The 57671-nt window shown below is 53.4% G+C and carries 56 protein-coding genes and 10 pseudogenes (1 of these 66 cut by a window edge); 32 read left to right on the top strand and 34 right to left on the bottom strand.

Features of this window, described 5'->3' with window-relative positions; genetic code table 11:
- Positions 1-70: 70 nt before the first annotated feature.
- Positions 71-556 (bottom strand): annotated as a pseudogene (locus tag SK39_RS23820) (IS1 family transposase); the annotation flags it as partial.
- A 24-nt stretch (positions 557-580) separates the two neighbouring features.
- Here SK39_RS23820 and SK39_RS23815 point away from each other — a divergent pair.
- Entirely contained in the window at positions 581-1285 is a 705-nt protein-coding gene (locus tag SK39_RS23815) for an IS6-like element IS26 family transposase (RefSeq protein WP_001067855.1), read from the top strand.
- Positions 1286-1327: 42 nt separating this feature from the next.
- On the opposite strand, the pseudogene SK39_RS27270 reads toward SK39_RS23815, so the two are convergent.
- From SK39_RS27270 to SK39_RS23805, 3 genes and pseudogenes are all read right to left on the bottom strand, one after another.
- Positions 1328-1426, bottom strand: a pseudogene (locus SK39_RS27270) (DUF2254 family protein); the annotation flags it as partial.
- A gap of 63 nt (positions 1427-1489) precedes the next feature.
- The gene (locus SK39_RS23810) at positions 1490-3487 is read right to left on the bottom strand and encodes a BCCT family transporter (RefSeq protein ID WP_048217578.1); all 1998 of its coding nucleotides are present in this window, start codon (positions 3485-3487) and stop codon (positions 1490-1492) included.
- A 552-nt stretch (positions 3488-4039) separates the two neighbouring features.
- Positions 4040-5062, bottom strand: coding sequence for an IS110 family RNA-guided transposase (locus SK39_RS23805; RefSeq protein ID WP_000156887.1), 1023 nt, complete (start codon positions 5060-5062; stop codon positions 4040-4042).
- 296 nt (positions 5063-5358) lie between these two features.
- Between SK39_RS23805 and SK39_RS23800 the strand changes: the two are divergent.
- Positions 5359-5586, top strand: a pseudogene (locus SK39_RS23800) (DUF4158 domain-containing protein); the annotation flags it as partial.
- Positions 5587-5874: 288 nt separating this feature from the next.
- Here SK39_RS23800 and SK39_RS23795 read toward each other — a convergent pair.
- On the bottom strand, positions 5875-6897 hold the full coding sequence (locus tag SK39_RS23795) for an IS110 family RNA-guided transposase (protein ID WP_009652586.1): 1023 nt from the start codon (positions 6895-6897) through the stop codon (positions 5875-5877).
- Positions 6898-7092: 195 nt separating this feature from the next.
- On the opposite strand from SK39_RS23795, the gene SK39_RS23790 reads away from it, so the two are divergent.
- The 5 genes from SK39_RS23790 to SK39_RS23775 all read left to right on the top strand — a co-directional run bounded on the left by SK39_RS23790 (position 7093) and on the right by SK39_RS23775 (position 12063).
- Positions 7093-7461: a hypothetical protein gene (locus tag SK39_RS23790; protein ID WP_032242306.1), complete on the top strand. Its 369-nt coding sequence runs from the start codon at positions 7093-7095 to the stop codon at positions 7459-7461.
- Positions 7462-7746: 285 nt separating this feature from the next.
- Positions 7747-8769, top strand: coding sequence for an IS110-like element IS5708 family transposase (locus SK39_RS23785; RefSeq protein WP_040113331.1), 1023 nt, complete (start codon positions 7747-7749; stop codon positions 8767-8769).
- Between the two features lie 339 nt (positions 8770-9108).
- The gene (locus SK39_RS26590) at positions 9109-9276 is read left to right on the top strand and encodes a hypothetical protein (RefSeq protein WP_231593832.1); all 168 of its coding nucleotides are present in this window, start codon (positions 9109-9111) and stop codon (positions 9274-9276) included.
- A gap of 328 nt (positions 9277-9604) precedes the next feature.
- Positions 9605-10996 (top strand): NAD-dependent succinate-semialdehyde dehydrogenase, encoded by a 1392-nt coding sequence (locus SK39_RS23780; protein WP_023205627.1) that lies wholly within the window; start codon positions 9605-9607, stop codon positions 10994-10996.
- Between the two features lie 98 nt (positions 10997-11094).
- Complete coding sequence (locus SK39_RS23775) at positions 11095-12063, top strand: IS5 family transposase (RefSeq protein WP_077255001.1); 969 nt, start codon at positions 11095-11097, stop codon at positions 12061-12063.
- 261 nt (positions 12064-12324) lie between these two features.
- Here the strand turns inward: SK39_RS23775 and SK39_RS23770 are convergent, their stop codons facing one another.
- Positions 12325-13122, bottom strand: coding sequence for a (S)-acetoin forming diacetyl reductase (locus SK39_RS23770; RefSeq protein WP_040113342.1), 798 nt, complete (start codon positions 13120-13122; stop codon positions 12325-12327).
- 161 nt (positions 13123-13283) lie between these two features.
- Between SK39_RS23770 and SK39_RS23765 the strand changes: the two genes are divergently transcribed.
- Positions 13284-14252 carry an IS5 family transposase gene (locus SK39_RS23765; RefSeq protein ID WP_000654811.1) on the top strand — a complete coding sequence of 323 codons (969 nt, stop codon included), beginning with the start codon at positions 13284-13286 and terminating at the stop codon, positions 14250-14252.
- Between the two features lie 203 nt (positions 14253-14455).
- Positions 14456-15385, top strand: coding sequence for an Rpn family recombination-promoting nuclease/putative transposase (locus SK39_RS23760; protein WP_040113343.1), 930 nt, complete (start codon positions 14456-14458; stop codon positions 15383-15385).
- Here SK39_RS23760 and SK39_RS27670 read toward each other — a convergent pair.
- A pseudogene (locus SK39_RS27670) lies at positions 15382-15614 on the bottom strand (DUF2913 family protein); the annotation flags it as partial. The gene SK39_RS23760 and the pseudogene SK39_RS27670 sit on opposite strands and share 4 nt — an antisense overlap.
- A 160-nt stretch (positions 15615-15774) precedes the next feature.
- On the opposite strand from SK39_RS27670, the gene SK39_RS23755 reads away from it, so the two are divergent.
- A protein-coding gene (locus SK39_RS23755) for an IS1 family transposase (protein WP_223852547.1) occupies positions 15775-16472 on the top strand; the annotation gives its coding sequence in 2 pieces (ribosomal slippage) (positions 15775-16024 and positions 16024-16472; 699 coding nt in all).
- Between the two features lie 212 nt (positions 16473-16684).
- Here the strand turns inward: SK39_RS23755 and SK39_RS23750 are convergent.
- The 7 genes and pseudogenes from SK39_RS23750 to SK39_RS27260 form a co-directional block, all read right to left on the bottom strand.
- Positions 16685-17665, bottom strand: a complete 981-nt coding sequence (locus SK39_RS23750) for an NAD(P)H-quinone oxidoreductase (RefSeq protein WP_101743360.1) — start codon at positions 17663-17665, stop codon at positions 16685-16687.
- Positions 17666-17810: 145 nt separating this feature from the next.
- Positions 17811-18287: pseudogene (locus SK39_RS23745) on the bottom strand (IS3 family transposase); the annotation flags it as partial.
- A gap of 80 nt (positions 18288-18367) precedes the next feature.
- Entirely contained in the window at positions 18368-19876 is a 1509-nt protein-coding gene (gene ltrA, locus SK39_RS23740; protein WP_001189111.1) for a group II intron reverse transcriptase/maturase, read from the bottom strand.
- Positions 19877-20548: 672 nt separating this feature from the next.
- Positions 20549-20977: pseudogene (locus SK39_RS23735) on the bottom strand (IS3 family transposase); the annotation flags it as partial.
- 9 nt (positions 20978-20986) lie between these two features.
- Positions 20987-22138, bottom strand: coding sequence for an IS30-like element IS30 family transposase (locus tag SK39_RS23730; protein ID WP_003029596.1), 1152 nt, complete (start codon positions 22136-22138; stop codon positions 20987-20989).
- Positions 22139-22202: 64 nt separating this feature from the next.
- Positions 22203-22451, bottom strand: a pseudogene (locus SK39_RS26960) (transposase); the annotation flags it as partial.
- A 60-nt stretch (positions 22452-22511) separates the two neighbouring features.
- Positions 22512-22664, bottom strand: coding sequence for a tRNA (adenosine(37)-N6)-threonylcarbamoyltransferase complex ATPase subunit type 1 TsaE (locus SK39_RS27260; protein WP_139156019.1), 153 nt, complete (start codon positions 22662-22664; stop codon positions 22512-22514).
- A gap of 858 nt (positions 22665-23522) precedes the next feature.
- Here SK39_RS27260 and SK39_RS23720 point away from each other — a divergent pair.
- Complete coding sequence (locus SK39_RS23720; RefSeq protein ID WP_017384073.1) at positions 23523-23819, top strand: helix-turn-helix transcriptional regulator; 297 nt, start codon at positions 23523-23525, stop codon at positions 23817-23819.
- A 423-nt stretch (positions 23820-24242) separates the two neighbouring features.
- A complete protein-coding gene (gene acuR / locus SK39_RS23715; RefSeq protein ID WP_023280966.1) occupies positions 24243-24899 on the top strand; it encodes an acrylate utilization transcriptional regulator AcuR in 657 nt (218 codons plus the stop codon).
- 62 nt (positions 24900-24961) lie between these two features.
- On the opposite strand, the gene acuI is transcribed toward acuR, so the two are convergent.
- Positions 24962-25945 (bottom strand): acrylyl-CoA reductase (NADPH), encoded by a 984-nt coding sequence (acuI, locus tag SK39_RS23710; RefSeq protein ID WP_023280857.1) that lies wholly within the window; start codon positions 25943-25945, stop codon positions 24962-24964.
- A 400-nt stretch (positions 25946-26345) separates the two neighbouring features.
- Between acuI and SK39_RS23700 the strand changes: the two genes are divergently transcribed.
- The 5 genes from SK39_RS23700 (at position 26346) to fghA (ending at position 29919) form a co-directional block, all read left to right on the top strand.
- A protein-coding gene (locus tag SK39_RS23700; RefSeq protein ID WP_223195083.1) for an IS1 family transposase occupies positions 26346-27043 on the top strand; the annotation gives its coding sequence in 2 pieces (ribosomal slippage) (positions 26346-26595 and positions 26595-27043; 699 coding nt in all).
- A 113-nt stretch (positions 27044-27156) separates the two neighbouring features.
- The gene (frmR, locus tag SK39_RS23695; protein ID WP_017384071.1) at positions 27157-27432 is read left to right on the top strand and encodes a formaldehyde-responsive transcriptional repressor FrmR; all 276 of its coding nucleotides are present in this window, start codon (positions 27157-27159) and stop codon (positions 27430-27432) included.
- A 34-nt stretch (positions 27433-27466) separates the two neighbouring features.
- Positions 27467-28576: an S-(hydroxymethyl)glutathione dehydrogenase gene (frmA, locus tag SK39_RS23690; RefSeq protein WP_017384070.1), complete on the top strand. Its 1110-nt coding sequence runs from the start codon at positions 27467-27469 to the stop codon at positions 28574-28576.
- Between the two features lie 43 nt (positions 28577-28619).
- Positions 28620-29018: a VOC family protein gene (locus SK39_RS23685; RefSeq protein WP_012561111.1), complete on the top strand. Its 399-nt coding sequence runs from the start codon at positions 28620-28622 to the stop codon at positions 29016-29018.
- Between the two features lie 64 nt (positions 29019-29082).
- Entirely contained in the window at positions 29083-29919 is an 837-nt protein-coding gene (fghA, locus tag SK39_RS23680; protein WP_012561110.1) for an S-formylglutathione hydrolase, read from the top strand.
- Positions 29920-29946: 27 nt separating this feature from the next.
- Here the strand turns inward: fghA and SK39_RS27255 are convergent.
- From SK39_RS27255 to SK39_RS23605, 17 genes and pseudogenes are all read right to left on the bottom strand, one after another.
- Positions 29947-30099, bottom strand: a pseudogene (locus SK39_RS27255) (recombinase family protein); the annotation flags it as partial.
- 114 nt (positions 30100-30213) lie between these two features.
- Positions 30214-30490 (bottom strand): annotated as a pseudogene (locus SK39_RS26545) (IS3 family transposase); the annotation flags it as partial.
- A gap of 16 nt (positions 30491-30506) precedes the next feature.
- Positions 30507-31583 (bottom strand): IS110 family RNA-guided transposase, encoded by a 1077-nt coding sequence (locus SK39_RS23675; protein ID WP_000227969.1) that lies wholly within the window; start codon positions 31581-31583, stop codon positions 30507-30509.
- A gap of 272 nt (positions 31584-31855) precedes the next feature.
- Positions 31856-32023 (bottom strand): annotated as a pseudogene (locus SK39_RS23670) (DDE-type integrase/transposase/recombinase); the annotation flags it as partial.
- Between the two features lie 430 nt (positions 32024-32453).
- Positions 32454-32765 carry a hypothetical protein gene (locus SK39_RS23665; RefSeq protein WP_032610398.1) on the bottom strand — a complete coding sequence of 104 codons (312 nt, stop codon included), beginning with the start codon at positions 32763-32765 and terminating at the stop codon, positions 32454-32456.
- An 84-nt stretch (positions 32766-32849) separates the two neighbouring features.
- Positions 32850-33104 (bottom strand): hypothetical protein, encoded by a 255-nt coding sequence (locus SK39_RS23660; protein ID WP_022652197.1) that lies wholly within the window; start codon positions 33102-33104, stop codon positions 32850-32852.
- 129 nt (positions 33105-33233) lie between these two features.
- On the bottom strand, positions 33234-34145 hold the full coding sequence (locus tag SK39_RS27435; RefSeq protein ID WP_022652196.1) for an HNH endonuclease: 912 nt from the start codon (positions 34143-34145) through the stop codon (positions 33234-33236).
- A 185-nt stretch (positions 34146-34330) separates the two neighbouring features.
- Complete coding sequence (locus SK39_RS23650) at positions 34331-34534, bottom strand: hypothetical protein (RefSeq protein ID WP_022652195.1); 204 nt, start codon at positions 34532-34534, stop codon at positions 34331-34333.
- 32 nt (positions 34535-34566) lie between these two features.
- Positions 34567-34974 (bottom strand): hypothetical protein, encoded by a 408-nt coding sequence (locus SK39_RS23645; RefSeq protein WP_015063157.1) that lies wholly within the window; start codon positions 34972-34974, stop codon positions 34567-34569.
- A 114-nt stretch (positions 34975-35088) separates the two neighbouring features.
- Entirely contained in the window at positions 35089-35697 is a 609-nt protein-coding gene (locus tag SK39_RS23640; protein ID WP_225622165.1) for an HNH endonuclease, read from the bottom strand.
- 100 nt (positions 35698-35797) lie between these two features.
- Entirely contained in the window at positions 35798-35977 is a 180-nt protein-coding gene (locus SK39_RS23635; protein ID WP_032610397.1) for a hypothetical protein, read from the bottom strand.
- A 15-nt stretch (positions 35978-35992) separates the two neighbouring features.
- Positions 35993-37198 (bottom strand): hypothetical protein, encoded by a 1206-nt coding sequence (locus SK39_RS23630; protein WP_015063155.1) that lies wholly within the window; start codon positions 37196-37198, stop codon positions 35993-35995.
- A 152-nt stretch (positions 37199-37350) separates the two neighbouring features.
- On the bottom strand, positions 37351-37581 hold the full coding sequence (locus SK39_RS23625) for a hypothetical protein (protein WP_022652194.1): 231 nt from the start codon (positions 37579-37581) through the stop codon (positions 37351-37353).
- A gap of 409 nt (positions 37582-37990) precedes the next feature.
- Positions 37991-38383 carry a hypothetical protein gene (locus tag SK39_RS23620; protein WP_022652193.1) on the bottom strand — a complete coding sequence of 131 codons (393 nt, stop codon included), beginning with the start codon at positions 38381-38383 and terminating at the stop codon, positions 37991-37993.
- Between the two features lie 527 nt (positions 38384-38910).
- Complete coding sequence (locus tag SK39_RS23615; protein WP_022652192.1) at positions 38911-39984, bottom strand: competence protein CoiA family protein; 1074 nt, start codon at positions 39982-39984, stop codon at positions 38911-38913.
- Positions 39985-40275: 291 nt separating this feature from the next.
- On the bottom strand, positions 40276-40917 hold the full coding sequence (locus SK39_RS23610) for a hypothetical protein (RefSeq protein WP_015063153.1): 642 nt from the start codon (positions 40915-40917) through the stop codon (positions 40276-40278).
- 176 nt (positions 40918-41093) lie between these two features.
- A complete protein-coding gene (locus SK39_RS23605; protein ID WP_022652191.1) occupies positions 41094-41306 on the bottom strand; it encodes an Hha/YmoA family nucleoid-associated regulatory protein in 213 nt (70 codons plus the stop codon).
- A 313-nt stretch (positions 41307-41619) separates the two neighbouring features.
- On the opposite strand from SK39_RS23605, the gene SK39_RS23600 reads away from it, so the two are divergent.
- The 3 genes from SK39_RS23600 (at position 41620) to radC (ending at position 44741) form a co-directional block, all read left to right on the top strand.
- The gene (locus tag SK39_RS23600; RefSeq protein WP_014603550.1) at positions 41620-42819 is read left to right on the top strand and encodes a tyrosine-type recombinase/integrase; all 1200 of its coding nucleotides are present in this window, start codon (positions 41620-41622) and stop codon (positions 42817-42819) included.
- The gene (locus SK39_RS23595) at positions 42816-43880 is read left to right on the top strand and encodes a PDDEXK nuclease domain-containing protein (RefSeq protein WP_016487843.1); all 1065 of its coding nucleotides are present in this window, start codon (positions 42816-42818) and stop codon (positions 43878-43880) included. Before SK39_RS23600 ends, SK39_RS23595 begins: the two co-directional genes overlap by 4 nt.
- A 351-nt stretch (positions 43881-44231) precedes the next feature.
- Entirely contained in the window at positions 44232-44741 is a 510-nt protein-coding gene (radC, locus tag SK39_RS23590) for a RadC family protein (RefSeq protein WP_016487841.1), read from the top strand.
- A gap of 66 nt (positions 44742-44807) precedes the next feature.
- On the opposite strand, the gene SK39_RS23585 is transcribed toward radC, so the two are convergent.
- Positions 44808-47264, bottom strand: coding sequence for an ATP-binding protein (locus tag SK39_RS23585; protein ID WP_016487840.1), 2457 nt, complete (start codon positions 47262-47264; stop codon positions 44808-44810).
- Between the two features lie 392 nt (positions 47265-47656).
- Here SK39_RS23585 and SK39_RS23580 point away from each other — a divergent pair, with 392 nt between their 5' ends.
- From SK39_RS23580 to SK39_RS23565, 4 genes are all read left to right on the top strand, one after another.
- Positions 47657-48484, top strand: a complete 828-nt coding sequence (locus SK39_RS23580; RefSeq protein ID WP_003092327.1) for a DUF932 domain-containing protein — start codon at positions 47657-47659, stop codon at positions 48482-48484.
- Between the two features lie 80 nt (positions 48485-48564).
- Positions 48565-50634, top strand: coding sequence for a ParB/RepB/Spo0J family partition protein (locus tag SK39_RS23575; protein WP_006379606.1), 2070 nt, complete (start codon positions 48565-48567; stop codon positions 50632-50634).
- A 61-nt stretch (positions 50635-50695) separates the two neighbouring features.
- Entirely contained in the window at positions 50696-50905 is a 210-nt protein-coding gene (locus SK39_RS23570; protein ID WP_016487839.1) for a hypothetical protein, read from the top strand.
- A 770-nt stretch (positions 50906-51675) separates the two neighbouring features.
- Positions 51676-51990, top strand: coding sequence for a DUF736 domain-containing protein (locus SK39_RS23565; protein ID WP_001273857.1), 315 nt, complete (start codon positions 51676-51678; stop codon positions 51988-51990).
- Positions 51991-52302: 312 nt separating this feature from the next.
- Here SK39_RS23565 and SK39_RS23560 read toward each other — a convergent pair whose 3' ends face one another.
- Positions 52303-52596: a helix-turn-helix domain-containing protein gene (locus tag SK39_RS23560; RefSeq protein WP_006379425.1), complete on the bottom strand. Its 294-nt coding sequence runs from the start codon at positions 52594-52596 to the stop codon at positions 52303-52305.
- Between the two features lie 287 nt (positions 52597-52883).
- On the opposite strand from SK39_RS23560, the gene SK39_RS23555 reads away from it, so the two are divergent.
- The 8 genes from SK39_RS23555 to SK39_RS23520 all read left to right on the top strand — a co-directional run.
- A complete protein-coding gene (locus SK39_RS23555; protein ID WP_016487838.1) occupies positions 52884-53231 on the top strand; it encodes a DUF2958 domain-containing protein in 348 nt (115 codons plus the stop codon).
- A gap of 342 nt (positions 53232-53573) precedes the next feature.
- A complete protein-coding gene (locus tag SK39_RS23550; RefSeq protein WP_006379424.1) occupies positions 53574-54344 on the top strand; it encodes a DUF2285 domain-containing protein in 771 nt (256 codons plus the stop codon).
- 111 nt (positions 54345-54455) lie between these two features.
- Complete coding sequence (locus tag SK39_RS23545) at positions 54456-54740, top strand: helix-turn-helix transcriptional regulator (protein WP_001247107.1); 285 nt, start codon at positions 54456-54458, stop codon at positions 54738-54740.
- 50 nt (positions 54741-54790) lie between these two features.
- The gene (locus SK39_RS23540) at positions 54791-55612 is read left to right on the top strand and encodes a replication initiator protein A (protein ID WP_022580213.1); all 822 of its coding nucleotides are present in this window, start codon (positions 54791-54793) and stop codon (positions 55610-55612) included.
- A gap of 241 nt (positions 55613-55853) precedes the next feature.
- A complete protein-coding gene (parA, locus tag SK39_RS23535) occupies positions 55854-56492 on the top strand; it encodes a ParA family partition ATPase (protein WP_003092312.1) in 639 nt (212 codons plus the stop codon).
- Positions 56489-56752: a hypothetical protein gene (locus SK39_RS23530; RefSeq protein WP_022652187.1), complete on the top strand. Its 264-nt coding sequence runs from the start codon at positions 56489-56491 to the stop codon at positions 56750-56752. The genes parA and SK39_RS23530 overlap by 4 nt, the downstream gene beginning before the upstream one ends.
- The gene (locus SK39_RS23525) at positions 56749-57306 is read left to right on the top strand and encodes a DUF2840 domain-containing protein (RefSeq protein WP_006379346.1); all 558 of its coding nucleotides are present in this window, start codon (positions 56749-56751) and stop codon (positions 57304-57306) included. Before SK39_RS23530 ends, SK39_RS23525 begins: the two co-directional genes overlap by 4 nt.
- Positions 57303-57671, top strand: partial view of a S26 family signal peptidase gene (locus tag SK39_RS23520; protein ID WP_006379345.1) — the 5' portion only. The gene runs 219 nt beyond the window's last position; the window shows 369 of its 588 coding nt (coding positions 1-369); its start codon is at positions 57303-57305; the stop codon falls past the right edge of the window. Before SK39_RS23525 ends, SK39_RS23520 begins: the two co-directional genes overlap by 4 nt.

Raw genomic sequence — 57671 nt, 5'->3', positions numbered from 1 at the left:
ATGCAGTCTGTGGCTGTTATCATCGACACTCTCAGTACTGTGCATAAAGAGAATCGGGTGATGCTTCCAATTAGTAGAACATGTGTTTTTCAATAAACGTCCCGATGACTTTTTCGTGGATCTCTACTGAACGCGAGAAGCAGATTGTTTTACGAGCCAAGCGCTTAATGCGGGTGCGCAGCGTCAGGTTATTGCGCTCAATCCGTTGGGTGAATATTTTTCCGGTCAGATGCTTATCCTTCGGCACCTCCCGGCCATAGCTGCCCCAGTCGTCGCTGGTGATCATGCCGATGTTGAATGGCGTAAGCAGTGCCAGTAGTTCCCGGCAGGTTTCATCGGTACGGGGACCAAAAGTGTAGGCCAGTACACCCCCTGTTTTGGTGTTATACGCGTACCAGAGCCAGTGTTGCCGGGCTTTACTGCCAACGAAACTCCATTGCTCATCAAGTTCGCAGATAAGCGCCACATCAGCATGAGCAACGGGCGAAGACGTTATTCGCTTTGGCGTGAGTTTTTTGGCACTGTTGCAAATAGTCGGTGGTGATAAACTTATCATCCCCTTTTGCTGATGGGGCTGCACATGAACCCATTCAAAGGCCGGCATTTTCAGCGTGACATCATTCTGTGGGCCGTACGCTGGTACTGCAAATACGGCATCAGTTACCGTGAGCTGCAGGAGATGCTGGCTGAACGCGGAGTGAATGTCGATCACTCCACGATTTACCGCTGGGTTCAGCGTTATGCGCCTGAAATGGAAAAACGGCTGCGCTGGTACTGGCGTAACCCTTCCGATCTTTGCCCGTGGCACATGGATGAAACCTACGTGAAGGTCAATGGCCGCTGGGCGTATCTGTACCGGGCCGTCGACAGCCGGGGCCGCACTGTCGATTTTTATCTCTCCTCCCGTCGTAACAGCAAAGCTGCATACCGGTTTCTGGGTAAAATCCTCAACAACGTGAAGAAGTGGCAGATCCCGCGATTCATCAACACGGATAAAGCGCCCGCCTATGGTCGCGCGCTTGCTCTGCTCAAACGCGAAGGCCGGTGCCCGTCTGACGTTGAACACCGACAGATTAAGTACCGGAACAACGTGATTGAATGCGATCATGGCAAACTGAAACGGATAATCGGCGCCACGCTGGGATTTAAATCCATGAAGACGGCTTACGCCACCATCAAAGGTATTGAGGTGATGCGTGCACTACGCAAAGGCCAGGCCTCAGCATTTTATTATGGTGATCCCCTGGGCGAAATGCGCCTGGTAAGCAGAGTTTTTGAAATGTAAGGCCTTTGAATAAGACAAAAGGCTGCCTCATCGCTAACTTTGCAACAGTGCCGTTATTATTGCTACCATTGCAAATAACGTTGCCCTGAACCATAGCTTTTTAAGTGTCTGCCTGAGAATCCATTGCCAGCGTGAAATCATTCAGCATATCCTTGTATTAAGTTCGGGAAAATAAATGCCGCCCGGCAGGACGGCATTTTTGTATTAACGAACGAGGTGCAGGAAGTGCAGGTGTTTTTCGTACTGGTCCAGTATGTCATTAATCAGCTGTTCCTGATTCCAGCCCATCACATCATAGTTTTGACCGCCTTCTTTCAGATAGACCTCAGCGCGATAATATCGATGTTGCTCAACCTGCTGCTCGTCATTGTCCATTGCAGCCATGGCGAAAGCCGGTGAGTTATAGCCACGAAGTCTCACTTCATAAATAAAGTTCAGCTCATTGCCCAAATCGACTTCAAGCCGAATTCGTTCGTCATCAGTATCACTTATATGGCTTATCGTTCCCTGTTTATTCAGTTCTTCCTGAACCAGCGTCATGGCGGGCTGGATAACGTCGCCCATAAAGCGTTTCACAAGAGAGCGCTTTGGCAGATAAGCGATATTGCGCAAGCGTCTCTGCCATGGAATCGGGTTACGCGCTGCAGTCGGAGCAATAGTCGCCATGCTCAGGCTTTCACGCTTGGTCAAATCCCGACGCAGGGCTTTTAATAATCCGTATATGGATATCAGTAAAATCACTGAGAAAGGTAATGCGCTCGCTATTGTCACGGTTTGCAGCGCGCTCAGTCCCCCCGCAATCAGCAGTGCGATTGCCACAATCCCTATGAGCGAGGCCCAGAAAATTCGCTGCCATACAGGCGTGTTAGCGACGCCACCCGATGCCAGCGTATCAACAACCATTGCCCCGGAGTCAGCCGAGGTGACAAAGAAGACAATGACCATCGCCATTGCAATAAATGACAGCACGGAAGAAAACGGGAAATGCTCCAGGAAATTAAACAGGGCCAGCGCGACATCCTGCTGAACGGTATTGGCGAGATCAGCCGCCCCCTGGTGCATAATGAGATAGATTGCGCTGTTACCAAACACCGTCATCCACATGAGCGTGAAGCCGGCGGGAACAAACAGCACGCCGGTGACAAACTCGCGAATGGTTCGACCGCGCGAGACTCTTGCGATGAACATCCCCACAAACGGCGACCATGAAAGCCACCATCCCCAGTACAGTAATGTCCAGCCCCCCAGCCAGTTGCTCGACTTAGGTTCATACGCATAAAGGTTAAAAGTTTTACTCACCAGTTCAGAAAGATAACCGCCCGTATTTTCCACAAATGACTTCAGCAGAAGCACGGTTGGTCCCAGACACAGGACCAGCGCCAGCAGCAGCACTGCCAGGCCCAGGTTGAGCTCAGACAGTATACGTATTCCCTTGTCCAGGCCGGACACCACCGAAATCGTCGCTAAACCAGTGATGACAACGATTAGAATCACCTGCACCGTTTCATTAATAGGCACCCCGAAAAGATGATTCAAACCAGCATTCACCTGCAAAACACCGTACCCCAGCGATGTCGCAACGCCAAAGACGGTGCCAATAACGGCGAAAATATCAACCACATGGCCTACAGGTCCGTATATGCGCTCGCCAATAATGGGATAAAGTGCGGAACGCAGCGTTAAAGGCAGACCGTGACGGTAACTGAAAAAGGCCAGGATCAGTGCCACAATGGCATAGATTGCCCATGCGTGCAGGCCCCAGTGGAAGAACGTCAGGCGCATTGCTTCCTTCGCTGCCGCAACGGTCTCTGGAGTGCCGACAGGAGGTGAAAGATAATGCATCACAGGTTCAGCAACGCCAAAGAACATCAGGCCGATCCCCATCCCTGCCGAGAAAAGCATCGCAAACCAGGAGTGATAGCTAAAATCAGGCTGCGCATGGTCCGGACCCAGTTTGATATCACCGTAGCGTGAGAGTCCCAGGAACGAGACACTCAGTAGAATCAGGGCCACTGCAAGGATGTAGAACCAGCTGGCATTCGTGAAGATTTGTTGCTGAAGTAGTTTAAAATTTTTGTCGGCGACATCCGGGAATACAGCGGCAAAGGCGACAAGAAGGAAAATTAACAAAGCAGATGTAAAGAATACCGCTTTGTTAATCTGGCTTTTAGACTTCTTTTGGATTGTATCATTTTCACTCATAATCATTTATTCCATTAATTAAAATCCGCACTGTATAGAGGGTACTACATCTCAAAGATTAGCAAACTTCAACTTACGATGCGGCGTCAATCGGAATGCAGAGTGCAAGAGTGGCCATACAGATATCCTGTTGATAGTCTGCCAGCCGTCTTCTGGAGCATTTGATTTGCATAAATTGCATCAGATCTGGGGATTCACTTTGATTAGAGCAATATTGAGAATGACTTACTAACGTCTGATGTTGCGTAAAGCGGGCTTTAAGGGGTCAGTTTGGAGATCGGAAATTTTTGTACTATAAGGACTTCCCCGGCATGTCAAAGCCGGTATTTATGGTTTCTGTCTGCTCTTCAGTAAAAATAAAGGGGAGAGACTGCGGTACTATAAACGGCCATGATGAATCGTCATCGATTCGGGCCCTGATGAAAGACGCGCGTGAGGTTCTTGTTCGTTAAGCGGATACGTATATCCTGTACAATAGCCAGATAGGCCTCACGGGGTCTAACCCTTTATCATCAACGAATTGCAGGTCAGATGGTTATACAGCTTCGAGCTTTAGTTGACTGAGTACAGCCGGAAATCATCACCGTAATGTAGTGATGCCCAACACAGCCGCGCATTTTTGGCGGCGATGGCCACAACAGCCCGCCAGTACCCTCTGCGCTCAACCAACATACAAACCCAACGGCTGAATGAGTCAGTCCTTTTCCCGGCGCCAATAAGCACTGAACGAGCCCCCTGAACCAGAAGCGTTCGCAGATACGAATCACCGGCTTTTGTGATCCTGCCGAGTTTCGACTTTCCCCCGCTGCTGTATTGTGATGGCGTCAGCCCCAGCCAGGCTGCCAGTTGACGTCCATTTTTAAAATCATGTGCATTACCGATACTGGCGACCAGTGCACAGGCCGTTGTGGGACCAACGCCCTTTAGCTCCATCAGCCGCTGACTGCGATGATCTGTTTTGGCTATGTGGGACAAAATTCGGTCATATTCAGTGATGTTAGCTTCAATGCGATCAACGTGTTCCATCAAATCATCAACACATTGCTGAACCTGAAGCGGTAAAGAGCTCTTCTGCACAGAAACCATGTGGCGCAGGGCATCAGCACTTTGTGGCGCGATGACACCGAATTCAGATATCAATCCTCGCAGACGATTATACGTTGCTGTTTTCTCTTCGATAAAACCCTGACGGGTACGATGTAAACACTGCATGGCCTGCTGGCTTTCGTCTTTCACTGGTACGAACCGCATATGCGGACGACGAACAGCTTCACAGATAGCCTGAGCATCAGCTGCATCATTTTTTCCTGATTTTCCGGCCATACGATAAGGCGATACAAACTTAGCAGCCATCAGACGTGGCTCATGACCATACTGCCGAAACAATCTTGCCCAGTAGTGAGCCCCGGAGCATGCTTCCATCCCGATAACACAGGGAGGCAAACTTGCAATTAACTCAGGAAGTGCAGCACGCGATACTTTAGGCTTAACCAGAACAGTTCTACCATTTTGATCAACACCGTGAACAGCAAACACATTTTTAGCAAGATCGATACCGACAGTCGTGATAGTCATAACGAATTCCTCCGGGACGATGTGTACCCCATGATTGCACAAGAGTTAATCAGGCGCATAATCAGGGGAAGTCCCTTCCATTCGTTAAGCACATTATTTAACCAATTCGGATACGTAAGTGATTGATTTATCGTCAGTGGCTATCGCTTTTAGGTTGTCGCTCTTGCTGTATCGCATTTAGGTTATCCGATTAAGACAAAATCCCCTGAAAACGCTGTATAGCGCGGGAGTACACCCTTATGCGATAACCATTTTTGTTAAAAATTCCGCATCAAATAATTTATGAGGGAAACTATATGGCAAGGAGGCAGATTCTTTCTCTGTCGGAAAGAGAATCATTACTGGCATTACCGGACGATGAGTTAACGCTGACCCGAATGGCCTATTTCAGTGAGCATGATCTGGCGATTATCAGTGCTCACCGTAAACCCGCCAGCCGTTTTGGTTTTGCCGTCCTTCTTTGCTATCTGAAAAATGTTGGCTTTGCCCCGGATAAAAAAATCCCACCCTCTGATGCGTTGCTGGGGTCCGCTTGGAAAAAGGAAATTATCCTACTATAAGGGCTTCCCCGAACAGTCAACGCCGGTTTTTAATTTCTGTCTGTTCATCAATGAAGGGCAAGGGATAAGACTGCGCTACTATAAACGGTCACGTTGAATCTCTATTGATTCGGACCCTGATGAAAGACGCTCGTGAGATCCTCCTTCGCTAATCGGATAGGGATATCCAGTAGGATATGCAGATACTTCTCACGGGGGTCTAACCCTTTACCATCAACGAGTTGCAGTTCAGTTACTACACAGTTAAATTTTTCATGTTGCCGAATACAGTTTGAAGTCATCGCCGTAATGTAATGATGCCCAGCACAACCTCGCATTCTTGGCAGCGATTGCAACGACAGCACGCCAGTATCCCCGCCTGCCAATCAACGAGCAGACCCAACGGCTAAACGAGTCCGTTCTATTCTCTGCCCCTATCATCACAGAACGAGCTCCCTGTACCAGCAGCGTTCTCAGATATGAATCACCGGCTTTCGTTATTCTGCCAAGCTTTGATTTTCCACCACTGCTGTATTGCGATGGCGTTAACCCCAGCCAGGCTGCCAGTTGGCGCCCGTTTTTAAAATCATGTGCGTTGCCAATACTGGCGACCAGTGCGCTCGCTGTTGTGGGGCCAATACCTTTCAGTTCCATTAACTGCTGGCTGCGATGGTCTGTTTTGGCCACACGAGATAATACCCTGTCATATTCGGCGATTTTTTCTTCAATATTAGTTATATGAGCCAATAGATCATCAATGCAAAGCCTGACCTGTACTGGCAGAGTTTCCCTCTGGTCAGAAACAATATGACGTAGAGCATCAGTGCTTTGTGGGGCGATAATCCCAAATTCGGATACCAGACCCCGAAGACGGTTATACGTTGCCGTTCTTTCCTGGATAAATCCCTGCCTTGTCCGATGCAAGCACTGCATTGCCTGCTGACTTTCGTCTTTGACGGGTACAAAGCGCATATGCGGCCGCTGCACAGCCTCACAAATAGCTATTGCATCAGCTGCATCATTTTTCCCGGTCTTACCCGCCATGCGATAGGGTGAGACAAATTTTGGGGCCATCAACCGGACATCATGGCCATACTGCCTGAATAATCTTGCCCAATAGTGGGCACCCGAGCAGGCTTCCATTCCAATTACACAGGGAGGTAAACCTGCGATGAGTTCAGGAAGTGCTGCACGTGACACCTTGGGTTTAACCAGAACTGCTTTACCATTTTGGTCAACGCAGTGAACTGCAAACACATTTTTAGCAAGATCGATACCGACAGTAGTGATGGTCATAACGAATCTCTCTGGGTCAATATTTACCCCATGATTGCACGAAAGTTAATCAGGTGCATATCCAGGGGAAGTCCCTTCCATTCGCTAAGCGCATTTTTTGCACAGATGGCTACCGACTGAACGTAACGTGTGAGTCATGATCAGAAATGTGTTAACTCTAGGAATTGACACGACTTACTGTTCGATGGGGAAATCATGTTTAGCTATCTCAAGGCTATGTATCATCAATCAAAAATTCAGGCTGAACTCAAGGCACAGATACATGAACAAACTACGGTTAATGCTATCTGTCATCACCCTGAATCAATCGAGATCATTGCGGTTTGTTCGACTGATGCGTATTACCGAAAACGTAAGGACGCTGCTTTTCTGACAACCTGTTCTGTGCTCATGCGTACTTTAAAAGATGAATCCGTACCGATGGTACTACGGAAAACAGCATGGCGATTATTGAACGAAAGATACCAACGAATTAAGTTAAATCAGGCTTATAGGATAGAAAATTTCTTGCTTGTTGCCGATTTTGAATATGCTCTCGAAGAACATGATGAACTAGCAGAGTAGTACTAGTGAGGCGATGAATACCGACAGTTAACGTGCATGTGACTTAAACGTCCGAAACCGAACGATTACGTACAGCATGTAGACAACATGTCCGCAAGTAAGCAAAACCATTAACGGACAGCCGGATCATTTCGTACATCCCTTACGGTCAGGGGTTCGCGCTCAATGGAACGAAATCACCCGTTAGCTTAAAACGCTTAACGAATGGAAGGGACTTCCCCTGGATATGCGCCTGATTAACTTTCGTGCAATCATAGGATAAACATTGACCCAGAGGGATTCGTTATGACCATCACCACTGTCGGTATCGATCTTGCTAAAAATGTGTTTGCTGTTCACTGCATTGACCAAAATGGTAAAGCTGTTCTGGTTAAACCCAAGGTGTCGCGTGCAGCACTTTCTGAACTCATCGCAGGTTTACCTCCCTGTGTCATTGGAATGGAAGCCTGCTCGGGTGCCCACTATTGGGCAAGATTATTCAGGCAGTATGGCCATGATGTCCGGTTGATGGCTCCGAAATTTGTCTCACCCTATCGCATGGCGGGTAAGACCGGGAAAAATGATGCAGCTGATGCAATAGCTATTTGTGAGGCAGTGCAGCGGCCGCATATGCGCTTTGTACCAGTCAAAGACGAAAGCCAGCAGGCAATGCAATGCTTACATCGGACAAGACAGGGATTTATCCAGGAAAGAACAGCAACGTATAACCGTCTTCGGGGCCTGATATCTGAATTCGGGGTTATTGCCCCACAAAGCACTGATGCTCTGCGTCATGTTGTTTCTGACCAGAAGGAAACTCTGCCAGTACAGGTTAGGCTGTACATTGATGATCTATTGACACATGTCACTAATATTGAAGAGAAAATCGCCGAATATGACAGGGTATTATCTCGTGTGGCCAAAACAGATCATCGCAGCCAGCAGTTAATGGAACTGAAAGGTGTTGGGCCCACCACAGCGAGTGCGCTGGTCGCCAGTATTGGCAATGCCCATGATTTTAAGAACGGGCGCCAACTGGCAGCCTGGTTGGGGCTAACGCCATCACAATACAGTAGTGGCGGAAAATCAAAGCTTGGCAGGATAACAAAAGCGGGTGATGCCTATCTGCGAACCCTACTGGTCCAGGGAGCCCGTTCTGTAATGGTAGGGGCAGAGAATAGAACGGACCCGTTTAGCCGTTGGGTCTGCTCGTTGATTGGTAGGCGGGGATACTGGCGTGCTGTCGTTGCAATCGCCGCCAAGAATGCGAGGTTGTGCTGGGCATCATTACATTACGGCGATGACTTCAGACTGTATTCAACAACATGAAAAATTTAACTGAGTAGTAACTGAACTGTAAATTGTTGATGGTAAAGGGTTAGACCCCCGTGAGAAGTATCTGCATATCCTACTGGATATCACTATCCGATTAACGAAGGAGGATCTCACGAGCGTCTTTCATCAGGGTCCGAATCACTAGCGATTCAGCATGACCGTTTATAGTAGCGCAGTCTTATCCCTTGCCTTTCATTGATGAACAGACAGAAATTAAAAACCGGCGTTGACTGTTCGGGGAAGCCCTTATAGTACAATAATTCTCTATATCCAAACTGACCCCATGTTGTCCGCATCATTAAAACCGCGGGTTTGCCGCTGACTCTGGCAGATATGGGGCTGAAACAATTCCGTGAGGAGGAGTGGCGTAAAGTTGCCGAAATCGCCTGCGCCGAAGGCGATACCATGGGCAATATGCCTATGGCGGTCAGTGCCGATGATGTCTATCAGGCAATGATCGCAGCCAATGCCATGGCCGAACGCTATAGCCACCAGAACTGACAAGATACAAAGGATGCAACCTCTCTCCCGAAAGCGAGGGGTTGCATCTTCCCTTGCGCAAGATCAAAACGATAAGTTACATTTTTGTTGGTCAATGCTGTTTTTAAGTTTTTTAAAAACAAAGAATTAACAAAAAAGGATTAAAAATCACCGAGACGGCTGCCGCGATCAAGATCACACAAATGTCGCCATTTAAAGCGTAGAAAGGTTTGAGCTTTTTCTTGCCACTCGCCTCTGGGGGGCAAAACCCACGATAACTTCAAACATTTTCACCCGATGCCAGGAGTTGGCATCAATACCCTATTACTTGCAACGCTGGGAGGAACACATGACATATGCAACGATCAATCCCTTCACGGGAGAGCTCATCAAAGAATTTCCCAATGCCACTGATGCCGAAGTCACAGAGGCAATTGAATCGGCCCACCAGGCCTTTTTGAGTTGGCGCAATACCTCTTTTGCCAACAAGGCTGAAATACTCAATCGGGCTGCAGCCCTGCTCAGAGACAGCAAGCGCCGCTATGCAGAGCTGCTGACCCTAGAGATGGGTAAAGTCATTGGAGAGGCCGAGGCCGAAGTAGAACTGTCGGCGCAGATCCTCGAATACTATGCCGAGCATGCCGAGAGACTGCTGGCACCGCAGAAACTGCCTGTGGCCGATCCCGCCGAAGGGGAAGCGCTGCTGGTCAATGAACCTCTTGGGGTCTTGCTGGCCATTGAACCCTGGAACTTCCCCTATTACCAGATAGCCAGGATCTTGGCTCCGCAACTTTCTGCCGGCAACACCCTGCTGCTGAAACACGCTTCCAATGTGCCTCAGTGCGCCGCCGCTTTTGAGAGCCTGATGCGGGATGCCGGACTGCCACAGGGCGCCTTCCAGAACCTGTATGCTACCCGGGATCAAGTCGAGCAGATCATCAACTCACCCAAGGTACATGGCGTGGCTCTGACCGGCTCTGAAGGTGCAGGCGCCGTTATTGCCTCTCAGGCCGGTAAGGCGCTGAAAAAATCCACTCTGGAGCTGGGCGGCTCTGACGCCTTTATCGTGCTGGAAGATGCCGAGCTTGAGAAAACCATAGATTGGGCGGTATTCGGCCGTCACTGGAATGCCGGTCAGGTATGTGTTTCATCCAAACGGATGATCCTGGTGGAAGCCATTTATGACAAGTTTATGGAAGGCTATACCAAAGGCGTAGCCGCGCTTAAAGCCGGTGACCCTATGGATCCGAACACGACTCTGGCGCCCCTGTCTTCCCAGGGTGCTGCCGATGAAGTGAAGCAGAAAATTCGTGAAGCGGTTGAGCATGGTGCCACAGCTACCGAAGTTGGTCCCAAAGTGCCGGAGCAAGGCGCTTTTGTACAGCCGACCATACTTACCAATGTGACCCCGGACAACCCGGCTTACTATTGGGAGTTCTTCGGCCCTGTCTCCATGATCCTCAAGGCAAAGGATGAACAGGAAGCGATTGCCATTGCCAACGATTCGCCCTTCGGCCTCGGTGGCTCTGTGTTCACCGCCGATGAACAGCGCGGTCTGGCGGTAGCCAAGCAAGTCTCTACCGGGATGATGTTCGTCAACCACCCCACCATGGTTAAGGCTGATTTGCCCTTTGGCGGCATCCGCCGCTCCGGCTATGGTCGTGAACTGATCGACTTAGGCCTGAAAGAGTTCGTCAACCACAAGTTGATCAACGTGGTGGATATCAACGCTCCCTTCTGATCGCGCTTGAAGCATATTTAGTTCGATAAAGACCCGAGCACCTGGCCGGGTCTTTTATCGCCACAGGGCTTTGTTGAATAAATCGAACTTTTGCTGAGTTGAAGGATCAGATCACGCATCCTCCCGACAACACAGACCATTCCGTGGCAAAGCAAAAGTTCAGAATCACCAACTGGTCCACCTACAACAAAGCTCTCATCAACCGTGGCTCCCTCACTTTCTGGCTGGATGATGAGGCGATTCAGGCCTGGTATGAGTCGGCAACGCCTTCATCACGAGGAAGGCCCCAGCGCTATTCTGATCTCGCCATCACCACCGTTCTGGTGATTAAACGCGTATTCCGGCTGACCCTGCGGGCTGCGCAGGGTTTTATTGATTCCATTTTTGCCCTGATGAACGTTCCGTTGCGCTGCCCGGATTACACCAGTGTCAGTAAGCGGGCAAAGTCGGTTAATGTCAGTTTCAAAACGTCCACCCGGGGTGAAATCGCACACCTGGTGATTGATTCCACCGGGCTGAAGGTCTTTGGTGAAGGCGAATGGAAAGTCAGAAAGCACGGCAAAGAGCGCCGTCGTATCTGGCGAAAGTTGCATCTTGCTGTTGACAGCAACACACATGAAGTTGTCTGTGCAGACCTGTCGCTGAATAACGTCACGGACTCAGAAGCCTTCCCGGGCCTTATCCGGCAGACTCACAGAAAAATCAGGGCAGCCGCGGCAGACGGGGCTTACGATACCCGGCTCTGTCACGATGAACTGCGCCGCAAAAAAATCAGCACGCTTATTCCTCCCCGAAAAGGAGCAGGTTACTGGCCCGGTGAGTACGCAGACCGCAACCGTGCCGTTGCTAATCAGCGGCTGAGCGGAAGCAATGCACGGTGGAAATGGACAACGGAATATAACCGTCGCTCGATAGCGGAAACGGCAATGTACAGAATGAAGCAGTTGTTGGGAGATTCACTGACGCTGCGTGACTACGATGGTCAGGTAGCGGAAGCTATGGCCATGGTGCGTGCGTTGAACAGGATGACAAAGGCTGGGATGCCAGAAAGCGTGCGTATTGCCTGAAAATCCAGCCAGCTACAGGGTCGTTCGCAAGAAATCTTATTTATTCAACAAAGCCGCACTGGAACTGACAGAAGAACAAAGGCGTTTTCTGAATAGTATGCTCGATGAGGCTGAGGATTGTTCTGGGGATGAGCAGTAATTGTCAGTGTACTTTTATAAAAACACTCCTCTGGTTTCTGAAGTCTGTACTGACCGAAAGAGTAAGTGTGCTTCTAAAAGCACACTATGATATTCCAATCAACCAGGGCGTATAGATGCTGATCAGTTAAATACCATCCCACCATCAATAATGAGTGCCTGACCTGTCATATAATCTGAATCCACACCGGCCAGATAGGAAACACATGCCGCAACATCCTCTGATTCAGAAATGCGTCCGAGGGCAACATTTTTCGCCCACTGCTGAAGGCCCCATTCCAGAGACTGGCCATTTTCATCTGCGACTTTTTGTGCGATACCATTCATCATAGGGGTGCGAACAATTCCCGGGCAATACGCGTTCACAGTAATCCCAAATTTCGCCAGATCTTTTGCAGCTGTCTGAGTTATACCGCGAACAGCAAACTTTGTAGCGCCGTAGACGGCCAGATCAGGGTTACCCACTTGGCCTGCCTGCGATGAGGCGTTGATTATCTTACCGATAATGTCCCCCGTTTTTGCCGGAGTACGCTGCTTAAAGTACTTCACAGCGGCCTGAATACCCCAGTACACACCTCCTACGTTAACATCAAAGACTTTACGGTAAATTTCTGGAGTAATTTCCTCAATTGGTGTCGTTGGGCCAAGACCGGCATTATTAACCATAACATCCAGGCGGCCAAACTTTGCAACGACTTTATCCACTGCTGCAAAAACTTGTTCGCGATCTGCGACATCCGCAGCTACTGCCAGTGCCTCGCCACCCATTTCTTCAATAAGCCTCACCGTTTCATGTGCCGTTTCGCCATTGAAGTCCAGACTACCGATACGAAATCCATCTTTCGCCAGACGGAGAGCGATTGCTTTACCAATTCCCTGCCCCGCACCAGTAACAACAGCTACTTTATGTTCTGTACTCATCGTTTCTCTCTTTGAACTCGTTTCAGATATACCGAATTCATAGTAGTCCAATATCACTATATGCACATTAGCTTTTATTATCAGTGCACAGTTTTTTTCGATTAGAAACATATCACCTAATATATACATGGCTTTGTTGAATAAATCGAACTTTTGCTGAGTTGAAGGATCAGATCACGCATCCTCCCGACAACACAGACCATTCCGTGGCAAAGCAAAAGTTCAGAATCACCAACTGGTCCACCTACAACAAAGCTCTCATCAACCGTGGCTCCCTCACTTTCTGGCTGGATGATGAGGCGATTCAGGCCTGGTATGAGTCGGCAACGCCTTCATCACGAGGAAGGCCCCAGCGCTATTCTGATCTCGCCATCACCACCGTTCTGGTGATTAAACGCGTATTCCGGCTGACCCTGCGGGCTGCGCAGGGTTTTATTGATTCCATTTTTGCCCTGATGAACGTTCCGTTGCGCTGCCCGGATTACACCAGTGTCAGTAAGCGGGCAAAGTCGGTTAATGTCAGTTTCAAAACGTCCACCCGGGGTGAAATCGCACACCTGGTGATTGATTCCACCGGGCTGAAGGTCTTTGGTGAAGGCGAATGGAAAGTCAGAAAGCACGGCAAAGAGCGCCGTCGTATCTGGCGAAAGTTGCATCTTGCTGTTGACAGCAACACACATGAAGTTGTCTGTGCAGACCTGTCGCTGAATAACGTCACGGACTCAGAAGCCTTCCCGGGCCTTATCCGGCAGACTCACAGAAAAATCAGGGCAGCCGCGGCAGACGGGGCTTACGATACCCGGCTCTGTCACGATGAACTGCGCCGCAAAAAAATCAGCGCGCTTATTCCTCCCCGAAAAGGAGCAGGTTACTGGCCCGGTGAGTACGCAGACCGCAACCGTGCCGTTGCTAATCAGCGGCTGAGCGGAAGCAATGCACGGTGGAAATGGACAACGGAATATAACCGTCGCTCGATAGCGGAAACGGCAATGTACAGAATGAAGCAGTTGTTGGGAGATTCACTGACGCTGCGTGACTACGATGGTCAGGTAGCGGAAGCTATGGCCATGGTGCGTGCGTTGAACAGGATGACAAAGGCTGGGATGCCAGAAAGCGTGCGTATTGCCTGAAAATCCAGCCAGCTACAGGGTCGTTCGCAAGAAATCTTATTTATTCAACAAAGCCTAATTGATGATGAGTAAAGATGGTTTAGGGAGGGGACCGAACCACCCCGGAACGGCCCCCTGAAGGAATGGCAATTCCGTTCACCGCCAATATTAGCTTTTTCCAGGCTGTGATAACATCTCCGGGTCATTTTTCAGAGCCAGGGCAGATGAAGAAGAAAAACAGCACACCCACTCCTCACGATGCCACGTTCAGGCAGTTCCTGACGCAACCGGATATTGCCCGGGATTTCATGGAAATCCACCTGCCTGCAGAGCTGCGAGCAGTCTGCGATCTCAGCACGCTGAAACTGGAATCAGGCTCGTTCGTTGAGGATGATCTCCGCCAGTATTTCAGCGACGTCCTCTATAGCCTGAAAACTACAGCCGGCGACGGCTATATTCATGTTCTGGTCGAGCACCAGTCAACGCCGGACAAACATATGGCTTTCCGCCTCATACGCTATGCGGTAGCCGCCATGCAGCGCCACCTGGAGGCAGGGCATAAAAAACTGCCACTGGTGATACCGGTGCTGTTCTATACGGGTAAGCGCAGCCCGTATCCGTACTCTACTCGTTGGCTGGATGAATTTGACGCTCCCGAGCTGGCAGGCAAACTCTACAGCAACGCTTTCCCGCTGGTAGACGTTACGATCATTCCGGATGATGAAATCGCTGGCCATCGCAGCATGGCCGCCCTGACTTTACTGCAAAAGCATATTCACCAGCGGGACCTGGCAGAACTGGTCGACCGGCTGGCACCCATCTTGCTGGCGGGATACTTGTCTTCATCGCAGGTGATATCGCTGGTACACTATATAGTGCAGGCAGGCGAAACATCCGACGCCGAAGCCTTTGTACGCGAACTGGCACAGCGTGTGCCGCAACACGGAGACGCACTTATGACCATCGCACAACAGCTTGAACAGAAGGGCATCGAGAAGGGGATTCAGCTCGGTGAACAACGCGGCATTGAAAAAGGCGAGCGCGAAGCCACCCTTAAAATTGCACGAACCATGCTCCAGAACGGCATTGACCGCAATACCGTCATAAAAATGACTGGTCTGACTGAAGACGACCTGGCGCAGATCCGCCACTAATCACCCTTTCCTGGCACTCCCTGTCTGGTCATCAGCGAATACTGGTGGGGCAGGGAGTCACCAGACTCAAGTTCAGCCAGCCACAGCGATTAAACAGCTTCATCACCTCGCCACATTCCCCCGTCAGACACGCTGTCAACGGATTTATCTGTAAAGCGACATAGAGATTGGCTCGTAAGAGATAAATGCCGTTCACACCCGCACTGAGCGCCACAGCATTCCGACCGGCCCCCAGTTAGCAGCTTCTCAGTCGGGCACAATCCAGTAAAAAAGCGATGAGTCATCGATGGAGATACAGGCTAGAAAAGTGCGGTTCTGGCTTGTTCATATCCCGGGTGATGCTGCCAACTTACTGATTTAGTGTATGATGGTGTTTTTGAGGTGCTCCAGTGGCTTCTGTTTCTATCAGCTGTCCCTCCTGTTCAGCTACTGACGGGGTGGTGCGTAACGGCAAAAGCACCGCCGGACATCAGCGCTATCTCTGCTCTCACTGCCGTAAAACATGGCAACTGCAGTTCACTTACACCGCTTCTCAACCCGGTACGCACCAGAAAATCATTGATATGGCCATGAATGGCGTTGGATGCCGGGCAACCGCCCGCATTATGGGCGTTGGCCTCAACACGATTTTCCGCCATTTAAAAAACTCAGGCCGCAGTCGGTAACCTCGCGCATACAGCCGGGCAGTGACGTCATCGTCTGCGCGGAAATGGACGAACAGTGGGGATACGTCGGGGCTAAATCGCGCCAGCGCTGGCTGTTTTACGCGTATGACAGGCTCCGGAAGACGGTTGTGGCGCACGTATTCGGTGAACGCACTCTGGCCACACTGGAGCGTCTTCTGAGCCTGCTGTCGGCCTTTGAGGTCGTGGTATGGATGACGGATGGCTGGCCGCTGTATGAATCCCGCCTGAAGGGAAAGCTGCACGTAATCAGCAAGCGATATACGCAGCGAATTGAGCGGCATAACCTGAATCTGAGGCAGCACCTGGCACGGCTGGGACGGAAGTCGCTGTCGTTCTCAAAATCGGTGGAGCTGCATGACAAAGTCATCGGGCATTATCTGAACATAAAACACCATCAATAAGTTGGAGTCATTACCGCGAATGTGTTAGACTGTGTCCACCATAGAAAAGCCAGAAAACGAAATCAGATATTTTAGTCGCCACATATCGTGTCCTGTGATATTTGATTACTATCACCCGATAAGCGTATTAATAAATGCTGGCTCAACATTGGTGGATATTTAAATGGTCATATTCCTGATGACCTAACGTGGGAGTTGTGTCGGGCTTAAAGCTAATTCACCGTAAGAACAATTTTCCCAACATGCTTGCCGGACTCCATCAATGCATGCGCGCGTGCTGCTTCGCGTAACGGGAATGTGCTGTGAATCATGGGATGGCAACGACCTGCATTGAGAATCGGCCAGATATTTTTAAGCAAGTCGTTGGCAATTTCGGCTTTTTCGACCGAAGTTCGTGCTCGCATCGTTGAACCCGTGACAACCGCTCGCTTCAACGCGAGTTCTTGCAGATCCACTTGTTCTGCGAAAGCTCCGCCAAGGAAGCCAATGATTACCAGCCGGCCATCCATTCCTAAACTCCTCATATTTCGGGAGAAATAGGATGCACCCATTATATCGAGAATGATATCAACGCCACGGCCATCCGTTTGCTTCAAAATGAAATCAGAAAAATCAGTTGTCCGGTAGTTGACTGGCGTAGCGCCAAGCTCTGCGATCACATCGCATTTATCATCTGATCCAGCCGTCGCATATGCCTCGATACCGATTTCGCGGCATAGCATCAACGCGGTTGTGCCGATACCACTTGTTCCCCCATGAATCAGAACACTCTGACCCTGTGTTGCGCCACCAATCTTGAACAAGTTTGCCCAGACGGTGAACAGAGTCTCAGGAAGTGCCGCCGCTGCTATCATTGACATGCTGTCTGGCACCGGCAGTGTCTGGCTTTCCGGCACGATGCAATACTCACCATAACCACCGCCATTCGTCAGAGCACAGACTCGGTCACCAATCTTTACGCCCGTGACGCCTTCACCAATTGATGAAACCGTTCCAGCGACCTCAAGACCAGGAATAGGGGTTACGTCGTCAGGCATAGGGTAATGACCCTGGCGTTGAATGACGTCAGGACGATTAACACCTGCGGCCTTGACGCGAACCAAAATTTCCCCAGCCTTTGGCACCGGAATCGTTGTCTGAACGGGCGTTAAAACCTCTGGCCCGCCAGGCTCAGAGATTTCAATGACAGTCATTTTATTCGCAGTATGTAACATGAACGTAAGTCCTTATGATTTTGTTTTTCGTTGAATTTCCCAACTACACTGTGTCTCATCACTAGCCACTTTTCTGTACGTTGCAGCACGTACCCTCTTCTAGGGGTGAATCGCCACGGATAATCTAGACACTTCCGAGCCGTTGATAATACTGGTTTTCATATTCTGTCGGTGACATCTGATCGCTAGAACCATGCCGACGCTTACTGTTATAAAACATTTCGATGTAATCAAAAATATCGCTGCGGGCTTCTTCCCGCGTTCCGTAGATCTTTTTCTTTATCCGTTCGCGTTTCAACAACTGGAAAAAGCTTTCTGCAACCGCATTATCATGGCAGTTACCGCGACGGCTCATGCTGCCCTCCAGGCCGTGTGATTTCAGGAACGACTGCCACTCATGGCTTGTGTACTGACTGCCCTGATCCGAATGAACCAGCACCTGTTTTTGGGGATTACGCCGCCATACAGCCATCAGCAGTGCGTTCAGGACAATGTCCTTTGTCATCCGGGATTGCATGGACCAGCCGATAATTTTGCGTGAGAACAGATCAACAACCACGGCAAGATACAGCCAGCCTTCGTGGGTCCTGAGTAGAGTAAGAGGCAGGGCGTAGTCGGACTATTTCCCTGCCTCTCCTCCCCGAACCGGACGTGCACCTTTCAGCGCATCCGGCTCTCCATTTAAATGCTGGCGAACGCCATTGCCACTTCTGTAAAGCGCGATGTATACGTGTTTCTGGTCTCCGTCCTCAGATAGGGATTACCTTCGGGTAGCCGCCAGCGGAACAGCTTCTTGCCTTGCCCCACCAACCGGTACAGTATTTCGCCGCTGAGCTTGCCGTGATTGGTTTTACCAAATAAAACCCACGTTTTGCTCTGACCCGGTTTCGGTGATTTACACCACCACCTCATCAGGGAAGCGATACCTGTACGGTATTTGCGGGCCAGCCAGTGAGCCAGCTTCCAGAACACGACACGGTCGATATAACTGAAGACTTTGGCCTTAAAATCAACGAACTGATAGAACATGGCCCAGCCTTTCAGTTTTCGGTTGAGTTGTTCAGCCATATCGACTTTGCTTTCACTGTAGTTGCCTGATAACAGTGCTGTCAGCGATGCGGCGAAGTTTCTGGCTTTCTCCTGCGGGATCGTTGAGACCACTCGCATCTCGCCATAACGACTGCGTTTGCGAATGATCCTGTGCCCCAGAAAGATAAAGCCGTCATTAACATGGGTGATTTTAGTCTTATCCATGTTCAGCCTGAGTTTCAGACTGCCTTCGAGCACACCCCGACACTCCTCCCTGATGGCTTCCGCCTGTGCTTTGGTGCCTTTGACGATGAGGACAAAATCATCGGCATAGCGGCAGTACGCCACCGCGGGTTTCCACTGCCAGTTTTCTCTGACCGCCGTACTTCGGCCCCGTTGGATACTGTTATTCCAGTACCACCGATCTTTTCTGGCTTTCCCGCTCAGGTAGCGCTCATGCAGGTATTGATCGAACTCATTCAGCATGATGTTCGATAATAGCGGCGATATAACACCGCCCTGTGGCACACCTTCACTGGCCGCCCGAAAGAGACCGACATCGATATGTCCCGCCTTGATGGTTTTCCACAGCAGAGTCATGAAACGTGCGTCACTGATCCTGCGGCGTACAGCCTTCATCAGCAGTCGATGATGTACGGTGTCGAAGTAACTGGACAGGTCGCCTTCAATCACCCAGCGTCCCCGGGTTTCACCGCAGTCTGTGAGCTGTAATTTCACCGTGCGGATCGCGTGGTGGACACTGCGCTCAGGCCGGAAGCCATATGAGAGCGTATGAAAATCACTCTCCCATATCGGCTCCATCGCCATCAGCATGGCCCGCTGAACAATACGATCCCGCAACGCGGGGATACCCAGTGGTCGCAGTTTGCCGTTGCTTTTAGGGATGTAAACCCGTCTGGCGGGCAAGGGCTGGTAGTGGCCTGAGAGTAATTCATCCCTGAGGATTTGCAGCTCAACAGCCAGTCTGGCCTGTAGCATTGTTTTGTTCACGCCATCAACGCCGGGGGTATGCGCCCCCTTTGATGAAAGCGTGATCCGCGCCGCTTCAGCCAGCCATTCTGGTTGTGTTATCAGACGCAGCAGCCGTTGAATCCGTAGGGACGGATCGGTGGCTGCCCATGTGGCAAGCTTGCGTTGCATTTCGCTGATTATCAAAGGTCTTCACCTCGTTAGGTCAGTTAATTCACGTCGCAAACACATTCAAACTGCTTCCCTTCGCCATGTAATGGGCTTTCCCCATCGCGGACTACTACGGAAGCTCCGCCAGCCAGCGCGTCATCGGAGCTATGCCCCCTTAACATCCGTCGCTGACCTTCCCCGGTTTACCTGCCTGGACTCAGGCATACTGAGGAGGCTGCCCGTCGCACTCTTTATCCTTGCTTGCCGCAAGTTGGCAGAAGTCAGCAACGCAAGCGTGATAGACGCTGCTGCCCCGGTGTTTCGCATACATGTCAAAACACCTTCGACCGGCAGTGCTTACGTATCACTGCCAGTTCCTCCTGCACGGCCTGTCAGATCACGTAGGCCGTGGTGACGTTTTCAACCCACAGAGGCGGATTAACGGGTTCATGTTCTTCAGCCTTTCAGTACTTAACCTTGAGGATCATCTCGGCTTAGTGATCTCGCCTCAATCCCCGTTGTCAGCGGGTTACATCACCCTGCGGGCATGCCGCAGGTCACTGCCGCTCAGGTTCTCCACCGTCACACCCGGTGGGATTGTTGGGTTTCTCATCGTGAGTTACCGGTTCAATATTCCAGACAGACTCGCGGTTCATTTAAGCATCCATGCCCGCCCTGAACTCCGGGCACACTGTAGGTTATGTCCGTTACCCAACGCTCATCCGGAGCATCCGGATTGAACTGTCGCTGGAGCCTGTTGGGCGACACGATACTGGCCTCGCCTTTACGTGCCCGCGGGCTCCGGTATCCGACCTGAGCCTTTATCCCGACACGTTTCATCAGTCGCCAGACCCGGTTCACTCCGCACTGTTGCCCGCTGTCCCGCAGATCCAGATGGATTTTGCGATAACCATAAACGCATCCCGATTCCAGCCAGAACTGTTTAATCTGTCCTGTCAGTCTCAGGTCTGCCTGATGGCGTTGTGAATGCGGCTGCTGAAGCCAGGCGTAAAAACCACTGGGATGAACATCCAGCACCCGACAGAGCAGGCGAACAGGCCAGCAACAGGTGTTGTCACGGATAAAGGCGTACCTCAGTCGGACAGCTTTGCGAAGTACGCCGCTGTAGATTCAATCTGTCAATGCAACACCCCTTTCAATTATCTCTTTCGGTGTTTTGAACTTCAGTGTCTTTCTCGGTCTGTTGTTTAGCTGAGCAGCAACCAGATCTAGTTCATGTTGAGTATATTGGGCAAGACATGTCTTTTTAGGAAAGTACTGCCGAATTAGCCCATTTGTGTTCTCATTTGTTCCCCGCTGCCAAGGACTCTGAGGATCGCAGAAGTAAACTTTAACGCCGGTGCTGACAGTAAATTCTAGATGTCTGGCCAGTTCCATTCCTCTGTCCCATGTCAGTGATTTTCTGAGTTCTGACGGTAAACTCAGGAATTTGTCGGTAAGAGCCTGATTTACTGAGACAGAATCTTTGCCCCTGAGTCTAAGGATGATCGTATAACGTGATTTTCGGTCTACAAGTGTGGCTATATGGGAGTTTTTTGTACCTGAGACTAAATCGCCCTCCCAATGCCCCAGAGAGCGTCTGTTATCGATATTTCGGGAACGTTCGTGAATTGGTGTTCCGTTCACTATGTTAATCGTACCTCTTTCGCCTTTGCGGGTATGACGCCTGCCATGGCGAAGGCTATGCGACCGTCGCAGATGCTGTATATTCAGGTGGTGTAGCGCTTCACGGCTACGAAAGTACAGCGTTTTATAAATTGTCTCAGGTGATATTCGCAGCGTTTTTTGACGTGGTTTTGTTCGCCTTAACCATCCTGATATTTGCTCTGGAGACCATTTCATCTCCAGCTTTTCCAGAACAAGCTTTCGCAATGGTAAATTTTGATCCAGTAAGCACGGTTTTGGCCTTTTCGCCATTCTGTTGGCTCGGTTATTAGCATCAACAGCTTTGTAATAGCGTCTGCCCCGATTACGCTGAACTTCACGTGAGATCGTCGAAGGACTGCGATTCAGCGCAGTAGCTATCGCACGAATGCTCATTTTGGGTGACAAACCAGCTCGTATCTCCTCGCGCTCAGACAGTGTCAGGTGAGCTACAGCCCGCTTACGCTCATGGGGTTTTATGCCGCCAGTATCCCTTAACATAGTGAAGATCGTTCCGGGTTTTGAACCCAGGATATTCGCTATTTCACTGAAGCCTGTTCCGTTCTTCCATAGTTCAAAAACAGAGGCTTTTTCCTCTGCTGTAAATGTTCGTCTCATTCAAAAAACCTCCGCAACCCCATGTTTTCACATAACTGTTGCGTTGACCAATTGAATCTACAGCGGCTTTTTTTAATATGTCCCGTTCGTCGGTAACCCGCTTCAGCTCTTTCTGGAGACGGCGGATCTCGGCCTGAGCATCTGACTGTTCTTTATTAGTGGAAGGATCCGGACCGTACTTCTTTATCCAGGCGTAAAGGCTGTGGGTGGTGATATCGAGACGTGTTGCAACGCTGGCAACAGAATAACCGCGATCAACAACCTGTTTGACTGCTTCAGTTTTAAACTCTTCGGGATAACGCTTACCGCTCATGGGCACCTCTCTTTAAGCCATCTTAAATGACTCTGAGGTGTCTGTTAAACCTGTGGCGATTCACTTACCTGAACCCAGCTCACCTTCCAGACCAATAATATTGACATCAGGTGTCCTGATGATCTGAGCCACATTCTCTGCAACTTTTTCATGACTGCTGCCTCTAAACATATCCTGGTCAGCGGGTGATTCCGTCTGCAATCGTAGAGTCATTCAGCAATTTCCTTCGTTATAACGTAAGATTCTTTCACTATTAGACACAGTACAGAGCCCACAGCAACCAAATGACTGCAGCCGGGGCAGTTTAGTTTTAAGCATGCATAAGCCGATTTCGATGGAATCCCTTTCACACAATAATATTGAATTGAAGCAATGAAAACATTAATGTGTTTGTTGTGACTAGCTGCAGGGGCCTGGAAGAAATTCCAAAGCCTGACAAACCGGAACAGGGCTTGCTCTGCTCCGGTTTTATCCAGTTCATCTTGAAGCCCTTGTTTTTGTTACATATCCCTGCTCACTCTTTCAGCCATTGTTAAGCTTCTTGTGTGTAATCTGCGAATAATACGGATGCAAAATTGATGCAATGGATTATACATACCTACAGCGCACGTTACGCTGAGCTGAATCGAATTTCAGAGAACGTTCTTCGCTATTACCCTGCCCAGCCAGTTGAACACATTTTATCATCCGGCCCCGAGAGTGACATGTTCTCTGCCTGGTACAGCCTTCATCAGAGTCAAACTAGACGTTATTTACAGGCAAAAGAAGACAGCTACAGAGTTTAAGTCTGACATTATTCGTGGCTGTGTCTGCCTTCGGAGTTTTCAGCTTATCCCGATAACAGCGGTTTTGAAAAATTGACGTTTTTTACACCGGTACATTGCCCGAACGCAATCTCCCCCGTAGCGAAATACCGCCCCGCAGAAAATCGTCCATGCTCGGCATGCCCCTGGAACATCAGCATCTTTTCAATAAAGGTTTTACAGCCTATAGTCTGTATAACACAAAATACACCTTACCTGCTGTATTACAGGGCGGTACTCCCTACTCAGTCTGCGAGGCAGGTCACTTATGAATAATCAGTTCCCGATAAAAACGCTGAACCAGCTCAGACCTGTGCTAATCGGGTTTCGCAAAATCAAGGGCTTCACGCAAAAAGATGTGTCTGAGAGGCTTGGCGTAACGCAGCAAACCTATGCCCGCCTGGAAGCAAACCCTGCTAGCGCCAGTATTGATCGTCTGTACAAGGTATTCAGTATTCTGGGCGTAGAAATAACGCTGTCATCTATTTCCCCTTCACCCTTCATTTCCCACACAGAGATGAGGGGGGCATTTGACAGCACTCCCGCCAGACGGGAGAAATGGTGACTATTAGAAGTTTGCTAGTTTTGTCGAATGACGCCAACTACATGTCCGCATCCATCGAGTAGTGGCTTCAAGCCACGATTGTCACTGCCTCCGCTGCCTTTTTCCAGTAACTCTCTCCTTTTAATTCTAATATTTAGGGGTGTCAACGCAAAGCAGAAACGGCACCTTCTTTGCGAGACAGAAATGACCTGTGATTGCCTGGCCGATTTATGGCAGCTAAGTGCGAGAAGCGGATATAGCGAATTCGCCATTGTACGGGATTAGCAGGTTTACTGAAGCAACCTGCGATGGCGTTATGGCAATAGTCAGTCCCCTGTCCAGTCGGCATAGGTGGCCACCTCGTCACCGCCGGGGATAAACTGATTGAAGCCTCCGCGCAAAATCACTTATTCTTTTCCGTTAATAAAATGCAGGAGCAAAGTCATGACTGGCGAAATTCGTGGGCGAGGCAGGCCACGAAAAACAGAGAGTACCTATACAGATACCCGTAATGACCTGATCCGAAGCGGGCTTGAACTGCTCACGCAGAATGGTTTTCTTTCAACGGGAGTCGATGCCATTGTCAAAAATGCCAGTGTTCCTAAAGGCTCATTTTATTACTATTTCAAGAGCAAAGAAGAGTATGCCCAGACTGTTCTGAGCGCCTATGACAGTTTCTTTGTGCATAAACTCCAAAAACATCTGTATGAATCATCCTTCACACCAATGATGCGTCTGGAAAATTTCATCGACGATGCCTGCGACGGCATTAAAAAGTACAATTTCACCCGGGGCTGTCTGGTTGGCAATATGATGCAGGAGAGTCCGGGTCTTCCACTGTCCTTTATCAAACAGCTCCACGAAATACTTGAGCGCTGGCAGGCGCTTGTGGCGTGCTGTCTGTCCGACGCGTTATCTTCGGGCGAAATCCGTTCCGATATGAATAATACGCAACTGGCGGCCATTTTCTGGAGCAGTTGGGAGGGTGCCGTAATGCGTGCCAAACTTTATTGCTCAACCCAGCCTGTGTACGACTTCTGGAGCTATTTCAAAAAGTCAGTACGCTATCAGCCCTCTAAGGACACGGCTGTTGAAAAGTAAAAAAGGGGCCGCAGCCCCTGATAATAATTATCAAACCCAGGCTGAGCCTGGCTTCCACTTCATTAGCTACACTGAATTACTGCCCGGCCACGAATTCCGCCACTCAGAAGTTTTTCGGCCACATTGATGGCATCACTCAGCGGATAAACGGTGGTCAGGCTATCCAGTCTGGACTCCGGTAAATACTGTACCGCCTGCTGCCAGATCGCCGCTCTTTTTTCCTTCGCGAACATGACACTGTCAATCCCTTTCAGCGTGACGCCACGCAGGATAAACGGAGCCACATTCCCCATTAGTTCCATCCCCTGTGCCATGCCGCAGGCTGCAACAATACTGCCATAACGCACCCCGGCGCATACATTGCAGAGCGTATGGCTACCGACTGTATCAATGGCGGCAGCCCAGCGTTCTTTCTGTAACGGTTTTCCGGGACAGGAGAGCTCGGAACGGTTAATAATCTCGTCCACACCGACCGTTTTATAGAGCCAGGCAGCCTCTTCCGGGCGTCCAGTAGACGCCGTAACGCGGTACCCCATTGATGCAAGGATCATGGCCGCAATGCTCCCGACGCCGCCGCTGGCACCGGTAACAAGTACCGGACCATCTTCAGGCTTAATACCATGATTCAGAAGTGCGTCTACGCACAGCATCGCGGTAAACCCAGCTGTTCCGATTGCCATTACGTGTTTGCCGTTAGCGCCAGCCGGGAGCGGCGTCAGCCAGTCTCCATTTACCCGTGCTTTTTCGGATAGTCCGCCCCAGTGTTTTTCCCCAACACCCCAGCCGGTCAGGAGAACCTTATCTCCGGCCTGATATTCGGGATGTGAACTGGCGGACACTGTACCGGTAAAATCAATGCCGGGCACCATGGGAAAGCGTCGGACGATTGGGCCCCGGCCCGTAATGGCCAGTGCGTCTTTGTAGTTGATGGATGAATAGTCAACATTGACCTCCACATCCCCCTGCGGTAGTTCACTTTCAGCGATTTCAGCAAGTTGCGCACTATAGCGTCCATCTGTTTTGTTGATTAATAAAGATTTAAACACGTTCACCTCGTTTGTCCGGGCGTTTACCGTTCAGTCATTAAGTCGTCAATAAATAATATTGACCGATCGTCTAATAATCAACACTACTATCCCAGTGCTTTGCCAGCATTCAAGAAACATTATTCATTTCATGCACTTAAAGCTGTCTTTTTTGACCGACATCAAACTGTATTCTGGTTTATCTGGTGCAGAGGGAAAATCAGCATCCCTGAAGATACATAGCTAATGCTTCAGAACACGGCTGATGATGCGATAAAACAACCAGGCTTTAATGAGTTAGTCTGAGCGGACCTTCGGCTCAGTAAATAGGTCCGCTCCGTGCCAAGAGCAGACGCTGGTAATTCGGGTAATGGTGCCAACTTACTGATTTAGTGTATGATGGTGTTTTTGAGGTGCTCCAGTGGCTTCTGTTTCTATCAGCTGTCCCTCCTGTTCAGCTACTGAAGGCGTGGTGCGTAACGGTAAAAGTACTGCCGGACATCAGCGCTATCTCTGCTCTCACTGCCGTAAAACATGGCAGCTACAGTTCACTTACACCGTCTCTCAGCCCGGTACACACCAGAAAATTATTGATATGGCCATGAATGGCGTCGGATGTCGCGCCAGTGCACGCATTATGGGCGTTGGCCTCAACACGATTTTACGACACTTAAAAAACTCAGGCCGCAGTCGGTAAACTCACGCATACAACCGGGCAGTGACGTCATTGTTTGCGCGGAAATGGACGAACAGTGGGGTTACGTCGGCGCTAAATCACGCCAGCGCTGGTTGTTTTACGCGTATGACAGGATACGGAGGACGGTTGTGGCGCACGTATTCGGTGAACGCACGTTGGTCACGCTGGAGCGTCTTCTGGGCCTGCTGTCGGCCTTTGAGGTCGTGGTATGGATGACGGATGGCTGGCCGCTTTATGAATCACGCCTGAAGGGAGAACTGCACGTTATCAGCAAGCGATATACGCAGCGCATTGAGCGGCATAACCTGAATCTGAGGCAGCATCTGGCAAGGCTGGGCAGGAAGTCACTGTCGTTCTCAAAATCGGTGGAGCTGCATGACAAAGTCATCGGGCATTATCTGAACATAAAACACTATCAGTAAGTTGGAGTCATTACCGGTGCTCTGATATATTTATTATACTATAGTGGGGTATGTGTTGATCTTAATGTAATACTCCCCTATAGTATAAGAAATACAGAGCAGTGAGGTAAGCAATGCCCAGTACTCCTGAAGAGAAAAAAAAGGTCCTAACCCGGGTTCGCCGTATCCGGGGTCAGATTGATGCTCTGGAAAGAGCACTTGAAAGTGGCGCTGAATGCCGTTCCGTTCTCCAGCAAATCGCCGCCGTCCGGGGCGCCGCTAACGGACTGATGGCAGAGGTGCTGGAGAGCCACATACGGGAAACCTTTGACCAGAATGACAGCTACAGTCATGAAGTCAGTAAATCAGTTGACGATACGATTGAGCTGGTTCGTGCCTATCTTAAATAGGTGAGGCCATTATTACATTGAGGATATATTACGTATGAAATCACGTGCCGCTGTTGCATTTGCACCAGGGAAGCCCCTGGAGATTGTTGAAATTGATGTTGCTCCGCCTAAAAAAGGCGAGGTGCTGATTAAAAACACCCACACAGGTGTCTGCCATACCGATGCCTTTACCCTCTCAGGGAATGACCCTGAGGGCGTTTTCCCGGTGGTTCTCGGCCACGAGGGAGCCGGTATCGTCGTTGAAGTTGGTGAAGGCGTCACCAGTGTGAAGCCGGGTGACCATGTTATTCCGCTCTACACCGCTGAATGCGGGGAGTGTGAATTCTGCCAGTCCGGTAAAACGAACCTCTGTGTATCGGTTCGCGAGACTCAGGGCAAAGGACTGATGCCTGACGGGACCACTCGCTTTTCATACAACGGTCAGCCTCTTTACCACTACATGGGATGTTCCACATTCAGTGAATACACCGTTGTGGCCGAGGTTTCTCTGGCAAAAATTAACCCGGAGGCGAACCATGAACACGTCTGCCTGTTGGGTTGTGGCGTGACTACCGGTATTGGCGCCGTCCATAACACGGCTAAAGTGCAGCCGGGCGATTCAGTTGCCATTTTTGGTCTGGGGGCAATTGGTCTGGCTGCGGTACAGGGGGCCCGTCAGGCAAAAGCGGGACGTATTATCGCTATCGATACTAATCCGACAAAATTTGACCTGGCCCGTCAGTTCGGGGCCACTGACTGCATTAACCCGAATGATTATGACAAACCGATTAAAGATGTTCTGCTGGATATCAACAAGTGGGGTATTGACCATACCTTTGAATGTATCGGTAACGTTAACGTCATGCGTGCAGCGCTGGAAAGTGCTCACCGTGGGTGGGGGCAGTCCGTTGTCATTGGTGTCGCAGGGGCCGGACAGGAGATTTCCACCCGTCCTTTCCAGCTGGTCACCGGGCGCGTATGGAAAGGTTCCGCGTTTGGCGGAGTAAAAGGCCGCACTCAGCTCCCCGGTATGGTCGAGGATGCCATGAAGGGGGATATTGACCTTGAGCCATTTGTAACCCATACGATGACACTGGATGAAATCAATGACGCCTTCGAGCTTATGCATGAAGGCAAATCTATCCGGACAGTGATTCATTACTGATCCCATCAGAATTTTAATCAACTCAAACTGAAGGAAGTGGAAAATGACAACTCCGGTAATTTCTGGTGACGGCATCTTTTCTCATGTGTTCATTGGCGCAGCCGATGTCGAGAAATCCTCCGCATTTTACGATGTCGTCCTGGGCACGCTTGGTATCAATAACCTCGGCCCGTTTGGCAACGGCTGGGTACTCTATGGCCGCGAAAAGCCGGCATTTATCATTGCCCGTCCGGGCAACGGTGAAGCACCTTCCGCTAACGGGGTGACTGTCGGCTTCGCTGCTGCCACCCCGGAAGAGGTTGATGCTTTCCATGCTGCCGGCCTTGCCGCCGGTGGAGCTGATGAAGGTCAACCTGGCCCGCGTGGTCACCTTCCCGGGGCCTATGCTGCCTACCTGCGGGATCCGGCGGGTAACAAAATCACGGCGTATACGTTTATCTGACGTCCGGATTTAAAGATACTTCCCCTGGCTTCGGTCAGGGGAAATAACCATGAGATAACGGCTGATGGAACTCATTGAGCAGCATGCCAGCTCTGGCGGCTGGCAAAACGTGTACCGGCATTATTCACAATCCCTTAATTGTGAAATGAATTTCGGTGTGTATCTTCCTCCCAAAGCAGTAACAGAAAAACTGCCGGTACTATACTGGTTGTCGGGCCTGACCTGTACTGAGCAGAATTTCATCACCAAATCAGGTATGCAGCATTATGCAGCCCGGCATAACGTCATCGTTGTTGTCCCGGATACCAGTCCCCGGGGTAATAATGTCCCGGATGCCGACAGTTACGATCTTGGCCAGGGGGCCGGTTTTTATCTGAACGCGACGGAACAGCCGTGGAATGTTCATTACAGGATGTATGACTATATTCTCAGAGAGCTTCCGGATGTCGTCATGAATCATTTTCCTGCAACGGCAAGAAAATCTATATCCGGTCATTCTATGGGAGGGCTGGGTGCTCTGGTGCTGGCTCTGCGAAATCCTGGTGAATATGTGAGCGTATCAGCATTTTCCCCGATAGTATCGCCTTCTCAGGTGCCATGGGGGCAACAGGCATTTAGCGCTTACCTGGGTGAAAACAGAAAAACGTGGGAAGCCTACGATCCAGTCAGCCTCATTTTACAGGGTGAAAAATTACCAGAAATCTTCATTGATCAGGGGCTGAGTGACGCCTTTTATGAAGAGCAACTGCGCACCAAAATCCTTGAGAGAGTATGCAATGAGATGAACCTCAATGCGTCGTTCCGATATCATACTGGATACGACCACAGCTATTATTTCATTTCCAGCTTTATTGGTGAGCACATTGCTTACCATGCCAACAGGCTCAGGCTGTCAGCATGAGTTGATTTCCAGCCTCAGAAAATGTGCTTAATTTTCAGGCCTGAACAGGGCCTGAACCCTGCAGACCTGAGATGTACTGTAACTGGTGGCTTCAGCAGTTTCTCTTATGCTCAGTTTCTTGACCTGTCGGTAATACAGAACTTTCTTATGTCGTTCCTGATCGGCCTGTTTGCCCCGGTGAATCGCCACGGATAATCTAGACACTTCCGAGCCGTTGATGGACTGACCCCGCCCCGGTAGACGATCCTGCCCTATAGTTTGGACTGACCCCACGCCTGTAGACAAATCCTGTCCTCACGACGAGGCCTGTTCGAAGGCCTCCGGACTGACGTCGCCGAGGTGGCTGTGGCGCCGGGACCGGTTATAGAAGACTTCAATGTAATCGAAGATCCGCCCGGGCCAGATCCCTGGTTTTATATATGCGTTTTCTGATCCGTTCTTTTTTCAGCGAACTGAAGAACGATTCGGCCACCGCATTATCCCAGCAGTTGCCACGCCGGCTCATGCTCGGCGCCAGGTTATTGGCCCGGTAGAAGCGCTGCCAGTCGTCACTGCCGTACTGGCTGCCCTGGACGCCCTTCTAAGAGTCAAGCTGTTATCGGGATACTGTTGATCCGCCTGTTTTGATTGCGCAGTAACGTGTAAACTTCGCGGGAGATATATCGCTTTAGACAGCGTATCGCTTCCATTTTTGTATGTCCTTCGGCTACACGCCTGGCGACATATTCCTTTGTTTTTGCGTCAGTTCGTAAGCGTCCGATGGCGATGATGTGAAGTGCACTATTTGCAGCACGATCTCCACCACGATTAAGTCGGTAACGGTTCGTTTTTCCAGAAGAAACGGGGACCGGGCTGACACCACACAGTGCCGCAAATCCTGATTCTGATCTTAACCGTTGAGGATTGTCTCCGGCAGTGATCAGCAACTGTGAAGCGCTTTCGTATCCGATAGCATTACGTTTAATCAGCTCAGGTGCCAACTCGTCGACAATTGCCGCAATCATGACATCCAGATCAGCGATTTCGTCATGTAACTCGAGATAGCGTCGGGCAAGGGACTTTAATGAAATGCGATAAACGTTGGTTACATTGCGGTATTCACTGGCATCAGGTCTCCAGGAACCCAGGGTCCTGATGAGCTGCATGCGCGTCATATTTCTGAGCTGTTCACGTAATTCATCCGGGGCAGAGATAATATTTGAATGGATAATCTGGAGAGCGACTCTGCGGGCTGATATTGCTGTTTTTCGGCAAGTTTTTAATACCCGCAGGGACTCAATCATGCCATCACGCGTTTTGGGAGTAACTGTCCTGATGCCTGAGAATGCTGCATGAGCGGCACATTCAGCATCAATTGTGTCACTTTTACCCCGTTTGCGTCGCTCCATCCGGTCTGGAGCAGTCACCTCAAGAACTTCTAACCCGGCGTTCTGAAAATAACGAAGCAAACCGGAACCATAGGTACCTGTGCACTCAACACCAATTCGCTTTAATGTCCCAAACGAGGTCATCCATGCCAGCATCTGCCGGTAACCTTGTCGTGTTGTGGAGAAATACTGAGTCCCAAGGACTTTATTGTTCTGATCTACGACAGCGGCAACGTGCAAATCTTTATGTGTATCCACGCCACCCACAACGGCAGCTTCGGTAACTTTATCAACCATGACAGAGCTCCTGTGAGGAAACAGAGTTGAATCTCCAGACAGATAACCCGGACAGGACAGTAACGAGACAAGCCGTCAGGCCCTTCTTGAGTCACGCGCATCGGTGAGGAGATGCCTCGCATGAAGGCGCTTCCGGCAACCGACGGGTCCAGGGCAGGACACAAAAGGTCGATCGCTGTGTGAGTCAGGATGCGGGAAGGTCTTCACTGCATCAGTAATCACACCAATCTGGTTAAACGGCAAACTAAGTGGTGGTAAAGACTGACATCGGCATTATTACTATCGCTGTGGAACATCACCCCGACGGGCTTACCACGGGTTTCCCATGCCATTTCCAGTGCTTTCATGGTAAGCCTGCTGTCCGGCGAGAACGACATGGCCCAGCCCACTGGTTTTCTTGAGAACAGGTCGAGAACAACGGCGAGGTACGCCCAGCGCTTAGGTCCATTATCCGGCACAACCCTGCAACCACCGTGATTTCTGTATATTCCGTTTCCGGAAAAGGCCATAAAGACGCCTACCCCATTAAGTTCAAATGGAGCATAATCTGCATCATTGAGAGTTAATTTGCCTTTTAACGCCATAGCGACCTACATCCATATAAATGATGTGGGTATAGTACAAATATATGAATCAAAAGCTAAGTCTAATATATTACAAGTTGTAACCACCGGTCTCATGAACCGATATTCAGAATTTTCTTAGAAACCACAACCAGGATCTCTGATTGTGGTAATGCAGGAACGCAATCCGGCAGTTCTCATTCACTCAACGTCCCCGTTGTGCAGATGAACGCTATACATAAGCCGACGTTTATAAAGGGAAACAATAACTCAGAAAGCGTGCAAGCGGTGCATTCATTGAGGGATTCTATGTGAAATAGCGAATCACTAAAGTGATGACTGCCCCTAACAGTGCCACGACCGCCAACAATTTTAAAATATGTGCTGAAATCGTATCTGTAAACATCACCATTACACCAGTGATAATAAACGCAATTGCAGCCAACCACATACTTGCTGTGGAAACTATGGGGCTCGCAACCCCGAGAATATCACCGAGACTATTGCCAAATGCAAATATAAAAGCAATCAGTGCTGGCCTAATCCACTTTTCGTTACGAGCATAATAAGAGTCATTGATATCTGCCATCATTTTTACCTCGAATTGAACGTAAGCCATTTGAATTTCTTAGTTCTTGTGAATGTTCGAAGGCTAACATAGCCTCATTGTGATCTTTGATACTAACAGTTTTTCTATTGTGTATTATTCAGTGTGAGTAGATTCATTTTTAGTGCTAACACCATGAATGACAATTGTTTTACCATCAGGCAGATGAACCCCTATCAAACGAAGGACAAAACCTCGCCAACCAGAATTTGCTTCCTTTATGCAGCGATACAGTTCGTTATTTTCGTTTTTCAGTTTATTCCATTCAAGAGAAAGGGTCTCGGAATCTAACTCTGAGATGTGTTTCACTTCATTGTTTATGCGTACAGTATTCATACCACTCCCAGTCATAAATAATCTCCATAGGTTTGATAAACAGGTTGAACATTGACAAAACTTCTTGTAGCAAGCTTTATCAAATAAGAATGCCATTAGGCTAACATAGCCTCATAGTGCATGTTGCTGCTAACTGGGCGTTTTTCATAATTGTTGATTTTTATTATTTGGCTCTTTCTTTCTGAATGGATTGCCATGACGGTTAAAAAATTCGTTCCAGTGATGTCGCAGGTATTCAATATTGATAGGCATTTGCAAGCGGGAAAAATCAATTTGCTTGCCTTCCAGTTGTAGCAAGTCTTTATCGACGGAGAGCACATCCGGGCTGAAACGGGCTTTCATTGAATCAGGGTCGATTGAAAAGTGCCAATTGTCAAAGAGGGTGTGGATGTCACTTCGCAGTAGAATCCCGTTTGTCACATCCGGCTCACCACCAGCATGACGGGGTTTAATGTGCGCTGCCTCAGTTCTTTGTCTGGCTCGAACGCCGGTAAGAACACACGTACCGGCGCAGTTTTTCCGGACATCTTCGGAAAATGGTGCCTGGTCCGGGCTCGACATTGTGATTTGTTCCTGCCCCTCCTGATACGTTCGGGAAGGAAAAGTTACTTTTGTTGATGTTACTGCGGGGATCGAGAGATAGGCAATTCCTCGCCGACTGAACTTTCCTCCATTAAAAACCTTCCGGATGGAGTAAGTCATGCCCACCAGGACAGGGTTACTCATTTCGACGATTTTGCTTTTGCAGTTTTCAACCGGATATAATTTTATGAAAGAGCCGGTGAATATGTCATAGGCTCCGTCTGGACGCTCAACACACAGAACAACATGTTCAAAGTAGTCCCTTGAGTCAGCGATAACCCAGTTGCCGGTCATGATCCGTTTCGTTTGGCAGGGACCCGTTTTGAAGATACCAGGCTTCAGGTCTGGAGTTAAGGTTCCAGTTTTCCCGTCCGTGCGAATGGAAATAATTTCCCCTGTTAACCCCAGCTCTTCCAGTTTCTGGAAGACAGGGCGAAGCCTGACGGGTTGAGGCTTATTCACTCTGGTGTTCATGTTGTTTCCGGTTTGCATCCCATTGTTCATTCAGGTTGGCACTGGCGTCCACGCCTAGTCATAAAAACGAGCCCTCGTCGCTAAGAGGCCTGTTCACGGCGTCCACATCAGAATCTCTTCAAAACTCATGAAATCCGTTATAGGTCAGGCAATCAATCAGCCAGATGCGAAGCTAGCAGGTCTCATTATCTCACAGGCAAAGCACCAACCATGCGGAGGGCATTCATTACTTCGTTAATACCAAACATTTCCTGTTCCGGCCATTCTTTCCCCGCTAATGAACATGCCGTGCAAGCTGAATTAAAACTATTAACGCGTTCACGATGCAGGGCCAGTAGTGCGACGACGATCAGCTCTCTTTCTTTTCCAACCAAATCTTGAATGCCCATAGTATGAATCCTAATTTGATTAACTTAATTGGCTATTTTACCCAGGGCATCACATAACTGTTATCCGGGCGCATCACAATGGTCCGATCCTTTTTATGTTCAATCGTCCATGTTTCCTGGCGTCGGAATTGCTTTGTCGCATCAACAACGATGACCGCGACAGTCTCAGAGTGATTCTCAATGAGGACGCAACCGCCCTCAGACGTAGTGTTGCCGTTAGCATCTGGGCATTGGCTGCTCCCGAATATAAGTGCTTCCTTGCCGTGGTCATCCATTCGCCAGCCCGGACTCATCACGATAGTCGGCTCCCTGAAAGGTCCATTCGTGTATTTCTGATACACTCCACTTTCCGTCGCACCATTTGCCAGGTCGCAACCTGACAGGCCCGCAGATAAAATAACAATGGTCGCTTTTAAATATCCCGTAAGGTAATTTGGCATTAGTGGTATCAACTCTGTCGGTTTTCAATAAAATGGTGGCGTGCAGTCAGCACATCTCAGAATGAGGTGCCTAACCAGGAAACACTGTCATCCGGTATAGGCTGGATTTTCCATCTATTCCTCGGTACCGAGGAAATCAGCCCAGCGAGCAGCCAGCCGGTCTGTATCCAGGTCATACACCAACGGGTTGAGCGTTTTGCCTTCAAACAGCTCTCCCGCCTCGATGCCCGGTTTAAAATGAACGGTGAGTGTGGACGGGTCTATACCCATCAGATCCGCGTCAAACAGCGCGTGCATTGTCGGCGTCAACAGGATGCCGTTCGAAGGGTTGTAGCGCGTCCCATGCTCGATATGAGCCGCTACCAGCACACCACCATTAACCCATCCCGTGACCGCACACCGACCCGCGAAATTCTCAACAAGGAGATTCTTGAATTTTGTCTGCGCTGCGCCGCTCCGCTGGGTCACAAAGCGCTCGCAAGGCTCTCCCTGAATGTCCACGTCAGGTTTTCGCTTCCGTTCGCTGGTGGCGTTCTCAGAGCGTTTTAACGGGATTCGTGGATAAGCCAGATTGTAGGCAGCGCCTGTGGTCATTTGTTCGATAACGGCCGGTGCATATCCATCCGCTTCGAGCTTACGGTAGGCGGCACGGTAGTCCTGCTGGGTTTTCACCGGAAAAATGTCGCCGCCGGTACCGTTACCGGGCGCGGAGATCTGTCGCACATACCGGAATATCTCCGAGCCAATCATCCACCAGCTGTTGTAGTTGAGCATGCAGCTCAGCAACCGTCATAACTTCAATTTGAGTTGTCATCAGATTTCCCTACTGAGTGATATTTAAGCAGGCAAGAACCATCCCACTGCCGAGCAAAACACAGGCCAGAAAGGTCGTACAAAGTTCCCACGCATCTCTGAGTCCTGAGCTGATGGCATTTATTTCATGATCGTCTGCCTGCTCAATGAGCCAGTCGACGTATTCATCGTGCTTTTTGTTAGAATCCATATTGGTTAGTGCTTATCATTTCCGGCCGTTCTGTGTGGCCGTCAGGAGGGTACTACTTACTTTTCTCATCTGACGGAAGGTATCGGAAAGTGTGCTGATCGGATGGCCTTCATTTCCTGCGGCCGCAGAATCACCGGCAACAAATTTCATGGCCACGGATACCTGATACGCCAGCCCAGAAAGAGCGGTATCGAACTGCTGAGCCTCTGAGCCAAAACGATAGGCATCCTCAACCGAGGCTCCTGTCAGCCATGCGTGTGCGATGAGTCTTCCTGTTTTTTCCGGGTTGTCGCGGGACACATTCGAACTGACGGTACTGCCAATAAGGTGATAAAGAAATCCGTCGCACCTCTCAGGGTATTCCCACATCGATTCACAGTACTCGTCATAGGCTCTCTGGATAGCGGCCGGGGACAACATGGACAGCTCCGGGTATATAGCCTGGAATTGCTGGTGGTATTCCGGATCGAGTTCGTCAACGTCACTGGATTTGAGCTCCAGCTGCTCCAGTCCGAACTCTCCCGCCCGGGGCCACAACGAGGCGAAACACTCCGGATTTCCCATGTACGCGCATGTCGCGGCGATAGCGTGGTTCCATTCCCACTCCGCTGATTTAACCTCGTTAAACAAAGATTCGGAAACCGGCGCGAAGCCACTGACAAAATCCGTGTTCCAGAGATGCGTGTAGGCACCGGGATTTTCATACACCGGCACATCCCATTCAGGCCGTGGGGGAAGACGGTCGAGTGTAAAGGGCTGGCGAAGGATCATGGACTGCCCCCGGTAGACAAAATCCCCCTCACCCTCGACAGGATTACCGAGAAGCAATCTGGTCGCATCCGCATTACAGGCGTCACGGTCAGGATATTTCCGGGGCAAATACGCATTGAAATAAGGGTGGTAGATCGCCTGACTATGGTCGGTATTATTGATCTCACGAGAATATGGCGCCGGGAAGACCGACCACTCCTCAATAGCCTCTGAGGCGGTCATTGTTGCCTGCGGAACGAGGTCTAAGGCTGTTGCCAGGTTATGGCCATTCTGTTTCACCAGTTGGACAAGTTTCTCGAACACGAAAACATTATCGCCATATACCTGATAGCTCACACCGGGGATACCGTCTATTGAGCGGAGCCTTTCGCGAATGACATCATCGTTCATATGATGATTGTGGAACTCATCCATACAAAAAAACCTACCAGCAGGTACTTCACGGCTCATAACGAATTCCTCACGGATTATTGAGACTCTACTTCAGACCGGTCTAAAGAGATGAAAGCGATGTACATCATAACATCAGCCAAGTCGGTGACTAATAGGTTGCATGACCTCATCATCAGTGTGAGATGTGCCCCACAGTCGTCTTACCCGTATCAACCTCCCTTGGTAGTTTGATCGGTCATATTGAAAGTCTGTTTGCGCTCTGTTGTAGGGGAAAAACAATCACGCTTTTTGCTTTCGCGCATCAAATGCACAACGCCTTTGCTGGCGTGCCCCAGATCAAACACAACGACCTGTCCAACCTCTATGCCCTGCCCAACCAGCTCCGGATCAATCATCATGACCTGGCCTAAATGCTCTGACTTTTGCTCAGTTCTAAACATAGTAACCCTCTCTTATTAAAAGCTAACGTTTATGGTGTAACTGAACTGGCGACTGCCATGAGTCAACAGCGTCAGATACATCATGAAGTTGCATGTCCTCATCCAACTAGTGCTTGTTAACTACAAAACATCGTGCCCGACATTAACAATGTGCAGCCATCAGTATCACGTATTTGACAATTGTGCCCTGGCAAGGCCGCCCGCGAATTTCGAGTAAACAGGAAGAAAATAAAAAGAAAACAAAGAGTTATAGCCTGATGTATACGCGCCGATCGGGAATCAGGCGAAGCCTGACCGCACGGAAGGGTCTGGCAGGGGGCATTAGGGATGAGGACATGCAATTGTGTTATCACGTCCGCACCAGCTGTCGTGGAAATCATCCCCGGCCGGTTAACCCGGTTTCGGATGTTCACCAGTTTTCCGGGTAGCAAGGCCAGCTCATCCAGACATCGAGCACCTCGGTATCACTGACCGCCGCAGCGTAAATCCCGGCACCCGGGAAGAAATAGACAGGCAGGCTGGCGGCGGGTGACGTGCTGTCATCCGTCAGGGAGCCGACAACCTCATGCGGCCCCCGGAGTAAATCACCCAGGTAGTCATCCGGCCTGATGCCGTTGCGGGATGCAGCCATCTCCACAAACTCCGCCAGCGGATGGCGGGTCGGATAACCCCTGAACACTTCATACGATGGCGAAACACATTCGCCGCTGGTGGACCGCCCCCAGTACCCGGCCAGTTGTTCCGGACCGAGTCCACAGGCATGTTGGGTGACCTGTGCTTTAAACTGTTCGAACGTATTCATTCCTGAAGTCCCTGTAGGGTATATTTGGCAAACCTCCCTGCCAGCGTCACTACCGGCAGGACACCGCATTGTCAGACGCGACCACCGGCTATGAACCGGCAAGACGTCAGTCGCCCGCCAGCCCGGGTGAGGTGGAATACAGTTTACCAGTTCCGGCCGACTGACTTTGCCGCCAGGAGACGCTAATTACACTATTATTGAATCTTTGCATCTTCGATGACCAATATCGCCCCGACGCTGAACGCTACTGGAATGCATCTCTTGCCACGATTGAAAGGATCAAACACACCTACCGCGCAAAAATCCGGAACTCCTGATCCAGTCTTTCGGCCATAACAGCCCAACGCTAATGTATGTCCATTAGCGTTGGGCTGTTATGATGGCTGTGCCAGTTTATATTACCGGACTGATCATGATAGGTACTCTGAGACCATGTAAGAAATGAACAACCCATTACTGCTTAAGGCGAGCAAGTAGATTTTGTTTACGTTTCCATGCCCGCCAGGCCCGTAACTCCCCAGCCCCCTTCAGAGCAATGAGAAATTTGTTGGTCCTTCAGTTGTTGCCACCTTACTGTCTTCGCAGGCCGTCAGGCAGACACTTTTAAGTCGGTGGTTGTAGAGGCCAATACGGGCGATTTCCTGGAGATAATCCCGTTCCTCCATCGTTAGCGACTGCCCTTCCTGTGATTTTGTGATCATGTCCTGCCAGTTCAGCAATTTCTCGTAATTCACATGCTCACTGGTGTCGAGACAATGCAGACGGAAGTAACGTATAAACAGCGGAAATTCATCAGTCTGGGCTATATTGGATGCTCTGACGGTGAGCCGACACAAACAAACGATGGTGTCCTGCTGCATTCTTATCAGCGTATTCATGCTCTGGGGTAAGATGTCCGGCAGCTTCATGTAGCAGTCGGAAAGACGCTGGAGAAGTGGTCCTGCTTCCGCAGGCTCACGGCCCTGATAAACCTTCAGGGGTTCAGTCCCCAGTTCCTGCATCATGGGATGATACAACCACTCTCGTGACTCCGTCTCATCAATGATAATTTTCTCGATACGTTCGCTGTAGGTTCCATCTCGCCTGCCAAGTTGTACCTGACTGATTTCGTATTCTATATCCGGCAGATCGATACGTAATGCTGCTACCATTTCCGAGGGATGGAGATGGTCGAACGTCAGCTTCCCGGCCACGCTGCGATCGGTATCAAGAAACACGGCGACACAGAGGTCGTTAACCTTCACAAACAGATCTGCCGTGGCGCCGAACATGCTTCCGCTGCCGCTTACCTCATCAAGTGGCACCTTCCCGCCTTCATAACCGGCCAGAAGATGCGGGAAACCGAGAAGATGTCTTTCCCGGACAACTTCAATAATTTTTCCCCGAATCGCCTCCATCAAGCCGTCACAATCACCGAAGAGGTCCGTGGTGTGGCTATAGTGCCAGAGTTTGACCTCACCCTGCCTGGCGATCAAATCCGTACGACACCCGGGGCAGATACAGTTGCATGCACTCCCTCTGCTTACTTCCGTGATGTCCAGATACCGTCCAGTTTCGCGATGGAGTCCGAAAGGAATCCCATAGGTATAGCTCTTTCGCATGTTATTTCCCCCGCAGCATACAGACATTCACTATATCGGACGAAAGCAGTATGACATTTCGATAAGAGGTCTTTTTTCATGAGTTTTTAAGTTGCTTTTATTACTGTGGCAGGGGCAAATGGATAAAGCGATGGCAATTCTATGCTGGTAAAAAGCTACTTTTCCGGTTGCCCGTCCCTCCACCAGCAGTGAGACTTATTAATACGGACGGAACCGGAATTAGTGAGCATTCCAACAGTGGGCTCACTTTCAGGACGAAAGCTGATTTAATATAAATACTGGACCCTACATTCAATGCAGTTTGTGTTGATCAATATAACCCATCATAAATTGCATAAGTTCCGGGTCACTCCGGGCAGAAAAAAGTACAGTCACTACGTTTTTCATCGCACTTGTCGCATTGCTGGCGTCAATAGCATTCTTGTCATTTATAATTGCATTATTCCCAATTTTATTAATCTGATTAATTACTTCATCCTCACTGATGCTTGTACTCCGGATTGAATCAAAAATCGGGTAGGCCTGCGCCGCATATTCAGTGAAGCGGACAGCATCAAGGCTCGATGCCAACGCCGCCTTTTCCTGTCGGGAATATACCGCCAAAGCGGTCTGACTCAGCAACTCCGAAGGCGTCTCGCAGGCCGCAGTACTGGTGTTCCCCTGGATCATGCCCATTCTGAAAAAATTCGAGACAACCTTGTTTATTTCATCATTCATTATCTGGCTGAAACCAACTTTTGGGTCTGAGGTAGTGAAATTTGCCCTGTAGTTCTCAAGCGCCAGAGAGGCAACCTCTGCGTTGCCCGTCTGAGTTGCGTTACAGGCGTAACGGTAACCTTCATCCAGTTTTTGACTGAACTCGTTTAGGCTCGCCGCGTTTAAATAAAAGGAGATGAATGGAAGAGTTAAAATTAATAAAGGTTTAATTCCCATGCGTTTTACCACAACAGAGCAAGTAAAGCATTTTAAGTGAAGTTATTACTTTTCTGATTAAACTAATTCCCAGAGGTGGTAATAAATAATTTAATAAATTTATATGTTCAACAGACGATTTCATAAACCTCTTTTTGTTAAACGTCGGCTGTATAATGGTTCCCGGGATTTTCATTTTACTGACGAACCAGGGTCCATACACTGGCGGGGACTTTATCGTAGAGTTTTTTCATTGTCAATTCAGCTTTTCGATGGTCATATGCCCCGGAAATTTCTAGTGAAACTATACCAACATTCTTTTCACAGAGTCGTTCAAATACTTTTTCCAGTGTGTCAAATGAAGAGCACTTACGAAATTTCATCAAATACGCCTGTTTAGTTTCGGACATGGTCAACCTTAAGTTATTTTCAGCAAAAGTACAGTATCCCAATCTTATGTGGATTTGTTCCGGGAATCTAATTTTTTTTGCAACTATTTGACGTATAACTCCGGCTCGTTGCTGAACTGGCGGGCCCCCTTTTTTTGTTTCACGATGACTCCAGCCCGGTAGTTCGCTGGACTGCGACGTAGCCCGATACAACAGGTTTATCAATAGCTTACGCGCGTCCATCATATGCCGGTGCTTTCTGAAACTTGACCCGGTTCTCCCTCGCGCCGCTCCTATCTGGCTCCTGGAATCCGGGTCGTTCCAAGGAGTCATCATGGCAAAGATCAAGCTCACCAAGACCGCCGTAGAGTCGGCGCAACCCCAGGCGAAGGACATCGAACTACGGGATACCGTCGTGCCCGGCTTCCTTTGCAAGATTACCCCGACGGGACGCCGGGTGTTCATGCTCCAGTACCGCACGAACTCTGGCCAGCCCCGCAAGCCCTCGCTGGGACTCTACGGGGAGCTAACCGTCGAACAGGCGCGGGTCAAAGCGCAGGACTGGCTGGCCGAGGTTCGCCGGGGTGGTGATCCCGGCGGTGCCAAGGCCGAGGCGCGCAAGGCGCCCACGATGGCCGAGTTGTGCAAAAAGTTCATGGAGGACTACTCCAAGAAGCGCAACAAGGTCAGCACGCAGGACGGCTACCAGGGCGTCATCGACCGCAACATCATCCCGCTGCTGGGCCGCAAGAAGGTGCATGACGTGAAGCGGCCCGACATTGCGGGGCTCATGGAAAAGCTGGCCTACAAGCCGACCGAGGCCAACAAGACCTTCGGCGTGCTGCGCAAGATGTTCAACTTGGCCGAAGTCTGGGGCTTCCGCCCGGACGGTACGAATCCGTGCCGCCACGTCCCGATGTACCCGCCGGGCAAGGAAACCCGGCTCATCGTGGACGAGGAAATGGTGCGGATCTTCCGCCAGTTGGAGAAACTGGAGGCGGAGGGGCTGGAGAACTACGTCATCCCGTTGGCGATCCGGCTGCAATTCGAGTTTGCGGCGCGGCGCTCCGAAATCTGCCCGCTCGAATGGAGCTGGCTGGACTTCGAGAACCGGCGCGTGGTGTGGCCCGACAGCAAGGTTGGCGGCATTTCCAAGCCCATGAGCGAGGAAGCCTATCGGCTGCTTTCGACGGCGCCGCGTCTGGAAGGCTGCCCTTACGTCCTGCCGTCGCCGAACGACCCGGCCAAGCACCTGACCTTTGGCGAGCACTATGGCGGCTGGTGCCGGACGCTCAAGGCCGCCAGCGTGCCGCACGTAGGCACGCACGGCATCCGTCATCGCTCGACCACCGACATTGCCAATTCCGGTGTGCCGACCAAAGTGGGAATGAAGCTGACGGGCCACAAGACCGTGGCGATGTTCATGCACTACGTCCACACCGAGGACAAGCCGGTGCGCGAGGCGGCCGAGCTGGTGGCCAGCCGCCGCCAAGCCATCACGGGCGCGCGGCAGCTTGCGGAGGCGGTGGCATGAACGGGCGCCGGCCATCAGCAGCATCGCTCGCAGCGCCCGCGGCGCTGCTGGGCGACATTCGGGCACTGATCGAGGCGGCGCGCAAGCGCGCCGCCTCGACGGTGAATAGCGAGCTTACGATGCTCTACTGGCGCATCGGCCAACGCATCCACACGCAGGTCTTGGACAGGCGCCGGGGCGCCTACGGCAAGGAAGTTCTGCCCACCTTGGCTGCGCAGTTGGTGGAGGAGTACGGCAGCAGCTTTGCAGAGCAGAACTTGCGCCGCATGGTGCAGTTCGCCGCCACCTTCCCCGACGAGCGAATTCTCGTATCACTGATACGAGAATTGAGCTGGACGCACTTCATCGCCCTGATGCCGCTGAAAGACCCGCTCCAGCGGGACTACTACGCACAGATGGCCAGCACCCAACGCTGGAGCGTGCGGACGCTGCGCGAGCGTATCGACTCGATGCTGTACGAGCGCACGGCGCTTTCCCAAAAGCCGGAAGAAACCATAGCGCAGGAGTTGGCGACCCTGCGCGATGCGCAGCGCATGTCGCCGGCCCTGGTCATGCGCGACCCGTACATCCTCGACTTCCTGGGCCTGCGGGACACTTGGCAGGAAGGCGACTTGGAAGCGGCGATCATCCGTGAAATGGAGTCCTTCCTGCTGGAGCTGGGCGCGGGCTTCTCATTCGTCGCCCGGCAGAAGCGCATTCCGATCGACGACGAGGATTTCCACCTTGACCTTCTGTTCTACAACCGCAAGCTGCGGCGGCTGGTTGCGGTGGAGTTGAAGGTAGGTGACTTCAAGGCGGCCTACAAAGGGCAGATGGAGCTTTACCTTCGGTGGCTAGACAAGCACGAACGGGAGCCGGAGGAAGCCTCGCCGCTCGGGATCATCCTTTGCACCGGCAAGAAGCGCGAGCAGATCGAATTGCTGGAGCTGGACAAGTCCGGCATCCACGTTGCCGAGTATCTGACCGCCTTGCCGCCGAGGGGCGTGCTGGTGGAGCGGCTGCAACAGGCAACGCAACGGGCGCAGTTGCAAATCGAGCAGCGCAAGACGGACAACGAGTAGTCCTGTCCCAAGCAGTCGGGCGTCCCGGCGTGCCGCCGTCGCGCTGTCGTGCTGCGCATCGAGCTTCGCTGCGCGAGTCTCGCCCCTGTCGGGCTTCCATCACTGACGCCTCCGTCCCGGCTCGTTGATCCGGGCCTGCGCGCTCCGCTTGCCAAAAATCGACTCTGTGCAGTGGGCGGGTGTGGGCGGTCTTGCTGTTCCCTTCACCGTATCACGGCGTTCTCGCCGTCAAGGGCGGCGCGCGCCATGCGCGCTTGCGTCCTGGCGGCCGTCTGCGACCCCTGACTGCTTGCGCTGCGCCGTGCTGCCGCCGGTTCCGGGCAATTCCGCCCGAGCAACCGGAGCACGATCATGTCGCAACTGTCCTTTCCCTCGTTCGATTCCTGTCTGCTGGTGCGCGACGCGCACGGGCGCTATCTACCGGCATCGGCCGACGACATTCTGGAAGCTGCGCGCCAGGTCATTGACCGGAAAATGCAGCGCGGAGCAGAGTTCACTTCGCCGGCGGCGGTCAAGGAATACTTGCGTACAAAGTTGGCCAGCTTCGAGCATGAGGTGTTCGTAGTGCTGTTCATGGATACGCGCCATCGTCTGATCGAATACAGGGAGATGTTCCACGGCACTATTGACGGTGCGTCGGTGTATCCGCGCGAAGTGGTCAAGGAGGCGCTGCGGCTCAATGCGGCGGCGGTCGTCGTTTCGCACAACCATCCGAGCGGAAACCCCGAGCCGAGCGCGGCTGACCGGGCGCTGACCCAGCGGCTCAAGGAAGCGTTGGGTCTGGTGGACGTGCGCGTGCTCGATCACATCATCGTTGCGGGCAACGAAACGGCATCGTTCGCCGAGCATGGGCTGATCTAGCCCAAGGGGCTTCGGCCCCTTTTTGCTGCGCCTGGTGGCATAGCTATGGCCCTCGCGGCCTGATGCTCAGGCCGTCGCAACCTGAATCATCTCGTCGTAATGTTTCTTGTCCACCTCTTCCAGCCACTGGAAGATGTTCCCGATGACGCTGTGGCTTTCGCCTGCCAAGTTTTCTGCGGATTCCTCTGTTATCTCAATAACGTCGCTATGTGAATACTTATTGATAAAGCGGTAGATTTTTTCTTTAAGCTCTGGTGTCGTGATGGTGCAATCTTTTAGGCCAGCCTCCATCAATTGACTAATGTCGCTTCGCCGCCTTGGATATTTGAAGGTAAAAAACGATTCAACAAGCTTTCGGGCGAGGTTGGCGGTCAAGAACGCCTCATCTCGATTGAGTGTCGTGTGCGCCCTATATTCGTAAAGCTTCTTGAAGATATAGTGGTACTCGGAACCGTAGTTCTTGAGTGAGTCGTCGGCATCCACAAGTAGGGAGTGACGAGGGGAGCCAGGTGGCGCATCCAGGCGATAAAAGAAGCAATTCTCGGCGTTGCCTTTTTTGACTCGATTCCTATTGGTGCCAGTGAACCAGTCTCTCACTAGCTTAAAGTAAGTGAAGTTGTGAGTCAGCACAAAAAGTTGCTTGGCTTCAGTGCATTGCGTTCTCAAAAACGAGTAGGCGTGAAACAAGTGATTAGAATCAAAGCTTGAGACCGGATCGTCAACGACGACGATCGTATCCTTGATGTTATTTCCATTTTCTTTGAGCTTCGTGATGAAATAGACAAATGCAATCGCAGTCTTCTCACCTTCGCTCAAATTCCCATCGTGCTCACCAACCCCGTTTCTGATGATCTCATAGCCTTTCTTCTTCTGATTGAAGTTCAGGCAAAGCTCAGAGCGGCCAATGAAGCGATGCAGGATGTCATTGAACTCCTTTGCCCCGACCGTTTCATTCGAGAGCGCCGCTTCTATGGCTCCGACCTCTAGACTAATTTTTTCAATTTCCTTATGGTCGTTCTTTGCTTCTGACTCAAGGTCATTGCACTTCTTCTCACTTCCAGCATAGTCAAACTCTTGCACCTCAGCCGCAGCAAAGTGAAGCTCCAGTGCCACCTTGCTTTTTGAGGTCTCAGATTTGAAATTTGAAGTCTTATTGTTGTGCTTTCCAACGAGAGCAACAATCGACTTCAGGATGTCATTGAAATTGGTGACATCGTCTTCAACCACATCCGAGATCTGAATGTCTGTCTTCCCAGGGTCTGTGATCTTGGCCTTCAGGGCTTCCCGCCAGGCGTCCATTTGCTGGTCGATCTTTTCAGCAGCAGTTGCGTAGTCCTTTTGAAGCTTTTCTGCCTCGGCCGATAGTTCTTTATAAAACTCGGTCGATGCGGGAAACTGATTAGCTGGAGCGCCTTGAGATTCAATCCATGTCGCCGCATTCTGAAGTCGGCTCTGAAACTCCGTGAACTCCTTGCTGAAGTGGGCAGCAAGCGCCTCGGCACGAAGCTGGGCGAACGGAGAGCCGCAGAACTCGCAGGATTGCGAGTCGTGGTTTTTATGGATTTCCAAGCCTGCTTGAACCCATTCGCGGATGTCCGGGTTATCGGTAAGCCGCTGGATTGCTTGATTGACCGCCGTAGTCCCAATCAAATCTCTGATGCGGCCCGCCGCTTTCTTAAAGTAGTCCGGCTCAATGGCCGTTGAGGCGAAAGCAATGCTTGGAAGCTGATCTGGCTTGGCGGCATTCGTAAGGTCGATAACCCTCTCATCTGGAAGAACCGACTCCGCCTTGATAATTGTCTCGCCGTTATTCTGTATGAAGTTGGAGAGCTTGCGGCGGTCGTAATTCAAGTAATAACTGTCGCTCGTATCAATCGCCTGAAGTCCAAGCTTCATTTTCTTGGCAGCATTGGTCAGGAACTTCTCTAATGCCTCACGCTGCTTCTTGATATCGCTTTGCTTGTCGTCGTGAGCCTTCTTTTTCGACTGAAGCTCGCTCTTCAGCTTCTCCAGCTTCTGCAAGTCATCAATCTTCTCTTTCGCAATAAGAAGGATGCTCTTTACGGATTTGTCCCAATCAATGTTCTCATGCACGAAGCGTTGATTGAAAACATGAATATTCAATTGGGATGAGTGGAGTGTGGATTCCGTGATCGTTGAGCCATCCTCCAGAACTACTGAAAATTGGCCCGTGCTGAAGCGGGGAACCATCGAGCGAAGCTCAAAGCAAGAGAATAGATTCGATAACGTTGACTTGCCTGTTCCATTCCAACCATAGACCAGGTTGTACCGGCCGAACTTTTGGATCTTCGTTCCATTGAAGTCGCTGAAGATTCCGAACTGTTTGAGGCGGTTGATGCAGACAATCATCTCTAGATCTCCGTGTTCTTGCTTTCCCATCATTAGCTTGCGAAACAAATGGTAAACGAAGAGTCCTCTTGCGTCTCCGCTTCGCGGATCGCGCTGCTCCAGGTTCGCTAGTCGCTCATCCCTGGCGGGACTGGCTTCGCCAGCCTTCCGCATCGCTGACGCCTACGGCCCGGCTTCCAGCTTCGGGCCTGCGCGCTTCGCTTGCGTGCGGTCAGCACAAAGGGATGGCCGTTGCCTTGTCCAGCCGTCTCCCCTGACTTCATCACCTTACCCGCGACCGTAGCCCGCGCCCGTGTGCCGTCAAGGCGCGCAGGGCCGTGTCCTCGGCTGCGCCTGCGGGCCGCACCCACCCTGCGCTTGGCTCCTTGACGGCCCCCGTCCGCGCGCTCCTTTGGCCGCGGGCGATGAACTCAGGAAAGACGGTGGCAACAGGGCCAACCGGGTTCCTCGTGCCGACCGCACCAAACAGCCGAAAGGCTGGGCTCCGAATCTAGAAATCCGGTGTGCGGTGTGAACAGCAAACCTCTTTTGTCAGGAGAAAGACCATGCAACTCGCATCCCGTTTCGCTTTCCGCTCCCCCTCGCTGCGCAGCGATTACCCGCTGTCCGACGACCAGATTCACCGCGTGGCCCCGTCCATCTTCGCGGATGCCCCGCACGAGAGCCGTTCGCAGCGGTACGCCTATATCCCCACCGCCGCCGTGCTGACCGAGCTTCGCAAAGAAGGCTTCCAGCCTTTCATGGTGACGCAAACCCGCGTGCGCGACGAAGGCAAGCGCGAGCACACCAAACACATGATTCGCTTGCGCCATGCCAGCCAGATCAACGGCGCGGAGGCCAACGAAATCGTGCTGCTGAACTCGCACGACGGCACCAGCAGCTATCAGATGCTGGCCGGAATGTTCCGGTTCGTGTGCAGCAATGGCCTTGTTTGCGGCAACACCGTGGCCGATGTGCGAGTGCCCCATAAAGGCGACGTGGCCGGTCTGGTCATTGAGGGCGCTTACGAAGTCTTGAGCGGTTTCGATCGGGTGAAGGAATCGCGCGATGCCATGCGCGGCATCACCTTGGACGATGGCGAATCCGAAGTGTTCGCCCGCGCCGCGCTCGCCCTCAAGTACGACGACCCCGACAAGCCCGCGCCCATCACGGAATCGCAAATCCTGATGCCGCGCCGCTTCGACGACCGCCGCCCCGACCTGTGGAGCGTGTTCAACCGCACCCAAGAAAACCTGACCCAAGGCGGGCTGCGTGGCCGCAGCGCCAACGGGCGCCGACAGCAAACCCGCCCGGTGCAGGGCATCGACCAAAACATCCGACTGAATCGCGCCCTCTGGCTGCTGGCCGATGGCATGCGCCAGTTGAAAGCCTGAATCCCCACGCGGCAGGGGCAGGCAGCAGCCCTTGTCGCTTTCTTCGCTGCTGCATTCCTGAACCGATAGGAGTTATCACCATGAACGCCGTTACCCAAACCGAAGCCCGCGCCATCAACACCGCCGCCGCTATCCCGCTGGAAGCCGCTGACCCGACCAAGAACCTGATTCTGGTTCCGCTGTCGCGGCTGGTGTCGCGCCCCACTGGCCGCAACGTGCGCAAGACCCCGCGCATGTCCATTCCCGAACTCGCCGCCAGCATCCAGCGTGTCGGCCTGCTGCAAAACCTCATCGTGATTGCCGCCGCCGACGGCGAGCATTACGAAGTCGTGGCCGGTGGCCGTCGCCTCGCAGCGTTGAAGCTGCTGGCGAAGAAGCACCGCATCAGCAAGGAATGGGAGGTGCCTTGCCTGCAGGTGGCCGATGGCACCGCACGCACGGCCAGCCTGACCGAGAACGTGCAGCGCGAAGCCATGCACCCCGCCGACCAGTTCGAGGCGTTCGCCGCGCTGGTGGCCGAAGGCCGCAGCATCGAGGATATCGCAGCGGATTTTTCCGTCACGCCGCTGGTGGTGCAGCGCCGCTTGAAACTCGCCAACGTCTCGCCGCGCCTGCTGGCCGACTATCGCGCCGAGGCCGTGAGCCTTGACCAGTTGATGGCCCTTGCCATCACCGACGACCACGCCGCGCAGGAAGCCGCGTTCTACGATGCGCCGACATGGCAGCGCAGCCCGCACAACCTGCGCGACCGTCTGACCGAACGCGAAATCGACGCCTACCGGCATCCGCTGGTGCGCTTTGTCGGGCTGGACGGCTACGAGCAGGAAGGCGGTGGCATCCGCCGCGACCTGTTCGCGGAGGGCGACAAAGGCGTGTATCTGACCGATGCCGCACTGCTGGAACGGCTGGCGCAGGACAAGCTGGCAGGTATCGCCGCCAAGGTGCAGGCCGAGGGCTGGGCGTGGGTGGATGCCACGCCGGGCATGACCCATGCCGATCTGCAAGCCTTCCAGCGTGCGCCAAGGGAACGCCGCAGTCCGAACAAGCGCGACGCGCAGCGCATCGAGAAGCTGCAAACCAAGCTGCACGAACTGGCCGAAGCCGTGGATGCCGCGCTGGACGACGAAGACGAAGAAAAGGCCGATGCCTTGCAGGAAGAAGGCGAACGCCTGGGCGAGCAGTTGCAGGCGCTGGAAGAAGGCTTGCTGGACTATGCGGCCAATGTGAAGGCCGCAGCCGGTGCCATCGTCACCATCGACCGCGACGGGCAGGCCGCGATTCATCGCGGGCTGCTGCGCGAAGCCGAAGCCAAGGCGCTGCGCACGCTGGAACGACTGCGGCAGGGTTTCGGCAGCGAAGGCGAAGCCGCAAACGAGGACGAAGGCGAGGACGACGAGCAGCCCAAGACCGCCACCATGTCCGACCGACTGGCGCAGCGGTTGAGCGCGCACCGTACCGCCGCGCTGCAAATCGAAGTGGCCCGGCATCCGCAAGCCGCGCTGGCCGCCGTGGTGCATGGCATGGTGCAGACCGTCTTGCAGGAAAGCCACTACGGCCACGACCTGCCGCTGGGCGTGCGCCTCACGGTGCAAGACCGGCTGGAAGGCATGGCCCCGGACTGGCCGGAATCACCCGCCGCCGTGGCGCTGCGCGAACTGCAACAGGTGGCAGGCGAAACCTTGCCGGAGGACAGCGCCGAACTGTTCGCCGCGCTGCTGGCGAAATCACAGGATGAACTGGTGCGGCTGCTGGCCGTGTGCTTAGCTTCCACGGTGGACGTGGTGACGCCTCGCGCCACGCCGCACCAGCCCGGCGCGGAACTGGCGCAGGCCGTGGGGCTGGATATGGCCGCGTGGTGGCAGCCCACCAATGAGGGTTACTTCCGGCATGTGCCGAAGGCCGCGATTCTGGAAGCCGTTGGCGGGTTCGCGCCCTCGCACGTCACCCGACTGGCGAAGTTGAAGAAGGGCGACATTGCCAGCGAAGCCGAACGGCTCGCCGCTGGCACCGGCTGGATGCCCGCCATCTTCCGCACCGAAGGCCCGCAGCAGGCCGGGCAGGACGCGCCGGCGGATGGCGAAGCCGAAGCACAGGAAGAAGCGGCCGCCGTGGCGGATGTCCAGCCGCAGGCCGAGGCTTTGGCCGCGTGACTTCGCACCGTAGATAGCGCCCCGGTTCCGGCCGGGGCGCTTCATATTGAGGATGCCTGCCATGACCCACCAACCCGCAAACCGCCCCCGTATGGCTGCGACCTATGCCTCCGGCACGGTGCGCGCCCGCCGCTGGCACGGCGACGGCGACGTGCGCGGCTACCGTCCGCCGCGTGGCTGGACGGCCCGCGCCGACCTGACCGATCTGCATCCCCTCACGGGCCGCGCCTTGCCGCGCGCCGTGTGGTGGATCATCGAAACCAAGAAATAACGAGCCGCACCGGCCCCAAGCCGTGCCGCCTTGGGGCCGGTGGTCGAAAACTCCGGGCGCGGCGGTGGCCGCGCCCGGTTTCACTGCTAAAAAAAAGCCCCATCGCCGCCTTCGGTCGGCGGCGATGGGGCCACGCACAAGGGCGCTCGTGCGCGAAATCCACGAAGCCAGCAAGTGTGGCGGCGCATCGCGCCGCCAACGATTCGACCGAGCCCCGCCGCAATGGGCGGGGCTGGTGTGGCTACGCCCCGGCTTGCTGCGGCAGGTTGCACGAAAGCGTGCCGTCCCCGACGCTGGCGGTTCGTTGTCTGTACGTCACGAAAGACGGTTCACCGACACGCCGCCCAGCCTCGCTTCTATGGAGCTTCCACACCACGCCTCAGTATGTGGCCGTGAGCTGCGGCAGGGGCGCTCTGGCCTTGTCGTCGGGGCATTGACCTGGCCCGCGTCAGGGCGCAAGCCGGTGCAGCCGTCACGCGGGGATGCCGAGTTGGCCACGTCTCCATTCGGGAGCGGGCGGCCTGTGCGTCCTTGTCTTGTTGTGAATCCTGGCGGTGGCGCGGCTGCGCCTTGGGCTTCATGGCCGCAACCTTGCAGCGAAAACAATTTCCCCTGCGCTGCGCGCATTCCTCGCGGGACAAATTCTTTTCGCTTCCAGGTTCTCCACGTTGTTGCGACCGCTGCGCGGTGCGACCAGCCCATCCCCCGCCGGCCGGATCACAACAAGGACGCACTGGCGCGACCTTGTTCAACCCGAAAGGAGAAACATCATGGCTAACATCGGCACCTTCACCGCAGAGAAAGACGGCTTCACCGGCACGCTTCGCACCCTGACGCTCAACGTCAAGGTCAAGCTGGTTCCCAACGACAAGGGCGACACCGAGAACGCCCCCGACTTCCACCTGCAAGCGGCTGGCCACGAAGTCGGCGCAGCGTGGAAGAAGACCAGCGAGGCCGGGCGGGAATACCTGTCCGTATCCATCGACGACCCTTCGTTCCCGGCGACGGTCTATGCCCGCCTGATCGAGAACGAGGACGGCACGCACGACCTGATCTGGTCGCGCAACAAGCCGAAGGCGGCCTGACAGCCGCTTACCGCGTCCCGCCCACTGCGGCGGGGCGCGATGCTGCTGATCGCAGCACCGCACGCGCAGGATTTCTGCTGCTGCCGCGTGCTGGATACGCCCGTCACCGCGGGCCTGCATGCGTGCCTTGTGGCTCGCAATCCGTGTCAACGAGCGGTGTGTGGCGTGTCGGCGCTGTAAGCGCCGCCGGGCTTTCGGGCTTCGCCCCGTGCCGGCAAGCCGTCACGGCCATCCGGCTTCAATCCCTCACGCCTTCGCGCCTGCGGCGCTGCGCGCTCCGCTTGCTGCAATTCAGTACCACACGCCAACGCGCTACGGCGTGTCGGGCTCTTCCAATATCGCCCTGAGTTCCTGGCGCACCTGTGCCAGCAATTCATCAGCTTCGCGGGTGCTGTCACCGGCATAAGCCAATGTGAGCAGCGTGAGCGGATGCACTTCCATGACCTCGCACAGATCGGCCAGCTTCTGGATGGTTGGGCTTTTCAGGTCGCGCTCCAGCGTGCTCATGTAGGTGCGACTGGACACGTTGGAGAACGCTTCCTGGCTCAAACCACGCGCCTTCCTTACCGTCCGAATCGCCGCTGCCAATGAGTTCTTCGCTGCCACCTATGGTTTCCCCAAAAAACCAAGATGACAGCCCATTGCGCCCTATAGGACTACAATCTATAGTGTTCATTTGGTGGTGATGTTTTCCTTTTCCGTGCTTTTACGGAGATCCGCATCTGCGGATTTCCTCAGACCCAGGGAACCGCGTCCGTGTCTTTCCTGACTTCCACCAATACGCCTTCGTGCCTCTCCGCTTTTGCGGCTTCGTGCGCTTGCGCATACGTGCATCCGTCCGCAGGCACAGATGCGCCTCGGCGATTGCGTGTGTTCGTGGAAGGGGCGCGGCCTTGACCACGCTTGTCACCGAGGAAGACCGGGTGCACCTACTGGCCCACGGCCTCACCCGCGCCGCAGGCCAGGAATGTGACCCGCTGCCCGTGGTGCGCCTGTTCACACCGGACGCACATGCGACCTGGCTATTGGCCGCGCTCGATCCGACCGATGGCGATACGGCCTACGGCCTGATCGACCTCGGGATCGGGATGCCTGCCCTGGCGACGGTGAAGCTGTCCGATCTGGCGTCCATCGTCGGGCCGCTCAAGCAGCCCGTGATACGAGATCGGTACTTCCAGCCGACGCGGCCGCTGTCGGAATACGTTCGACTGGCTCAGGAAAACGGTTCGATCACCGATTGACGCATTCCAGCGCGACCAGGCAAAAAGTATCGCATTGTGACTATTTCGGTCTTAGCCAAGACCTGGCAAGTCTTGATCCGCATGCTTGCACCAGGGTGGTGCGCTCCTGACCAAAACAGTCATGATGCCAGGCGCGAGATTCGGCACGGTGTTCAATGCTGCACCCCATTTCCGGGCGGTGCAGTCGTCGCATTTAGACGATTTCGGCAATGCACTGGAGCGAATCTGTCTTGACACCAGCAGTTAAAGCGTAACCCGAGTTTGATGACCACTTGATGGCGATTCGATAGCTCCCGCACAGCGGAATTGTGGCGACGTTCCCAGAAACAGGGAGGTTTCGCCATGACTGACCGCAGCAGCCAACACTGGTATCCCACGGCCGCGTATCTCTACACGCTGCACCTCGATGGCCCAGCGCTGGCTTGGGAGTATTTGCGCAGGAATGCAAGCTACCGGCGCGACTGGCTACGCCGGCGTCGCAAGCCAGATGCGGCGCAGGCCTGGGGCCTGCGCCTGCTGGAAGATCCCGGCCTGGATGCGCGCGATGCACATCCTGCTTGGTTCCCCGATCACGACGGCGTGGTGCAGCTATACCCCGACGCCGACCCACCACCCGATGCGCATACCTTCGAGTTCTGGCGCATTCCTGGGCGCAAGCAACTGACCCACGACGGCAAGCGCCTGGTGCTTGTATCGCATTGGCCAGGCTGCTGCGTTCGGCTCGCACTCGCACCCGACCTAGAAGATGGCTCGGCCTATCTCTACGCCACACGCGCCTGCGCCACGCCCTGTGCGCGCTACCGCACGCTCGCTGCGAAGCTGGATGCGCTATCTGCCGCAACCGTGGCCGCGCCTGTGGCAACAGCCCGCTCTCGCCCCACGCCCGCCGCGCTGCTGGAACTGCATACCTTGCAAGCGCTCGACGCGACCCTCGCGGGAGCCTCTTTGCGCGAAGTGGCCGAAGGTCTGTTCGGCGCGGATGCCGTCGCGGCCGACTGGCACAAAGACAGTGCATTGCGTGCCCGCGTGCGGCGGCTGGTACGCCGCGGCGATGAGCTGATGCACGGCGGCTACCGCCGACTAGCGCAGCTTCCAATGTTCCCGTCGCATTAGGGGGGACGTTTCTCGACCCGTGCGAATCGTCCCTTAGCAAGAAGCCTTGCTTTCTTGAGAGTGCCTCTATCCGGCCGCGTGGTGTGGCCGGGCTTGATGGAGGTACATCCCATGCGACCTGCTCCCTCGCGGCCTGCCGCCGCTGCCGTCACTGCGACCTCGCAGCCTCAACGCTACCTGACAAACGACGAAGCCGCCGACTACCTGCGGCTGTCGCCGCGCACGCTGGAGAAGCAGCGGGTGATCGGCGGCGGCCCCAAGTTCCGCAAGTTCGGCCGCCGCGTCATGTACGCGGTGTCCGACCTCGATGCCTGGGCCGACCAGCGCAGCTACGAGGCCACGTCCGATCCCGAATACGCCGAGCGCCACGCGGGCGACTACCGTGATGGCCGCTGATCGTCGGCGCGTGGGTGGCCTTCGCCATGTCCAGCCCGCCAGGGCAAGCCTTGCCGCAGCGCGAACAGCTCGATCTGTTCCGAGCGCTGCCGGGCGACATGGCGCCACGCGATTCCCAGGACTTGATGGCCTTTCCGTTCTTCTCGCTTGCCAAGTCGCGGCGCACGGCGCCGATCGACTTCCGCAGCGGGAACGTCACCATTCGCGTGGAAGGCACGCAGGAGCACGGCATCGCAACGATATGGGATGCCGACGTGCTGATATGGGCCGCCTCGCAGATCGTGGAGGCGCGCGACGCGGGCCTGCGCCCGTCGCGCTGGATACGCGCCACGCCTTACGAGATTTTGCGCTTCATCGGGCGCGGCACGTCCCTCAACGACTACCAGCGCCTGAAGGCCGCCCTCGACCGGCTGCAATCGACCACGGTGGCCACGTCCATCCGCGAAACCACGGGAAGGCGCTTGCATCGCTTCTCGTGGATCAACGAGTGGAAGGAACTCGCCGACGCCAGCGGCACCCCGCTGGGCATCGAGCTGATCTTGCCGGACTGGTTCTATGCCGGCGTGCTCGACGCCGCCCTGGTGCTGACCATCGACCCGGCCTATTTCCGCTTGAAAGGCGGTATCGAACGCTGGCTGTACCGCCTGGTGCGCAAGCATGGCGGGCGGCAGGAGCACGGCTGGCAATTCGACTTCCGACACCTGTACCGCAAATCCGGCAGCGCGGCCCGCTTCTCGGACTTCGCCTACGACGTGCGCGCCCTGGTGGCGCGGCAGTCGTTGCCCGGCTACGTCCTCGGCATCGAGCGGATGCCGGACGACAACACCGAGCTGCTGACCTTCCGGCCCGTGCCGCACGCGGCACGGGGATAACTGCGGGAGAACCTGTGGACGGCCTCGTGCTATCAGGAGTACCGGGTATCGTGCTATCAGGAGTACGACCCTCGTGCTATCAGGAGTACGAAAACGCCGGAAAGCCAACAACGGCGCGGGTTTGCGTTCCCTCTAACTTACCTAACAAGAAATACATAACTTTTAGTAGAAGCGCGCCGTTTCGGTGGACAACCACGAAATGGCACGCCCAGGCCGGCTTTCCAGCTCGGAGGGCCGCGCCATGATCTTCGCGTTTCTCAACCAGAAAGGCGGCGTCGGCAAGACCACGCTCGCCACGCACATCGCCGGCGAACTGGCGATGCGCGGCCTGCATGTCATCCTGCTGGATGCCGACCCGCAGGGGTCATCGCTCGACTGGACGCAGCGGCGTAGCCAGCAGGGCCTGCCCCGTCTGTTCAGCGCCGTGGGCCTTGCCCGCGAAACGCTGCATCAGGAAGCGCCAGAACTCGCCAGGCGGGCCGATCACATCATCATCGACGGCCCGCCGCGCATCGCCGCCCTCGCGCGCTCCGCGCTGCTGGCGGCCGAGCGCGTGCTGATCCCCGTGCAGCCCAGCCCCTACGACGTATGGGCTTCTGCCGAGATGGTCGCACTGATCCGCGAAGCACAGGTGTTCCGGCCAGCGCTACGCGCGGCCTTCGTCATCAACCGGCGCGTCAGCACCACCATCATCGGCAGGGAGGCACGGCAATCGCTGGCCGAACAGCCGCTGCCCGCGCTGCGCTCGGAGATCCACCAGCGCATCGTCTTTGCCGACAGCGTAGCCGCTGGCCGGCTCGCCCGCGAAACCGCGCCCGACAGCGCCGCTGCCCGCGAGATCGCCGCGCTCACCGACGAACTGCTGCGGTGGCCGACATGACTGGAAAGCCATCACCACGCAGCAAGCGCGTCGGCATCGGTGTACGTCCCCCAGCGAATCCGCACGCCGAAGCGTGGATTCGCCAGGGCGACGCAGATGCCTTGCAGAAAGGCGACCTCTACACCGCTCGACTGACGCTTGACATCACGCCCGCCATGCGGGCGCGCATCAAGGTGTCGGCCTTCACGCGAGGCGTGACCGTAGCCGAACTGCTGCGCAGCCTGCTGGAGCGGGAGTTTCCCCCGGAGGGCACGCCGTGAACGCATCCGCTTCGACCGCCCACACCCCCAAAGCAAGTGCGCCCACGGCTGCACCGCCGCCGGCGCCTTCGACACTCGCCGGCCAGGCCGGCAACGTGCCGCTGACGCGCGTGGCGCTGACCTACATCGAACCCCGCTTCAAGCTCTACCTGCGCTTCGGCGAACCGGCGCGCACGCTCCAGCTCGACCGCTGGCGGCGCTGCGCCGTGTTCCTGCCGAACGCGGTTCTGTGCCGCATCCGTTGGCAGGCCAACGACTACGGCACGATCCGCTGGCAGCTCATGGTGATGCAGACCGCCACGCCGCTGGACGCCGTGCAACGCATCCCCGGCGTGCAGCCGGGCGCGCGTCTGCTGTTGCACGCCGAAGGCGATGCCAACGTTCGCGCCGTGCTGGAACGCATCGACGACATCGAGGCGCTGGGCATCGCAGCCGCAGACACATCGCCCGCGTACTGGCGCACGCTCGCGAACCGGCTCGCAGCGCGCTCGGCGTTACCCACATACACCACAGAACGGCACGCCGCCTGGCTGGCAGGGAGGGCATTGCCATGACCACGATTTCCACGACCGGCCCCGTGCCGCATCCTCGCTCGCGCCTGCGCACTCGCCTCGTGCTGGCAGGCTTCGCCACCGTCGGCCTCGCTGCGCTGGCCTGGGCTGCGTTCGTGCAGCCCCTGCCGCGAATGGCCTACAACCCGTCCGACAGCGTGGCGGTCGGTTGGTATCGCATCGAACCGTTCGACCCGCGCACCGCCTCGCGGCCACGTCCGCTGTCCGTGGACAGCATCGTGCTGGTGCCGCTGCCCGACAGGGCCGCCATGCTGGCTGCGCAGCGCAGTTACCTACCGACCCGCGTTCCGCTGCTCAAACGTGTGGGCGCAGTCGCGCCACAACACGTCTGCATCGTCGCCGGCCAG

Origin of the sequence: Citrobacter sp. BIDMC107 (assembly GCF_001037575.1) — a bacterium.
Taxonomy (GTDB): Bacteria; Pseudomonadota; Gammaproteobacteria; order Enterobacterales; family Enterobacteriaceae; genus Citrobacter; species Citrobacter freundii.
Note: the sequence above shows the minus strand (reverse complement) of the source record. Positions and strands in the feature narration are given on the sequence as shown.

Bases quoted from the DNA above. Each gene is read 5' to 3' on its own strand.
- SK39_RS23815 (WP_001067855.1), top strand. From the start codon at position 581: ATGAACCCATTCAAAGGCCGGCATTTTCAGCGTGACATCATTCTGTGG.
- SK39_RS23810 (WP_048217578.1), bottom strand. From the start codon at position 3,487: ATGAGTGAAAATGATACAATCCAAAAGAAGTCTAAAAGCCAGATTAAC.
- SK39_RS23805 (WP_000156887.1), bottom strand. From the start codon at position 5,062: ATGACTATCACGACTGTCGGTATCGATCTTGCTAAAAATGTGTTTGCT.
- SK39_RS23795 (WP_009652586.1), bottom strand. From the start codon at position 6,897: ATGACCATCACTACTGTCGGTATCGATCTTGCTAAAAATGTGTTTGCA.
- SK39_RS23790 (WP_032242306.1), top strand. From the start codon at position 7,093: ATGTTTAGCTATCTCAAGGCTATGTATCATCAATCAAAAATTCAGGCT.
- SK39_RS23785 (WP_040113331.1), top strand. From the start codon at position 7,747: ATGACCATCACCACTGTCGGTATCGATCTTGCTAAAAATGTGTTTGCT.
- SK39_RS26590 (WP_231593832.1), top strand. From the start codon at position 9,109: ATGGGGCTGAAACAATTCCGTGAGGAGGAGTGGCGTAAAGTTGCCGAA.
- SK39_RS23780 (WP_023205627.1), top strand. From the start codon at position 9,605: ATGACATATGCAACGATCAATCCCTTCACGGGAGAGCTCATCAAAGAA.
- SK39_RS23770 (WP_040113342.1), bottom strand. From the start codon at position 13,122: ATGAGTACAGAACATAAAGTAGCTGTTGTTACTGGTGCGGGGCAGGGA.
- SK39_RS23760 (WP_040113343.1), top strand. From the start codon at position 14,456: ATGAAGAAGAAAAACAGCACACCCACTCCTCACGATGCCACGTTCAGG.
- SK39_RS23750 (WP_101743360.1), bottom strand. From the start codon at position 17,665: ATGACTGTCATTGAAATCTCTGAGCCTGGCGGGCCAGAGGTTTTAACG.
- ltrA (WP_001189111.1), bottom strand. From the start codon at position 19,876: ATGCAACGCAAGCTTGCCACATGGGCAGCCACCGATCCGTCCCTACGG.
- SK39_RS23730 (WP_003029596.1), bottom strand. From the start codon at position 22,138: ATGAGACGAACATTTACAGCAGAGGAAAAAGCCTCTGTTTTTGAACTA.
- SK39_RS27260 (WP_139156019.1), bottom strand. From the start codon at position 22,664: ATGACTCTACGATTGCAGACGGAATCACCCGCTGACCAGGATATGTTT.
- SK39_RS23720 (WP_017384073.1), top strand. From the start codon at position 23,523: ATGAATAATCAGTTCCCGATAAAAACGCTGAACCAGCTCAGACCTGTG.
- acuR (WP_023280966.1), top strand. From the start codon at position 24,243: ATGACTGGCGAAATTCGTGGGCGAGGCAGGCCACGAAAAACAGAGAGT.
- frmR (WP_017384071.1), top strand. From the start codon at position 27,157: ATGCCCAGTACTCCTGAAGAGAAAAAAAAGGTCCTAACCCGGGTTCGC.
- frmA (WP_017384070.1), top strand. From the start codon at position 27,467: ATGAAATCACGTGCCGCTGTTGCATTTGCACCAGGGAAGCCCCTGGAG.
- SK39_RS23685 (WP_012561111.1), top strand. From the start codon at position 28,620: ATGACAACTCCGGTAATTTCTGGTGACGGCATCTTTTCTCATGTGTTC.
- fghA (WP_012561110.1), top strand. From the start codon at position 29,083: ATGGAACTCATTGAGCAGCATGCCAGCTCTGGCGGCTGGCAAAACGTG.
- SK39_RS23675 (WP_000227969.1), bottom strand. From the start codon at position 31,583: ATGGTTGATAAAGTTACCGAAGCTGCCGTTGTGGGTGGCGTGGATACA.
- SK39_RS23665 (WP_032610398.1), bottom strand. From the start codon at position 32,765: ATGGCTTACGTTCAATTCGAGGTAAAAATGATGGCAGATATCAATGAC.
- SK39_RS23660 (WP_022652197.1), bottom strand. From the start codon at position 33,104: ATGACTGGGAGTGGTATGAATACTGTACGCATAAACAATGAAGTGAAA.
- SK39_RS27435 (WP_022652196.1), bottom strand. From the start codon at position 34,145: ATGAACACCAGAGTGAATAAGCCTCAACCCGTCAGGCTTCGCCCTGTC.
- SK39_RS23650 (WP_022652195.1), bottom strand. From the start codon at position 34,534: ATGGGCATTCAAGATTTGGTTGGAAAAGAAAGAGAGCTGATCGTCGTC.
- SK39_RS23645 (WP_015063157.1), bottom strand. From the start codon at position 34,974: ATGCCAAATTACCTTACGGGATATTTAAAAGCGACCATTGTTATTTTA.
- SK39_RS23635 (WP_032610397.1), bottom strand. From the start codon at position 35,977: ATGGATTCTAACAAAAAGCACGATGAATACGTCGACTGGCTCATTGAG.
- SK39_RS23630 (WP_015063155.1), bottom strand. From the start codon at position 37,198: ATGAGCCGTGAAGTACCTGCTGGTAGGTTTTTTTGTATGGATGAGTTC.
- SK39_RS23625 (WP_022652194.1), bottom strand. From the start codon at position 37,581: ATGTTTAGAACTGAGCAAAAGTCAGAGCATTTAGGCCAGGTCATGATG.
- SK39_RS23620 (WP_022652193.1), bottom strand. From the start codon at position 38,383: ATGAATACGTTCGAACAGTTTAAAGCACAGGTCACCCAACATGCCTGT.
- SK39_RS23615 (WP_022652192.1), bottom strand. From the start codon at position 39,984: ATGCGAAAGAGCTATACCTATGGGATTCCTTTCGGACTCCATCGCGAA.
- SK39_RS23610 (WP_015063153.1), bottom strand. From the start codon at position 40,917: ATGGGAATTAAACCTTTATTAATTTTAACTCTTCCATTCATCTCCTTT.
- SK39_RS23605 (WP_022652191.1), bottom strand. From the start codon at position 41,306: ATGTCCGAAACTAAACAGGCGTATTTGATGAAATTTCGTAAGTGCTCT.
- SK39_RS23600 (WP_014603550.1), top strand. From the start codon at position 41,620: ATGGCAAAGATCAAGCTCACCAAGACCGCCGTAGAGTCGGCGCAACCC.
- SK39_RS23595 (WP_016487843.1), top strand. From the start codon at position 42,816: ATGAACGGGCGCCGGCCATCAGCAGCATCGCTCGCAGCGCCCGCGGCG.
- radC (WP_016487841.1), top strand. From the start codon at position 44,232: ATGTCGCAACTGTCCTTTCCCTCGTTCGATTCCTGTCTGCTGGTGCGC.
- SK39_RS23585 (WP_016487840.1), bottom strand. From the start codon at position 47,264: ATGCGGAAGGCTGGCGAAGCCAGTCCCGCCAGGGATGAGCGACTAGCG.
- SK39_RS23580 (WP_003092327.1), top strand. From the start codon at position 47,657: ATGCAACTCGCATCCCGTTTCGCTTTCCGCTCCCCCTCGCTGCGCAGC.
- SK39_RS23575 (WP_006379606.1), top strand. From the start codon at position 48,565: ATGAACGCCGTTACCCAAACCGAAGCCCGCGCCATCAACACCGCCGCC.
- SK39_RS23570 (WP_016487839.1), top strand. From the start codon at position 50,696: ATGACCCACCAACCCGCAAACCGCCCCCGTATGGCTGCGACCTATGCC.
- SK39_RS23565 (WP_001273857.1), top strand. From the start codon at position 51,676: ATGGCTAACATCGGCACCTTCACCGCAGAGAAAGACGGCTTCACCGGC.
- SK39_RS23550 (WP_006379424.1), top strand. From the start codon at position 53,574: ATGACTGACCGCAGCAGCCAACACTGGTATCCCACGGCCGCGTATCTC.
- SK39_RS23545 (WP_001247107.1), top strand. From the start codon at position 54,456: ATGCGACCTGCTCCCTCGCGGCCTGCCGCCGCTGCCGTCACTGCGACC.
- parA (WP_003092312.1), top strand. From the start codon at position 55,854: ATGATCTTCGCGTTTCTCAACCAGAAAGGCGGCGTCGGCAAGACCACG.
- SK39_RS23530 (WP_022652187.1), top strand. From the start codon at position 56,489: ATGACTGGAAAGCCATCACCACGCAGCAAGCGCGTCGGCATCGGTGTA.